Origin of the sequence: Devosia sp. (assembly GCF_039927955.1) — a bacterium.
In the GTDB taxonomy this organism is placed as follows: domain Bacteria; phylum Pseudomonadota; class Alphaproteobacteria; order Rhizobiales; family Devosiaceae; genus Devosia.
In genome coordinates, this window is the sequence record NZ_JBDSUA010000005.1 from 165692 (window position 1) to 222718 (window position 57027).

Sequence of the window (57027 nt, forward strand, 5' to 3'; positions counted from 1 at the left end):
CCGCCCAGCGATCAGGGCACCGTCGAAATCGGCTATTCGGTAATCGAACCCCTCCACCGCCGGGGCATCGCCGGCGCTGCCATCAGCCAACTCTGCAACCGCGCCTTCGCCGAACCGCGCGTCAACGCGGTCCTCGCCGAAACCCTGGCCGGGTCCGTGGCGTCCCAAGGCGCCCTGCTCAAAATGGGCTTCACCCGCTGCGGCGAATACGTCGATCCCGAAGATGGCAAGGTCTGGCAATACCGGCTGCCGCGAGCCGTACACCAAGGCACCTGAACCTCCAACCCGTAAGAAACACAGCCTGCCGCCCTCCGTTCTGAATAGGCCAAGCGGACGGGTTCCATCCACACACTCCCACGCCGGGTGTGGGGGCTCACTTACTGACGAGTTTCGAGGGAACGATTTGCGCCGTGGATCGCTGATGCTGACAAGGAGCACCGACATGGCCGACAAACCTCAAACTAAGCCGACTGATCCAGATCTGAAAGACGTGGAGCCAGGGAGCGACGCCGACGCCACGGCAGTCCTACCCGCCGGGGAAACCCCACCAAACCCGAACCAACGCTCCCAGCCTGCTCCGTCAGAAACCGGGGACGGCCGGCAACAGGACGACAATGTGGATGATAACGGCAACAAAGCTGGCGGTGGTACTCTGGATCAGCCCACCTAGTTTCACCGGCATCCCAAAAGATGGTCGGCTCCCGCATCGCTGTGGCAGCGCTGACCTCCTATCCCATCTCTATGGCGCCTTGCTCAAGGCTTGATCGACCTGCCGAGCGCCGGACTGCCTGGCGCGTTCACATGCGGCGTCGAATAGCTCTGGGCCAAGACACGCTAGCTGGAGTGCGCCAACGGTCGCAGGGCTTTGGGCCCTGGCCACCGCCCAACAACGGCCCCGAAAACCGCAACTGGGTGATCGAAAAGCTGATCATGAACCCCGGCACGCTCGGCTGGTGGAGCTCTACCAAGCCGGACACACTGTGCGGCTGGTGAACTTCGAGCGACTTTCGATCAATAGAAGCAAAGGCTATGCCCGAGGGCAACAAGCACGATAACTACAGAACACCCAACTGGCAAAACTAGGGAGAGAATTGATAGGTCCAGCGATATCAGACCTTTATGCCATGAGAGGCTGCGCTCAATTTTCTGCAATTTAATTTGTAGACTCAGAACGCGTTGGTCGATTTCACGCCAATAGTCGTCGTTTGTTTCCTTGATAGTTTTGTACGCCGATAGCATTTCAGACGCCAATCGCGACAATTCGCCTTGAGCGGATTTTACGCTAAGCTCCAGAAGTCTTCCTTCTGGGTTTTCCTGCGGGTCAGGCAGCGCCTCCCCGCTCATCGCGCGCAAGCGCTCGTTAATTGCCTTGCGCCCCTGTAATAGAAGGGAACCCAGCTGCGTATTCAGCAATTCTAGCCTCTCGCTGACAGCGGTTTGATAGGAGAGCGGAGAGAGGTTAGCGATCCGGCCGTTCTTTTCGGCTCTGCTGCGCATTTCGTCCAATATGGCTGTGAATTCGGCGTATGGCGATGAGTGTTCGACATTTTCTATCAGCGACAGGACAATCACTGCGGCGAGCAAATAAACGAAGAAAACGTACAGGACCAAGGCCAATAGCCTGCCGTCAAAGCTTACGATTTCGATTCCCAGGACAGGAATTTTCTCCAATTTGAGTTCGGCGTAGGCAGAAAGATAGATGAGCACCGCTGTTACAAAGAGTTCGGCTCGTACCCGGGTGTGACGTGCCGACCATTCAATTTTCGAGCTTTCGTCGGCCAACCTTGCCCCCCTGAAACGGATTGAACAGCACCAGTGCCCTTACTGCCGCCTTGGGCTTACTCTTGGGATATCTCGCAATAGTCTGCAATGCGTCCTCCGTCGTCTGAACTTGCCAGAAGAGACGGGATTGCTCAACACGCACACCCTCGCATCTCCTGATGGTCTCTGGGGAGGGCGCCAAGCTGATTGCTAAGCGGTGTTCACTTATGCCACCCTCACCTGAGCATAGGCGGGGGTACGGTGTTTGGCTGATAATGAACTGACTCCGGTGCAATTCCAGGATTATCTACGTTCAAAGAATGCTGGAGAGTTTTCTTGTGAAGTTTGCGGTGTCCGGGATTGGCAGGAAGCCACTTCAAACGGCGTGATGGCACGTCCTATGATGTTAGCCGGCGCCGGAATTGTCTCGTCTTACTGTTTGATCTGCGGCAACTGCGGGAACATAAAATTATTCTTCGCCCCCGCTGTTCGAGGGGAGTTGCCAAATGGCGGAACCGATCAATCTTGATCAATTACGGCCCGCTAACGATGTTACGATTAGTCGTAGTGGTAGCATGGGTAAGGGAGGTGGAGGCATGGACGGTACGGAAGTTCGCCTGAAGCGCCTCGAAGAGGACGGCAAAGAGATCCGATCTGACCTCAAATCTATCATGACGACCCTCGCCGAAATGAAGGGGACGTTGTCTGGCTTGGCTACCAAAGGCGAGCTTGGTGAGGTGAAGGTGGCGGTAGCCAAGCTCGAAATCCGAGTGGAAAAGTTGCCGACCATGGGCCGAGTTAGTCTTCTTCTTGGTATTTGCGTTGCCGCAATTACAATTGTCGTCAGGTGGTCTGAGCTCGGCAACGCCCTCGTGAGCGTCCTTCGCCACCCATAGCGCCTCCAACTTCAATTGTTGCCCCCACCACGCCTATCCCCCTTATCCCCACCTCGCCAACCTGCGCTATCATCCCCCCATCAGTCTTGCGGACGGCGTTGCAACGGCCAATGACAAGGCGACTGCCGGGAGAGGGGAGGACCGTGCTTCCCTTGGGCGTATGGGCCATGAGCCTGGACAGCGCAAAGTCCGGCACTGAGCGTCATCGCCATAAAACCCGGCGTCCCGAGGCGCTTGACGTCTCACCTACACATTATCTTCGGGACGCCATGCGCCTCGGGACCCGTCAATCCAGTCAAACCCGGAGGTCTCCCCGTCCGGCGCGTCTTGCCGTCCATGCGGTCTTGCATTCAGCCGGCAAAATCCTAAGTTCTGCGTGACCTTGGAGGACGCTGCCCTGCCCCAATCACCGACCACGATCGTCGACGAACTCGGCATCGCCCTCTCCAATCTCGCCGACGCCGCCACTGGCACGTTCACGCCGACAATGCGGCTCGGCGTCACCGGGTTGAGCCGCGCCGGCAAGACCATTTTCATCACCGCCTTGGTGCATAATCTGCTGACCGGCGGCCGCCTGCCCGGTTTCACGCCTTTGGCCGAAGGCCGCTTCATCGGCGCGCGCCTGGCCGAATATCCCGACGCCACCATCCCGCGCTTTGCCTATGAACAGCACCTCGAAGCGCTGACCGGCAAGACCCCGATCTGGCCCGAAAGCACCCGCCGCATTTCGCAATTGCGGCTGGTGCTCAAATACCAGTCCTCCAACTGGCTCTCCGGCTGGCGCGGTCCAACCACGCTCAATCTCGATATTGTCGACTACCCCGGCGAATGGCTGCTCGACCTGCCGCTGCTGGGCCTAAGCTTCGCCGACTGGAGCCGCGAAGCCCTTGAACGCGCCAGCCGCCTATCGTCGGCCCGCGAGGCACAACCGTTTTTGGACCTGCTCGCCACCATCGATCCGCAAAAGCCCGCCAACGACCCCGACGCCGAAAAGCTGGCGACAGCGTTCACCGCCTACCTGCGCCAGAGCCGGGAGGACAACGCCATGTCCACCCTGCCGCCCGGCCGCTTCCTGCTGCCCGGCGACCTCGAAGGCTCCCCGGCGCTGACCTTCGCGCCGTTGCCGCAACCCAACCAACCGGTCCGCTCGTCAAGCCTTTATGCGATGTTGGAAGGCCGCTACGAGGCCTATAAAAACCAGGTGGTGCGACCGTTTTTCAAGGATCACTTCGCCCGCCTCGATCGCCAGATCGTGCTGGTCGATACGCTGCGCGCCCTCAACACCGGCCCTGCCGCCGTGGCTGATCTGGAAACCGCGTTGACCTCGGTGCTGTCCTGCTTCCGCCAGGGCGATAGCAATCCGCTGACCCGGCTGGTCTCCCGCCGCATCGATCGCATCCTGTTTGCCGCAACCAAGGCCGATCACGTCCACCACACCAGCCATGACCGGCTCGAAGCCATCCTCAACCGCCTCGTCGCCAATGCCAGCCGCAAGGCGCAGTTCGCTGGCGCCGAGACCCGCTCCATCGCCCTGGCCGGCATTCGCGCCACCCGCGAAGGCACTATCGTTGAAGCCGGCGAAACCCTGCCCACCATCATCGGCACGCCAATGGCAGGCGAGACACTGGGCAAGGTCAAGTATGACGGCAAGACCGAAATCGCCTTGTTTCCCGGTGACTTGCCGGAACGGCCGGATTCACTGTTCGAAGACGGCACCCCGGTGTCACTGAACTTCCTGCGCTTCGTGCCGCCGCAAAAGCTCGACCGCAATGCCAGCGGCGATGTGGTTCTGCCCCATATCCGCTTCGACCGCGCCCTCGATTTCCTGCTGGGAGACCGGCTGAAATGAAACAACCCGTCGCTCGCCCCACCGCCACCATCGATGATGACCGCGAAGAGTTCCGCGCCCCCCGCGCCTTTGTCCCGGCCAAGGTCACCGAGGATGAACCGAGCTTTGATGAGCCAATCGAGGACGCGCTGACCACCCCGACCATCCGCAAGATGGGCTGGATCGGTCGCCTCGCCTGGGGCGCCGGCAGTATCCTGGTCTCGCTCGGCCTCAGCCTGATGGCCGATCGGCTGATCCGCGACCTGTTCGTCCGCTACGAATGGCTGGGCTGGGCCGGCATCGTCGTGCTGGCGCTGTTCGTGCTGGCGCTCGCCGTGCTGGTGCTGCGCGAAGTCCTGGCTTTGCGCCGCCTGCGGGTGCTCGACAAACTGCGGCGCGATGCGGCTGCGGCTCTGCTCAACAACAACCAGCATCAGGCCAATCAGGTGCTGGCAAGCCTTGAGGCCATCTACGCCGATCGCGCCGACATGGCCCGCTCCCGCCAGGCTGTTGCTGACAATGCCAGACACCTATTCGATGGCAGCGAGATCGTCCACCTCGGCGAACGCGCGCTGATGGCCCCACTCGACGCGCGCGCCAAGGCCCTCACCGCTGCATCTGCCCGTCGGGTGGCGCTGGTGACGGCGGTGTCACCCCGCGCCTTGGTCGACATCGCCTTTGTCATCTACGAAAGCGTTCGCCTCGCCGGAGCCATTGCGGCGCTCTACGGCGCCCGCCCGGGCTTCTTCGGCTTCTGGCGGCTCACTGGCGCGGTCCTCGCCCATCTCGCCGTCACCGGCGGCCTGGTCCTCACCGATGGCATAGTCGAGCAACTGGTCGGCCAGGGGCTGGCGGCAAAACTCTCGCAGCGGCTCGGCGAAGGCGTCGTCAACGGCCTGATGACCGTACGCGTCGGCATTGCCGCGATGCGCGTCGTCCGGCCCCTGCCCTTCACCACCCAGCCGCAGCCGGTGGTGAAAGACTTCATCGGCGAACTGGTCAACGTCACCCAGGGCCTCAAGGCCGCACCATGACTATTCGGCCGCCTGTTTCAGCAACCCAACATGAGGGGTATGCGACGGCACCGCATCTGGATGCGCATCGAGATAGTGACGCCGTGCCTCCAGCACCCGCGCGCGGTTTTCGACCGCCCAGGCGCCCACAGCGGTCAGCGGGCCACGCAAATCATGGCCCAGTTCGGTCAATTCATAGTCCACCCGCGGCGGAATTGTTGGGGTTACGGTGCGGGTGACATAGCCATCCATTTCGAGATCGCGCAGCGTCGAGGTCAGCATTTTCTGGCTGATCCCGCCGATCTCCCGCTTGATCTCGGAAAACCGCATCGAGCCCTGGCTGAGCCGCGTGATGATCAGCACGGTCCACTTGCCGCTGATCTGACCGAGGATTTCGCTGACCGGGCGGCAGTCGTGCCCGTCATAGCTGGCCGGTTTCATTTTAGTGCCTCTGGTTTCGAAATAGTGCCGTCTTGCGACCGTTTTGACAGTCACTCATATAGCGTCAGTCACCAACGGATACCACAGGACACCTGACATGAAAACCGTCGCCGTACTCGTCGGCAGCCTCAGCGCAAACTCGATCAATCACAAACTTGCCAAGGCCATCGAGAAGCTGGCGGACGGGCGCCTGAAGTTCGACTATGTCGATATCGGCAGCCTGCCCCACTACAACAATGATCTCTGGGCCAACCCGCCCGCTTCGGTCACCGAGCTCAAGGCCAAGGTCGAAGCGGCTGATGCCGTGTTCATCGTCATGCCCGAAATCAACCGCTCCTATCCCGCTGTCGTCAAGAATGCGCTGGACTGGGCATCGCGCCCCTGGGGTCAGAATTCCTGGATCGGCAAGCCGCTGGCCATCGCCGGCGCTTCCCCCGGCGCCATCGGCACTGCAGCGGGCCAGAACGCCCTGCGCATGACCCTGCCGCTGTACGGCTTCGTGGTCATGGGCCAGCCGGAGGTCTACCTCCAGTTCAAGCCGGAACTGTTCAATGAACAGGGCGACGTGATCGATGAAACCACGGCTGGTTTCCTCGGCAACTTCATCGACAAATATGTCGAATGGATCGGCCATCACGGCCAGGTCCGCGAACTCAGCATCGCCGCTGAATAGTCCGGCCAACAAACATATCCCCGGACATTGCCCGGGGATTATGATCTGCAAATTTAGTCCTGTGCCGAACTCGGCGCCAACGTCACCTTAAGCCCATCCAGCGCGTCGCTCAGCAGGATCTGGCAACTCAGCCGGGAATTGGGCTTCTTGTCGAGCGTTGAGTACAGCAGGTCTTCCTCGTCATCGCTGGGATCGGCCAGCTTGCCGAGCCACCCATCATCGACATAGACGTGGCAGGTGGCGCAGGAACAGGCGCCGCCGCACTCAGCCTTGATATTGAGGCCCCAGTCGCGGATCACTTCCATGACGCGCCAGCCATCAAGCCCTTCAAGCTCGTGTTCAGCGCCGGATTGATCGGTGACGTGGATTTTCATGGTCTGGCTTTCGTCCGATGCTTCCAAAGTCACCGTGTCACCCCGGCGAAGGCCGGGGTCCATCCTGAGATCTCAAGATGGATACCGGCGTTCGACGGTATGACATCGCGCGAAACAGGAATCCAGTACCTAAGCGACGCCGAGCTTCTTCTGCAGCTTGGTCGAGGACGTCGTGTACTGAAACACCACGCGTTCGCCCGGCGAAACCACCGCCTTGGCGGCTTGCGCCATCAGCGCGGCCTCATGGAAGCCAGAGAGGATCAGCTTGAGCTTGCCCGGATAGGCATTGATGTCGCCGATGGCGAAAACGCCGGGGACCGAAGTCTGGAACTTCTCGGTATCGACGGCGATCAGGTTGTCGTTCAGCTCTAGGCCCCAGTCGCCGACCGGACCCAGCTTCATGGTCAGGCCGAAGAACGGCAGCAAACGCGTTGCCGGCACTGAGAGATCACCAGCATCGGTGGTCAGGTGAACGTGGTTGAGCTGGCCGTTTTCGCCATCGATCTTGGCGATCTGGCCGAGCAGGAAGTTGATCTTGCCCTCCATCACCAGCTCTTTCATCTTGTTGACGGAAGCGGGCGCTGCCTTAAACGCGTCACGCCGATGAACAAGAGTCAGGCTGCGTACGATCGGCTGCAAATTCAGCGTCCAGTCGAGCGCTGAATCGCCGCCGCCAACGATGACCACGTCCTGATCGCGGAAGTCGTCCATCTTGCGGACAGAGTAGAATACCGACTTGTTTTCATACTGCTCGATATCGGCCACCGGCGGACGCTTGGCCTGGAACGAGCCACCACCAGCGGCGATCACGACCGCCTTGGCGATGAACACTTCATCAGCATCAGTGACGAGGCGGAACGTGCCATCGTCCTGCTTGACCATGGAATTGACCATGCGGTTGAAATGGAATTCCGGCGAGAACGGCGCAATCTGCGCCATCAGATTGTCGGTGAGCTGCTGGCCAGTGACCACCGGGAAGCCCGGAATGTCATAGATCGGCTTTTCCGGGTAGAGCTCGGCACACTGACCGCCTGCCCGATCCAGAATGTCGATGAAATGGCATTTGATATCCAGCAGGCCCAGTTCGAAGGCCGCGAACAGTCCGCAGGGACCAGCGCCGATGACGACAACATCGGTGACGATTTCAGTGCTCATTTCATTCTCAGATCGCTATGGGGCCGCGGCCCGCAATTTCAGGTCTCGCCGAACTGGCTCCGGCCAATCCGGACAAGTACGCTCCACTTATATCAGTGGGCGCGGCGAAGATAGGGGCGCGTGCCGACCGGCACTTCGGTGACACCAACCGGCTGATAGAAGATGTTCACTTCCGGCAGACGGTTTTCGAGCAGCGCTTCCCGGGTCGGCTGATGCACCACCAGGAAAGCATTGAAGCCGCAGCGGCGCATCAGCGGGATCTGGTCCTGCAGCACGTCGCCGATGGCGCGAATTTCGCCGGCATAGCCATAACGTTCCGACAACAACCGCGCAGTTGAGTAACCGCGGCCATCCGAAAACGCCGGAAACTTGATGGCAACCGAGGCAAAGCGGGCAAGGTCCTGCCCGGCATTCTCGATATTGTCGCCGGGCACGATCAGCAGGCCCATCGGGTGCGGATTGGCCAGAGCGGCGTCACGATTGGCCAGGAAAACCGGCAACGGCACATGGGTGTAGCGCACAGTGGCGAGGTCATCACCGTCTTCCCAGGCGCGAAACGGATCGGCGATGAAGGCGCCATCTTTATACAGGTGGTGGATCACTGCTGCGGCCATGGGCGAGGCAATCGCTCCGTTGAAATCGAAATGGATGCCGCACTCTTTCTTGTTCAGACCGCGCCACCGTCCGGCTCGCGGATCTTCCCCTTCGGCAACCACCGAGGTGCAAGGCGCGCAGCCAATGGACTTGTAGCCCTTATCGAACAGGGGATGCTCGGGCAAGCCATGGTCACGCTTGTAGGCGTTGACATCGGCATCGGTAAAGTAGGCCAAAGGATTGACCTTGATGCGATCATCGCTGGTCAATTCGAAATGCGGCAGCACCCCGCGTTCCACGGTCTGGAAACGCTTCCGACCGGTGACCCAGCCGCCATACTGCTCGGTGATCGGCTCCAGCGGTTCGGTCTTGCGGATATGGCAGCACGAGTCGGGATCGGTTTCCCACAGATCGCCATTCGGATCGAACCGGGTAATGTCCTCAGGGTTCGGGTGAATGGCGTGGACGTTGATCAGGCCGAGCTGCTTTTTCAGCGTTTCGACATAGGCCAGCGTTTCCGGGAAATGCTTGCCGGTTTCAAGGAAATACACTGGCAGGCTCGGATCGACCTGGGCGACGAGATGCAACAGCACCGCCGAATCCGCGCCGAATGACGACACGATCGCCAGATCGCCCGGCAGGATTTCGGTGGCGGCTTTGCGCAGCACGCCGACGGCATCCATTTCATCGAGCATGCCGTTGAGCGCCAGGATGCCCAGCGAACGGAGTTTGTCGGGTTTGCGGTCTGAGTGCAGCATGTTAGGCGTTGCCATAGAGAGCCTCCTTGAAGGGCGCTTCTCCCAGACGCCGGTAAGCGGAAATGAAACTTTCCTCCGCGCTTTCGCGCTTGGCCAGATAGGTATCGACCAGGGTCTCGATAGCATCGGGAACCTGTTCGGCTTCAAAACCGGGTCCGATGATCTTGCCCACCGAAGCGTGCTCGGTCGCATCGCCGCCGAGGGTGATCTGGTAGAGTTCGCCACCCTTCTTCTCGACGCCCAGAATGCCGATATGGCCGACGTGGTGATGGCCACAGGCATTGATGCAGCCCGAAATCTTGATCTTGAGATCGCCGATTTCGGCCTGACGCTCAGGCTTCTGGAACTTGACCGAAATCGCCTGCGCGATCGGGATCGAACGAGCCGTCGCCAGCGCGCAGAAATCCATGCCCGGGCAGCAGATGATGTCGGTGATCAGGCCGGTATTGCCTTCAGCCAGTTCGGCAGCCACCAGTGCGTCATAGACAGCACGCAGATCGCTGATCGCCACATGCGGCAGCACCAGGTTTTGTTCGTGGGTAACGCGCAGTTCGTCAAACGAATAGCGTGCGGCCAGATCGGCAATCACATCCATCTGGTCCGCCGTCGCATCGCCAGGGGCCTTATCGATCGGCTTGAGCGAAATTGTCAGCGAGGTATAGCCCGGCTGCATATGCGGGTTGAGGTTGTTCTCCAGCCAGCGTGCATAGAGCGGATCGAGGATTTTCTCGCGTTCGATATCGATCTTGCGGGCCGCAAGCTGCTTGAACTCGGGCGGCGCGAAATAGGCGGTGATGCGATCAAGCTCAGCCTGCGGCAAAGTCAGCACACCGCCGCGCACTTCGGCAAACTCTGCCTCGACCTGGCCCTTGATGGTCTCCAGACCTTCTTCGTGCACCAAGATCTTGATGCGCGCCTTGTACTTGTTATCGCGGCGGCCATAGCGGTTGTACACGCGCATGATCGATTCAAGATAAGCCAGCAGGTGCTCGTTGGGTACGAAGCTGTTCATCATCTTGCCGATCATCGGCGTGCGGCCTAGACCGCCACCAACCCAGACTTCCCAGCCGATTTCCCCGGTGCCGTTGGTCACGGCCTGCAGGCCGATATCATGGAAGCGGATGGCGGCGCGATCGTTCGGCGCGCCGGTCAGCGCGATCTTGAACTTGCGCGGCAGATACGAAAATTCGGGGTGCAGGCTGGACCACTGGCGCAGGATTTCGCCCACCGGACGCGGATCGATAATTTCGTCCTGTGCGGCGCCGGCAAACTGATCGGTGGTGACATTGCGGATGCAATTGCCCGAGGTCTGGATGGCGTGCATTTCGACCGAGGCCAACTCGCCCAGGATCAGCGGGATGTCCTTGAGCTTGGGCCAGTTGTACTGGATATTCTGGCGCGTGGTGAAATGGCCATAGCCGCGATCATAGACGCGGGCGATATGGGCCAGCTTGTGCATCTGCTTGCTGTTCAGCGTGCCATAGGGCACCGCAACGCGCAGCATATAGGCGTGCAGCTGCAGGTAGAGCCCGTTCATCAGCCGCAGTGGGCGGAACTGGTCTTCGCTGATTTCACCGATCAGGCGGCGCTCGACCTGGTTGGCGAACTGGGCAGTGCGCTCGCGAACAAACGCGGCGTCAAACTCATCATATCGATACATGACCGTCCTCATTCAGATGCTGGCGGTCAAAGACTTCGCCGTCGAAAATCGACTTGGTGGTTGGGCCCTTGGCCCGGATTTTTTCGCGCATGCGATCGGCAACGCGCTCACCATCCTTGACGGTGACCGCTTCGATCTCGATGCCCAGAATACGCCCAGTGGCCTTGCTGGAGGCAATGGCTGCGTCGCGCAGCTCCGCCTCTTCCTTGGCAAACAGCCGCGCCGCGTAAAAGTCTTCGACCCAGTTATCGTGCGCGTCGAGATAAACCGCAGCGCCCGAGGTCAATTCGTTGCCAACCAGTATTTCCATCATGCCACCTTGAAGCTCTGCGCGGCGAGTTCGGCAGCATCTGCCCAATCGCCAGCCGCAACGGCCTCGCCTACAAAAATGATTGCCGGACCAGCAGGAAACTCCACTGCCCCATTCGCCAGACCGCTCAGCGTGCCGCGATACATCGACCGATACGCACGGCCGGCATTGACCACGATACCCACTGGCAGATTGGCCGAAGCACCCTGCCCGATCAGCCGCGCCGCCACCGCATCGGCGATTGATTTGCCCATGTAGAGCGCCAGCGTCATGCCGGACTGCGCCAAAGCCGCCCAATGCACAAGATCGGCATCGTCGGCGCCGTGCGCCGTCGCCATGACGAAGCCGCTGGACACTTTGCGCAGGGTAACAGGTGTTACCGTATCGGCCGCAGCTGCTAACGCCGCGCTAACGCCGGGCACCACGGAATAGGCAATTCCGGCCTTCCGCAGCGCCGCGATTTCTTCCCCGGCGCGACCGAACACCATCGGGTCGCCCGACTTGAGCCGCGCGACGGTTTTGCCCTCGCGGGCGAGGCGAACAATCAGCGTATTGATCTGGGCCTGCGAGAACGAGTGATGGCCTTTAGCCTTGCCAACGTCGATCTGTTCGGCGTCGCGGCGGCCCATTTGCACCACGGCAGCGGGGACCAGTTGATCGTGGACGATGACGTCCGCCTCCTGCAGCAGGCGCTGGGCGCGCAGGGTGAGCAGGTCTTCGGCACCTGGACCGGCGCCGATCAATGCCACCGAACCAATCTTGATGTTAATCGCATGGGCTTCGAGCAGGGTCTCGGCTTCAAACACGCCGGCAACAGGGCTTCGGGAAGCGGCCGTTTCCACAGCGGGCGACTGGACCAACGCCTCATAATAGCGACGGCGGGCGGCGTTGTCGCCGATCAGCGCCTCGACGCGATGGCGCATGCGGCCGGCAAGCCCGGCGATGGCACCGACATGTGGCGACAGCATCGCCTCGATCCGCGCCCGGATCAGTCGGGTCAGCACCGGCGCATCGCCTTCCGAGGAAATCGCAATGGTGAGTGGCGCTCGGTCGATGATCGACGGGGTGTAGAAATCGCACTCGTCTGGAATGTCGACGACGTTGAGTGGGATATTGCGAGCCCGCGCGGCGAGCTTGGCGGCATCGCCATCGGGGCCGTGATCGGCGACGAAGACCAAAGCTGCCCCATCAAGGTCGGCAGCCTCGAACGGACGCACCAGAACCACCGCTTCAACCGAGGAAAAATCGATCTCGACGTGGCGGGAAATAATCACGACTGATGCAGTCGTCTTGGTGACCAAGCGGGCTTTGTTGAGGGCTTCTTCTCCACCGCCGATGATGACGATGCGCTGACCCCGAACTTTGTAGCTCAACGGAAATGTGTTGAGTTGTCCCATTTGACCCCTTTCTTGAAGACTGGAAAATAGTCTTTCCGAGCCCTTCAGCACAAGGCATTGAAATTCAATCGCTTTTATATTTCCCGGCGAAGCATGGCGTTAGAACGCCACGCGAGTGCGGACCATATTGGAGCCAAATGAATCTTTTGCTGCGGCAGGAGAAGAAAATTCTACTTTGCGGGGGCCTTTTGCCACGCCCTCGTGGTTCGAGGACCGCTCCGCTCCCGCCTCACCATGAGGCTACCGGGAAGCTGAATGTTTCGGTAGTCCTCATGGTGAGGCGCTTTGCTCTTGCAAAGCCTCGAACCACCCTCATCCTGAGCTTGTCGAAGGAGGACGGGGCACCCTACCCCTGCCGGCTCGGCACATGCACGACCAGACCATCAAGGTTGTCCTTGACCTTGATCTGGCAACTCAGGCGGCTGGAGGATTTCACGTCGAAGGCGAAATCCAACATGTCTTCTTCCATCGCCGAGGGACCGCCAACGACCGCTTCCCAATCGGGGTCGATATAGACATGGCAGGTGGCGCAGGTGCAGGCGCCGCCGCATTCGGCGACGATACCGGGCACCGCGTTCATGATTGCGGTTTCCATGACGGTCGAACCCGCCGAGGCTTGCGTTTCGATACGTTCGCCACTGGCGGCTACGAAGGTGATCTTGGTCATGGGCCGGATATAAACGCGACTGAGATAGGGAGCAAGTTATTGGAGCTATGCGCTTATGGTGGCCATAGGAAAAGTGCCTAAAGCCACTGCTGTAAGGCTACAGCCCCTGCAACCGCTCCAGATGGTGATAGTCGATGCCGAAATAGGCCTTGGTCGCAGTGATCTTGTCCCGGATTACGGCGCGTTCCGCGTCGGACTTGCGGGATTTTTCGGCAACGATCAGCACGTTCTTGGGCGTATGGGCATCGGAGATGAACTCGAACACCTTGGTCTTGTAGCCGGCTTCTTCCAGGATCAGTGACCGCAGGCCGTCGGTGACCATCTCCGCCTGCCGCTCCATGAACACACCGTGCTGGAGCAGGAAATCGAGATTGTTCCGCGCCTTGTGGCTCTCGATCTGGCGGCGGATCTGCTTGTGGCAGCAAGGCGCGACGGCGATCAGGTCAGCGCCGGCGGCGATGCCTTTGTGGATCGCATCGTCGGTGGCGGTATCGCAGGCGTGCAACGCGATGACGACATTGGCGCCGGAGCTGTCGTAATTTTCGATGGCGCCCTGCTCGAAGTGCAGATTCGAAAAACCAGACTTCTGGGCTATCTCATTGCAAAGTTTGACCATATCTGGCCGGAACTCGACACCGACGATCTCCACATCGCGCTGAACGATACTGGTGAGATAGTCGTAAAGCGCGAAAGTCAAATAGCCTTTGCCCGAACCCATATCGACGATCCTGGCCTGCCGATCGGCAGGGATCGCCTGAATCAACGGGGCAAAGATTTCGACCATCTTGTTGATCTGGCGATACTTATCCTGTGACGCGTTGAGCACACTGCCCTTGTCGTCGGTGATCTTGAGATCGTGCAGATACGGCTTGCCGGTGGGCGCGATCATGCGGTTCTTGGTGCGATCATGGTCGGTCGATGGCTCGGCGCGGCTGGCGTCCGTGCGCTTCAACCGCAGCTTGTCGCCCTGCCGTTCGAACGCCAGATCGAAGGTCGTGGTTTCCAGCACCGCCGTGCGGAACTCCTCGGCCAGCGCCGTGCGCAGATGGCCGATGGCTTCGGGCTGGATCAGGTTCTTGATGATGTCGCGGGTCTTGTAGTGAAAGGTGAAGCTGAACTTGTCTTCACGCTTCACCACGATCTTCTTGATGTCGATCGTTTTCAGATCAGCTTCGGTGCCGTGATAGGCGCCCAGCTTGATTTTCACCAGTGAGCCGTCGGCAAAGGCGGCCTTGGTGGCGGTCAAAAATTCTTCGATCTGGCTCAATGCCGCTCCTTGGTCGCCATGAAGCGGATTTTTGGCGAATCCTGCTTGGCGCGATCGGCCCACCAGGCGTTCTGGGCGAGGAATACCGGCGCGCCAGTGCGGTCTTCGGCAATATTGGACTTCTGGGCGGCAATGAATTGCTTCAGCGCTTCGGGATCATCGCTTTCGATCCAGCGAGCGACTTCGTAGTTGAGGCTTTCGAAGGTGATCGGCACGCCATATTCCTTGGCGACGCGGGCGCCCAGCACTTCGAGCTGCAACTGCCCCACGACGCCCACCAGCCAGTCGGCGCCGATCACGCGGCGGAATACCTGAGCGACGCCCTCTTCGGCGAGGTCCGACAGCGCCTTGGCCATCTGCTTGGACTTCATATGGTCGGTCAGGCGCACGCGGCGGATGATTTCCGGGGCGAAGTTGGGGATGCCGGTGACGTTGATCGTAGCGCCCTCGGTGAGCGTATCGCCAACGCTGAGCGTGCCGTGATTGGGGATGCCGACAATGTCGCCGGCGACGGCCTGTTCGGCCAGTTCGCGGTCATTGCCGAAAAAGAACATGGGGTTGGATACGGCCATGTCCTTTCCCGAGCGGACATTCTTGAGGCGCATGCCGCGGGTAAAGGTGCCCGAGCACAGGCGCACGAAGGCAATGCGGTCGCGGTGGTTGGCGTCCATATTCGCCTGCACCTTGAACACAAAGCCGGAGACCTTCTTGTCGGACGGTTCGATTGGCGCGGGGATTGCCGGCTGAGGGCGCGGCTCCGGGCCCCATTCACCCAGCGTGCGCAGCAGTTCGGCCACGCCGATGCCCTTGAGCGCCGAACCGAACAGCACCGGGCTGAGGTGACCGGCATGGAAGGTTTCGAGGTCAAATGGCGGCAGCATGGCCGTGGCCATTTCCAGCGTTTCGAGCGCCGTCATGAACACCGGATCATCCACCAGCGCCGCATTGTCGAGCAGATCCTCGATTGCGTCATAGTCGGTAATGACCTTGCCCTGCGGGCTCAGCACGCGCCTTTCGAGCAGATCGAGATAGCCGTGGAAATCGACACCCTGGCCGATCGGCCAGAGGACCGGGGTGAGGTCCAGCGCCAGCTTGCTCTGGATTTCGTCGACCAGGTCAAGCGGGCTCAGGCCCTCGCGATCCACCTTGTTGATGAAGGTGATGATCGGAATGTCGCGCAGGCGGCAGACTTCGAACAGCTTCAACGTCTGTGCTTCGATGCCCTTGGCAGCGTCGATCACCATAATGGCGGCATCAACGGCGGTCAGGGTGCGATAAGTATCCTCGGAAAAGTCCGAGTGACCGGGGGTATCGAGCAGGTTGAGCGTCAGGCCGTTCAACTCGAACGTCATCACCGATGACGTAATGGAAATGCCGCGCTGCTGTTCGATTTCCATCCAGTCCGATCGGGTCGAACGCGTACCGGCTTTGCCGCGCACGGCGCCGGCCGACTGGATCGCACCAGCGGCGGCGAGCAGCCGTTCGGTCAGCGTGGTCTTGCCGGCGTCCGGGTGCGAAATGATCGCAAAGGTACGGCGCGTGCGGAACGCTTCGGCGGGCGCCTTGCGGTCATGGTCGGCGGACAGGTCGGTCATGGTCATTGAAATGCGGAAGCCTGAAGGTGTGCAGCCGCTCTATATAAGGCGCGACCACAGCTTTACATCGAAAAAGGCGGAAAATGCCGGTGCCGCTCTATAGGCTTTTGACCCTTGGCGCGTCAAACGACGCCTGCGCGAGCGGCAGGTTGAGGGCAAAGCCGGCGGGCAGGATTTGTGGCTTGCCCAGGTAATAGCCCTGAAACAGCGTTGCTCCAACATGGTGGGCGATGTCGAGTTGCTCGGCGGTTTCGATGCCTTCCACCAGCACCGTGGCGCTGTCCTCACGGAAAGTGCGCAGCATGGTGCGCAGCATCTTGATCCGCCGCGGATCGGTAGCCATGTCGCGGAACAGGTCACCATCGACCTTGACCACGTCGGGCTGCATCGATCGGTAGCGGTCGATGCCGGAACGGCCAGCGCCAAAATCATCGATGGCCAATTGCGCCCCGTGGCTGCGCAACATATCCCACAGGCGCTGCATTGCGGTTTCGCTCAGCGCCTCGGTTTCAATCACCTCGCAAACCAGCATCTGCGGACTGAGACCGTATTTGTGCAGCATCGAGAACATCAAGGCGAATTCCCGCTCCACCACGTCGATCGACGCGTAGGTCGATGGATCGATGTTGATGAACAGGAATTCGGCAATTGGCACGGCTTGCAGGAAATTGCGCAGGTGCAGCACCCGGCACATCGATTCCACGAACAGCCGGTCCGGCGCATCGATATTGGCAAACAGCTCACCGGGGGAAACCGGTTGTCCGGCGCGCCTGGGGCGGATCAACCCTTCATAGGCGACCAATTGCAGTCCGTCGGCGGCAAGCCCATAAATCGGTTGGAAGGCGCTGTTGAGGCTGAGATCGCTGTACTTCCCGACATGCAGGCCGGACGGCAATGTGGCTATGGCGTCGGACACATCTTGCGGACGCTGCATCGAGGTCTCTGAGACTCAGGCGGGCTCGTTCTTGAGCATGCCGGTAATGAATACCCCGACCTCTTCGACGGCGATAGCAATATCAGCGACCTGTTCAGGCGTCACCGGACGACCAGCGCGCAGCTCATTTTCGGCACGCTTGGCCATATCGGCAATGCCGAACGCCCCAACGCCTGAGGATGCCCCTTTAAGCGAATGCAGGTTGATCACCAGCTCGTCAAACGTCGTCGCCAGCTTGAGCCGGCTGATATAGGTTTTGATGGTGGTATCGTAGAGCCGCAACACTTCGAGCTCGAGATTGGCATCACCCAGACACTGCTTGGCCAGATGCACCAGGTCGATCGGGCGATCCGGTCGCGCCGGACTGGGAGAATGGGCATTTTCGAGAGCTGCGGAGCCGCGTGCCATTGGGTGTTTCCCTGAATGAACGCGGAGCCAATCCGGCCTGTGGACAAATTCCGCTGTATCGAACCTAGAACGTCCGGGTGAACAGGTGATTAAGCCACACCTTTGCCGTTCTTTGCAGTTTGGGTTCATCAGTTCCTCACCGGAAAAATTAACCTTTGGGTAAGAAAGCGTTCGGTTTGGTTCAATTTGAATGTATTAATGCAGACTAACCAGCGCGCGGCGGCGTGGGTTGAGGGGGCAATGCGGGGCTTTTGCATCCAATTGTACCTATTTGGCGGAGACCCCGGAAACGGGCGGTCTGTCATAACAACTCGCGCTTGCCGCACAGTCGCAATCAGGCCGACGCGAGAGTTGTAAAGAGTTATGGCGAACAATCCGACCTCCCCTGCTAACGATCCCGCGGCGCTGGCTTTCTCAGCAGTCGAGGACGCTCTCAAGGACTCGGTCTTCAATCTCGATAGTCCGACCCAGGCTCCCGCTGACAAGCGCGCTGCAGAGCAGCCGCGCTCCGAGCGTCTGCGCGCTGCTGACAAGATCGCGGCGCAGGCCGGCTCGGTCGCCAACGACGACCGGTTCCCCACTTCCAAGCTGCTCTACAACCTGCAGAACAAATCCTCCAATGCGCCGACCTGGATCGCGCTGGTGCTGTCGCTGGTCTGGCTGGCCGCCACTGGCGTGTCTGGTTATCTGCGCTATCAGGAACAGCTCAAGAGCTTCGGCAGTTTTGTCGGGACCATTGATTTTATCAGCCTGCTCGCTGTCATGGTACTGCCGGTGCTGGGTTTCTTCGGCATTGCCACGTTGTTCCGCCGCGCCCAGGACCTGCGCAACGCTGCCTCCTCGATCACCCAGGCCGCTATCCGCCTGGCCGAGCCGGAGATCACCGCATCGGACAAGGTTGCCTCGGTCGGCCAGGCCGTGCGCCGCGAAGTCAACGCGCTGGGCGACGGTCTGGAACGCGCCCTGTCGCGCGCTGGCGAGCTCGAAGTGATGATCCACAATGAGGTCACCGCGCTTGAGCGGACCTATTCGGATAACGAATCGCGCATGCGCTCGCTGATCGCCGAACTGGCCAGCCAGCGCGAAAGCGTTCTGACCAATACCGAGCGCGTCCGCGAAGCCATAACCGAGAGCCATACCGGCCTGGTGTTCGATCTCGACATGATCAGCCAGCGCATCGCCGGTACCATCGTCGATAGCGGCGGCAACCTCACCAAGGCGCTCGAAACGGCCGGCAATACGTTGAGTTCGTCCTTTGGCGACCGCACCGAAAGTTTTGTGTCGCTGATCGACAACCGTACTGGCGATTTCCTGTCGGCCCTCGACGATAGCGCGGGCCGCTTGTCGTTGACCTTCGAGGACCACACGGCCTCGATGTCGCGCAATTTCGAGAACCGCCAGTTGGAACTGTCGTCCACCATCGACAGCCGCATGACTGCATTGACCGAAGCGCTCGATACCCGCGCTGCCGACATTTCCGGCGCCATCGCGGACCGCACCACCGCGCTGTCCAACCTGCTGACCGATGGCGGCACCGCCCTGCTCGACCAGTTGCGCGACCGCGGCCATGAAGTCAGCGGCGCGCTCGACATGATCGGCACCCGCATTGCCAGCGACATCAGTGGTCGCTCGCGTGAAGCCGAAGTGCTGCTTAGCGCCCTGACCCGTCAGCTCGACGAAAGCGTCTCGATCCAGCTCAATGCCATGGATAGCCGCCTGCAATCAGCGCTGATCGAAATCAACGGCGCACTGGACGACACCTCCGAACGCGCCCGCATCACCCTGTCGTCTGCCGGCTCGGATTCGCTGTCGCTGTTCGATGGCCGCCTCACTGAAATCTCGGAATTGCTCGACAGCCGCCTGCACACCCTGGATGGCGTCATTGGCGACAAGGGTGACAAGCTGATCGAAGCGCTTAATACGCACGGTTCAAACTTCACCACCCGCGCCAACGTACTGGAAATGGCGCTCGATGAGCAGTCCGGCCGGTTCAGCGAAGTTGTGGCGCAGCGCACCCGCGAAATCGGGGAAACCCTGGGCGGGCACACCCAGCAGCTGACCGACACCATCGGGGAACAAACCCGCCTGATGGACGAAGCACTTGGCAATCGCACGCAGCGCATTACCCAGACGATTGGCGAGCGCACCCGCGAGATCGTTGATTCGCTCGAAGGCCATACCGAGATCATCGCCGAAGCGCTCGATGGCCGCACCCAGCATCTGGATCAGGTACTGACGACGCGCACCACCGATTTGAGCACGTCGTTCGAAACCCACGCCCGTTCGCTCGACGAAAGCATTCGCGTTCGTTCTCAGGAACTGGGCGCCGCCCTTTCGGGCAGCACCGAAGCGTTCGACAAGGCCATCACCAGCGGCACCCAGCAGTTGGCAACCACTGTCAACACCCGCACGCAGCAGCTATCGGAAGCGCTGGGGAGCCGGACCGAGCAGCTTTCCGACGTTTTGGGCAACCGCACCGAGCAGCTCGCCAACGTGCTGGCGACCCATACTGCCGGCATTTCCGACGCCATTGGCGAGCGCACCAGCGAATTGGCCAGCACCATCGAAGCGCAGGGCAACACCGCCCGTGAACGCATCGATGCGTCGCTGCGCAGCGTCACCGACACCATGGCCAGCCATGTCGACACCATGTCGGGGGTCATCGGCACCAAGGTTGGCGAGTTCAACGCCAATCTGGCCGGCGGCATCGATACCGCCATTGTCCGAATTTCGGACGCCGAAACCGGCCTCAGCGGCCGTATCGACGCGGCCACAGCAACCGTCAGCGATAGCGCCCGCAAGGCTGCCGACCTGATCGAAAGCGGCGTCAATTCGGCGCGCAAGGCGATCACCGATATGGTCGATCAGCGCCTGGGCACCCTGCCCGAGGCGATCACGGCCCGTGCCGACATCACCGCCGAGCGCCTCGCCGCACTCAATGCCTCGATCAATACCTCGATCACTCAGTCGATGGCCGATCTCGAATCGGGTGCCGACCGCATCGAGGAAACCATCGCGACACGCCTGGTGGCTGCGACGACCAGCATCACCAATGATGTTACCAACACCGCCAACCGCATGGATCTGGCAGTGCGCAACGCGCTGGAGCAGATCCAGATCGCCGGTGCCAGCATCGACCAGATCGTCTCGGTCAAGGCCGTCAATACGGCTGACAGCATTGCCAAGCGCATGTCCGAGATCAACAGCGCGGTCACCGAGCAGACCAATACCTTTGCGGCCCTGGTCAGCGATAAGTCCGACCAGTTGCAGATCGCCCTGCTCAGCCACGGCAATATCCTGCGCGATGCCCTGGGCGAAACCGCCCGCGAAGCCGAAGGCATCATGTCGGTGTCGACCTCGCGCATCCTCAGCGACGTCAGCACCGCTCTGGGCAAGTTGAACGATAGCAACCTGCTGCTGCAGCGCGTGCTCGAGGCGTCGACCTCCAATCTGGCCCACCTGGAATCCAGCGTCGCCCAGCAGACCGCGACCTACTCCACCACCGTGCGCGACGCCATCGGCCAGACCGAAGAAGCCGGCACCATGGTCAGCCAGCACGTCAACGCCCTGCAGGCCACCATCCAGTCGATGGTCCGCGAATTCTCGGGCATGCTCGGCAAGCTCGATGCCGAAACGGTCAGCATCGGCAGCGCCGCACAGGCCTTGTCCAACACTGGCGGTTTTGCGCTTGAAACGCTGGAAGAACGCCGCAATGCCATGGACGCGCTGGCCAGCAGCTTTGCCGCCCGCGCCGACGATATCGACGGCCGCATGCGCATGTTCGCACAGTCGATTGCCGATACCGTCAACGACACCGAACGTCGCCTGATCGGCGCTCGTCGGGCCATGGACGAGGCATTGTCGGCCACGTCGAGCACCGTCACCGATACCCTGACGGCAACGACGACGACGATCACCGACGCGCTCAACGCCAATGCCGACAAGGTCAATGACGCGCTGTATCTGAATTCGGAACGAGTCAGCAATACGTTGACCACGACCAGTTCGCAGGTCGATGCGGCCATGCTGCGCGCCAGCGATGCGGCGGCGTCGGCACTCAACCAGACCAGCAACGTCGTTGCCAACGCACTGGCCAAGAACACCGCGCAGGTTAATGCTGCCCTGACTGAAACCAGCGATCGCGTTGGCGATGTGCTGTCGGCCACCGCCGGCAACGTCACCGATGTGCTCAATTCAACCACCGGCACACTGGCCAACACCATCAGCGACAGCTCCATGTCGGTGAAGAACGCCGTGCTGGCGCAGGCTGGCACGCTGCGCCAGGCGCTCGACCAGACCAGCGCCGAAGTAACCGCTCGCCTTGGCGACTTCCACGAGACCGCCGATGCGGAAGGCCAGCGCGCCAATGCTGCCCTGCGTGCCGCACAGCAGGCCATGATGGCTGAAATGCAGCGTGCCATCGAGGAAGCCACGGCGCGCTTCAACGACACCGCCAGCGCCATGCGCGACACGGCGCGCGAAGTGGGCTCTGAGCTGGAAGCGACGCGCTCGGAACTGATGCGGGGCGTCGCCGAACTGCCCGAAGAAACCCGCGCCAGCGCCGCTGCCATGCGCCGTGTGGTGGCCGAGCAGATCGAGGCCTTGTCCGAACTCAACGCCATCGTTCGCTCCCAGCCTGCCACCAACGACATCAATACCAGCCGCACCCCGCAGCGTCCGCCTGCACCGCGCCAGGAAGCGCCGCGCTACGAGCAGCCGCGTCCCGAACCGCAGATCCAGCGCCCGGTCGAAACCTACCGTTCGGAACCGGCGCCGGAACCAGTGCGCCAGCCAGAACCCGTGCGGACCGCGCCGCCCCGTCAGGCAGCCCCGGCTCCAGTCCCACAGCGGCAGGGTTCAGAGACCGTCGTCGCCGAACAGGGTCAGGAAAATGGCGGCTGGCTGCGTGACGTTCTGCGCAATGCCACCGCCAAGCAGGCGACCACGCAGCAGGCCAGCCTCTCCGGGCTGACCGAGGAAATCGCTCGCTCGATCGATGATGGCGCATTGGCGGAAGCCTGGGCCCGCTATCAGGCTGGCGAAGCCAATGTGTTCTCGCGCCGCATCTACACCCTGTCCGGCCAGGGCACTTATGACGAAGTGCGCAAGAAGCTACAGCGCGAACCTGAATTCGCCCGCACTGCGCAGGCCTATATGACCGAGTTCGAACAACTGCTGAAGCGCGCTGTTGCCGGTCCCAATGGCGCCGCCGAAACCCGCGAATACCTGCTGTCGGATCGCGGCAAGGTCTATACGACACTCGCCCATGCCAGCGGACGGCTGAACTAAGTTTTGGTTCGCTGAATTGCAAAGCCCCGCAGAAATGCGGGGCTTTTTGTTTTTAGGGTGTTGGGTAAGAGTGGGCGCTCTCTTCCCCACGCTCGACGCTTGCCACGGGCTTGACCCGTTGACCACTCGCAGCAATTGCGCGACCAAAGAGAGGCCCTCAGGTCGAACCCGAGGGAAGCGGGGGAGAGATTGGTAGGCGTTGGAGACATGGCGATAGACGTGCCCTCCCGCGCCAACAATCAACCCTACTCCATCGCAACGGCCTTTGGTTGCTGCAATTGCAGCGATAACCAGATGCAAAAGGCGCCCAATGCGGCAAAGCCGGCGGCCACGAAAAAGGTGTGGGCGCCCATGAAAGTGAACAGCCACCCAAAGACAATCAGCGCGACCACCGCCATGCCCTGCTGGACCATGGTGAACAGGCTTTGTGCCTCTGCCGCGACATTCTCATGGGTCCAGTTGGTGATGAAGTGGATGCAGCCTAAAAAACCCAGGGCATAGGTGACGCTGTGGGTAAGCTGCAGGAAAATCAGCACCGGCACCGTCGGCGAAAAGCCCATGGCAATCCAGCGCAGCGCCGAGCAGATCGCTGACACCAGGATCATGTTGCGCGCCGAAAACCGATGGCTGAAGCGCCGGAAGGCAAACATCATCAGCGCCTCGGAAAAGCCAGCGAGCGCGATCAGTGGGCCGATAATGTCAGCGGAAATCCCCTGCTCTTTCCAGACCAAAGCCGTGAAAGCGTTGAGCAGGTAATGGGTGGCAAACACCATGGAAAAGCCAATCAGCGGCAATAGAAACCATGGCTTGAACACTTCGCTCAAGCGCGCAGGCGACGGCTGAACCGCAGTCAGCGTCAACTCGGTCGGTGGAGCGCGAAACCGTGGCAGGATCAGCGCCGCCGCAGCGCGGATCACGCACAGACCGATAAACAGCGGCACAAAAAAATCCGAGCCGAACCAGATCACCAGAAAACCGGTGACGGCATTGAACACCAGGTAGCCCACCGTGCCCCAGGCACGGATCGCGCCGAAGTCGGTGCCGTTTCGGCGGGTCATGCGCATGGTAGCCGCATCAATGACCGGACCGACCGCGCCTGCGGGTAAGGCGCACAGCGCCCAGACCAGCATGATTCCCCAGAATTCGTTGACGAACAGCAGGCCGAACGCAATGACCGCGGCCAGCCAGACGCCGATGACGATGACCTGGCGCCAGTCGCTGGCGCGATCGGCCACGCGGCCCACCAACAGGTTGGACGCCAGAATCAGGAAGATCGGCAGGGCGTTGATAATGCCAATCTGGTCTGGGGTAATGCCCTTTTCCGTCAGCCAGATTGGCAGGAAGGTGACGGCAGCGCCGCCACCCATGAAAAAGCTGATGTAGAAAATCGTGGTGCGTAATTCGGCGGACATGCGGTCGACAATGGGCGGCGCCATGGGGAAATGCTCGGGTCATCTGCCGCTGCCCGAATCTGGCGCGACAGTCTCAAAAATACGATCTGGCAACGCCAGTCACCGCGTTTCAGCGCTTGGTGTCAATGCGCCTTGGCTGGCCGCATAATCAAACTTGCAACGATACAACCGGCCCCAACTGCCCCCAGTGCCACCGGCCCGAAAAACGCGCCAATGCCAAACTGATTGACCAGCCAGCCGAAGCCGATCAGGGCGAAAACCGTTGCTGCCTGCTGGAACACCACCGCCAGACCCTGCGCCTCGGCGGCGATGTCCTCGCTGGTCCAGTTGGCAATGAAATGCACTGCACCGAAATAGCCCACGCCATAAGTCAGCGCATGCAGCGTCTGCAGGACGAACAACACGGCGACGGGCGGATTGAACGCCATGACGGTCCAGCGGACCATGCAGGCGATGGCAGCGATCAGCATCATCTGGCGGGCCGAAATATTGCCCCCAACGCGCCGCCACGCAAACATCATCACCGCTTCGGCCGCCGCGCCAACGGCAATTAACGGCCCGATGTAACCATCGGCCACCCCATTGTCGTGCCAGACCAGGGCCGCAAAGCCGGACAGTACCGAATGGCTGGAATTGACCAGCGCAAAGCCGATCAACGGCAGCAGGAACCAGGGCTTGAACATTTCGCTGATGCGCGACGCACCGGATTTGAGGCCGGCAAGCGTGGGCTCATGGGCCGGCGCGCGGAAACGCGGCAATTGCCACGCCGCCGCCGTCCGCAGCAGCGACAGACCAAGGAACAGCGGCAGAAACGCCACCGGCCCGAGCCAGGCAATTATCCAGCCACTTGCCACCGTGCAAACCATATAGCCCACAGTGCCCCAGGCGCGAACTGTGCCGAAATCGGTACCATTGCGCTGCGTCAGCCGCACCGTTGCTGCATCGGTTACCGGCGGGATCGAGCCGGAGCCAAGCGCGCACAGGGTCCAGACCGCCAGAATGCCCCAGAACGAATTGACGAAGAACAGGCCGATCGGGACCATGCCGGCAAACAGCGCCAAAACGATGATGACCGAGCGCCAGTCACCGGCCCGATCGGCGATGCGGCCAATGAGTTGATTGATCAGCAGCAGGACCAGAACCGGCAAGGCGTTGATCAGGCCGATTTCGCCGGCCGAAATGCCTTTTCCGGTTAGCCAGATGGCAAAATACACCGAACTGGCACCTGCCGAGCCAAACACCGTAAAATGAAATACCGCCGCGCGCAGTTCAGGACTGAACCGCTGCACCAAAGCCGAAGGCATGAAATGAAACTCCGGGCGAATATGCGCCCGGCGCTAACTTGCCCGCGTCGGCGGCAAGATCAAGACGTCAAATCACCTCACCGGAAAATAGTTCTGCAACGTCGCAAAGCTGCATCCGCTTAGGCAGCTTTTTCGGCCTTGGGGTTCATCATCATCAGCGACAGCAGCACCAGAACGGCGCCAATCGCCGACATGATCGCGGCCACATAGAAGGCCCCGGCGCCGAACATTTGCGCCAGAAAACCGAACCCGACCAAGGCGAACACCGTCACCACCTGGCGCAACACCACGAAAAAACTCTGCGCTTCAGCAGCGATATCTTCGCTGGTCCAGTTGGCAATGAAGTTGGTGATGCCAAGGAAAGTCAGACCCACGGTGGCCAGATGCAGCATCTGCAGGGCGACCAGCACCCACACATTTGGCTCCAGCGCAAAACCCCACCAGCGAATCGCGCCGCAAATGCACCCGATCAGGATCAGGTGCCGCGCGGCGAAGCGCTTGGTAATTGGCTCAAACAGCACCATGGCAAAGATTTCAGCGGTGGGCGCCACAGCCCACAGGATGCCGATGATCCACCCCGGCAAGCCGGCCTGCGCCCAGATCAGCGCGCCAAACCCCATCTGCATCATGTGGCTGCCATGCAGCAGCGCCGCCCCGGCCAGGGTCAGCACGAACCACGGCCGCCACAACTCGGCCATGCGGATGGCGATCAGCGGATTGATCGGCGCATCGATCGGATGAACCGGGCGCAGATTATCGCCAGAGCCCCGAAACAGCGGCAATTGCAGCGATGCCAGCGCCCGGACGATACTGACGGCGGTGAGCAGCGGCACGAAGGCGATCGGCCCAAGCCATCCCAGGATCACACCAGATAGCAGCGTCACCACCACGAAGCCGATGGTGCCCCAGACGCGGATGGCGCCGAAATCAAGCCCGGTGCGTCGGGCCATGCGATAGGCCGCCGCATCCACCACCGGCGAGATCGCCTGAAACGGCACGATCAGCAGCGTCCAGATGATCATGATGCCGAGATAGCCCTGCGGCCAGAACAGGAACAGCGGCGGTATGGCGGCAAGGATCGAGCCGATCACGATCACCGAGCGCCAGTCGCTGGCCCGATCGGCAAGCCGACCGACGATCAGATTGATCACAATCATCGCCAGGATCGGCGCCGCATTGATCAAGCCGATTTCGGCCTCGCCGATGCCGCGCTCGGTCAACCAGATCGGCAGGAACGGGTTGGAGACTGCGCCGGACGTAAACAACGTTGCATAAAACATGCCAGTACGGGCCGCGGGCGAGGAAAATCGCACCGCCAATGGCAAACCCATCGAACTCAGGCTCCGGGCAAATCAGTTTGGAAACGTCTCAGGACAATGCGCCGGGAGGCAAAGGGTGGCAAGGCCAAGCGGCAAGGAATGCGCTAACCCGCAGCCAGCAATTGCCGTGCGCCCTGCCCGGCCCGTACCAGGGCCGATTGAAACTGCGTGGTGCTGGCGGCAATGGTAAAGCTGGCGGCGCAACTGCGGGCCGCGCTGCGCGACAGGTTGAGGGCTTTGGCCACAGCCAATCCCAGATCCTCGTCCATTGCACCGGAGGTGGTGGTCAGAATGTCCAATGGCCCGGTCACCGGATAGGCGGCCACCGGCGTGCCGGAGGCAAGCGCCTCGATAATGACATTGCCAAAGGTGTCAGTGCGACTGGGAAACACGAAGACGTCGGCACTGCGATAGAGCGCGGCCAATTCATCGCCGAACTGAAAACCGAGAAATTTGGCCTGCGGATAGGTTCGCTCCAGCGCTGTCCGATCCGGCCCGTCGCCGACGACGATCTTGGTGCCCGGCATATCCAGCGTCAGAAACGCTCCGATGTTCTTTTCGGCGGCAACGCGGCCGACATACAGCAGGTGTGGACCGGGCAGATCGAGAAACCGGGTCTTCGGGCCGGGCGCGAAGCGCACCGCATCGACCCCGCGCGACCACAGCCCGAGATTGCCAAACCCATGGCCGGCCAGTTCGGTAACCAGGGACGGGCTGGGCACCAGCGTGCGCGCCGCCGGTTCATGAAACCAGCGCAGATAGCTATAGCCCCACTCCGGTGAAACCGGCACGCGTGCCGCCAGATACTCGGCAAAGCGGGTGTGAAAACTGGTGGTGAACGCCAGGCCGCGCTCAACGCAATACTGCCGCGCCTGCAAGCCAAGCGGGCCCTCGGTGGCGATGTGGATATGAAAGGGCGCCACTCCATCGATGAAGGCAGCGACCGCGCCTTGGGTGGCCAGTGAGAGGCGAATTTCAGGATAGGTGGGGACCGGCAGGGTCCAGAAGCGCTCTGGCGTCAGGTAGCGCACTTCCATGCCGCGCCGCAGCAATTCGGTGCCGAGATTTTGCAGCGTCCGCACCACGCCATTGGTTTGCGGATGCCAGGCGTCAGTAACAATCAGGAGGCGGCCGTGCGATCCGCCCGGCGCAGACGGGGCTTGCGCGGTTCGCCAACCGCCATTTCCGTCCACTTGATCAATTCGAACTGCCCGTCGGGCGTCTCCGCGATTGCTGTGCAACTTTCCACCCAATCACCTGTGTTGATGTAGTGGATACCTAACCTGTCATGCATGTCAGCAAAGTGAATGTGGCCACAGATCACCCCGTCAACCCCGGATTCCTTGGCTTCGTGGACCAAAGCTTCCTCGAATCGGCCGATCACCGAGACCGCGTTTTTCACCTTTTGCTTGGCCCAGGCCGAAAGCGACCAGTATTGCAGCCCCAGTCGCCGACGCACCCAATTGATCGCGATATTGACCCGAAGCGCCAGATTGTAGGCCCAGTCACCCACATGGGCGAGCCATTTGGCGTTCATCACCACCACATCGAACTGGTCGCCATGGATCACCAGATAGGTCTTGCCCTGGGCGGTCGTGTGAACAGTTCGATCGACGAACTCGACTTCACCAAAATAGGTGCCGAGATATTCTCGCAGGAACTCGTCATGATTGCCGGGTAGGTAAACCACCCTCGTTCCGGCATTGGCCTTGTCGAGCAGCAACTGCGCCAGCACGTTGTATTCATTGGGCCAGTGCCAGTTCTTGGCCAATCGCCAGCCATCCAGAATGTCACCCACGAGGTAAATCGTCTCGGCATCATGGGCGCGCAGAAAATCGATCAGTTGCAGGACGCGGATCGGCTTCATCCCGAGATGCACATCGGAAATGAACAGCGCCCGCACCTGTCTGATTTCGCGATCTTCAGCCATTCACCACGGCACCCCATTTCGTCTGCCAGCAGCGGCGAACCGCGCGGACCTTCATACAGTGTAGAGGGCGACACCAGAAGAAGAAACAGCGGTCAGATTGTGAAAACAGCCGACTGCCTGGCTGCGCACCAAAACGGCTGTTGTTTCAGTGGGTTAATTGCGGTCCACGATTCTCGTCAAAAACCTGAACTGGTGTTCGCCACCACCCTGACGTCAGCGCGAGCCTGATTCGCCACTCAGCGAATATGGGCCTTCAAGGCAACAATGCGATCATAGCTCTGCTCGATACGAGCCGCGAATTCCGGATCAGCCTTGGCTTCAGCCACAAGAATACCCCGGATCTTTTCACCCAGACCGGGGCTATAGGCCGCGGTGTTGGAAAACAGCAGCACGTCGAGCCCGGCACGCACCGCCTCGGTTACGGTTTGCTCCGGCGTGAAATGCTGGCGAATGGCGCCCATTTCCAGATCATCACTGATGGCGACGCCGGTAAAACCCAGTTGGCCGCGCAACACGCCGGTGATCCATTGATGCGACAGCGACGCGGGGGTTTTCGCATCGGCATCGGAATAGTCCTTATGGAACAGATGGCCGACCATAACCATGCCAGCATAACCCTTGGCGAACAGGTCGCGATATGGCTCCAACTCCTTGGGCGACCAAGTGTTGGAAATATCGACAAAGCCCTCATGGCTATCGCCGGTCGAAGAGCCATGACCGGGGAAATGCTTGAGCGCCACCACCACTCCGGCCTTGTCATGAGCCTCGATAAAGGCGCCATCATAGGCCGCAACCACGGCCGGATCGGCACTGAACGAGCGACCGAACTTGGCGATGATCTGGTTGTTCGGGTTGATATCCACATCGGCCACCGGGCCGAAATTGACGGTAAAACCCAGATCGGCAATCGACTGCGCCATCTTTTCGTAGATCGCCTCGGCACCGGGGACGGAGTTGTCGGCGGCAATAGTGCGAGCATTGGGGACTTCGGTGAAGCCCACATCCTTGGTCAGCCGCTCGACGGCGCCGCCTTCCTGATCGAGCGTGATGAATGGCGGCAAGCCGGGCGACGCGGCCTTGAATGCCTCGTTCATTGCCTTGACTGCAGCAAGGCTTGCCACATTGGTCTTGAGATACATCACCCCGCCGATATGGCCGGCGGCGATTTCGGCGCGCAGGGCTACCACGGATTTATCGCCAACGTTATCGCCCTGAAAGCCGACGATAATCATCTGGCCGGCCATCTGGTCGAGCGTGGCGGCATGGGCAGGTGCGCTCAACGCCAAGAGCGCGAGGGCGGGAGCGAGGCAGTTCAGCAATGAGCGCACAAATCAGTCCGTGGCAGGATTCGGTACGCGACGATGGCCGAGGAATGCGGCGGAAACAATGGCGGAGGCGAGCACGCCCTCATGGTGAGGTGCCTTGCTTTGCAAAGTCGAACCACGAGGGCGCGCCATTACCGGTTCTGCCGGTTCTCGATCAGGTTATCGACCACCGCCGGATCGGCCAGTGTCGAGGTGTCCCCCAGCGCACCGAAGTCGTTTTCGGCAACCTTGCGCAGAATGCGGCGCATGATCTTGCCCGAGCGGGTCTTGGGCAGGCCCGGCGCCCATTGGATCAGGTCAGGCGTCGCGATCGGGCCGATTTCTTTGCGAACCCAGTTTTTCAACTCGGTCTTGAGCGCATCGTCATAGGCCTCGCCGGCCATAAGGGTGACATAGCAATAAATGCCCTGCCCCTTGAGGTCGTGCGGATAGCCGACCACCGCTGCTTCGGAAACCTTGGGATGGGCGACCAGCGCGCTTTCGATTTCGGCGGTGCCGAGGCGATGGCCGGAAATATTGAGCACGTCATCGACCCGGCCGGTGATCCAGTAATAGCCATCTTCATCGCGCCGGCAGCCGTCGCCGGTGAAATAGTAGCCCTTATAGGTCTCGAAATATGTGGCGACGAACCGGGCGTGGTCGCCCCAGATGGTGCGCGCCTGCCCCGGCCAACTATCCTTGATCACCAGCACGCCTTCGGCCTTGGTCTGGTCCTGCAGCTTGCCCTCTGGCGACAGTACAACAGGCTGCACGCCGAAGAACGGCTTGGACGCCGAGCCGGGTTTTGCGGCAATAGCGCCGGGCAGCGACGTGATCATGTGGCCGCCGGTCTCGGTCTGCCACCAGGTATCGACGATCTCGCAGCGGCCCTTGCCGACGTTTTTGTGATACCAGAGCCAGGCCTCCGGGTTGATCGGCTCGCCCACCGAACCCAGCAGGCGCAGGCTCTTGAGATCGGTTTTGTCGAGGAACGACGTGCCCGCGCCCATCAGCGCGCGAATGGCGGTCGGGGCGGTGTAATAGACATTGATCTGGTGCTTATCGATGACGTCCCAGTGGCGACCGGCATTGGGATAGGTCGGGATGCCCTCGAACATCACCGTCGTCGCGCCATTGGCTAGCGGGCCATAGACGATATAGGTGTGGCCGGTGACCCAGCCGACATCCGCCGTGCACCAGTAGATTTCGCCATCGCGATAATCGAAGGTGAGTTCGTGGCTCATCGCTGCATAGACGATGTAGCCGCCGGTGGTGTGCAGCACGCCTTTGGGTTTGCCGGTGGAGCCGGACGTATAAAGAATAAACAGCGGGTCTTCGGCATTCATCGGCTCGGGTGCGCATTCGGCGGAAACCGATTTGGCGACGTCTTCGTACCAGACATCGCGGCCAGACTGCATGGCAACGGCGTTGCCGGTGTTTTTCACCACCACGACCGAGGTTACGCCCGGCGCCTTGGCGAGCGCTGCATCGACATTGTTCTTGAGCGGCACGGTCTTGCCACCACGACGGCCTTCATCGGCAGTGATTACGATGGTGCTGGCACAATCTTCAATGCGACCCGCCAGCGCATCCGGTGAAAAACCGCCGAACACCACAGAGTGTACGGCGCCGATGCGGGCACAGGCCAGCATCGCATAGGCGGCCGCCGGGATCATCGGCATGTAAATGGTGACGCGGTCGCCTTTCTTGACACCCTGCGCCTTGAGCACATTGGCGAAGCGGCAGACGTGCTCATAGAGCTGGCCATAGGTGACCTTTTCGTCCGTGCCCGGCGTATCGCCTTCCCAGATCAGCGCCACCTGATTGGCGCGCTTTGACAGATGCCGGTCGATGCAATTGGCAGATATGTTAAGGACGCCGTCCTCATACCATTTGATCGAAACATCGGGATATTCGAACGTGGTGTTCTTGACCTTGGTGAACGGCTTGATCCAGTCGATCCGCTTGCCCTGCTCGGCCCAGAACCCGTCCGGGTCGCTGATCGAGCGCGCATACATCTCGTCGTATTGCGCCATGGTGACATGGGTGCGCGCAATGGCAGCCGGGCTGGGCTGGAAAATCTGCGGTCCACTCATGGTCTACTCTCCCGTGTGGCTTTAATTGGTATTAGCCAGTTTACATTGGTATTAGATTATTGCCTCAGCGTGGGCGAAGCAAGCCTAAGCCAAGGACTTCGCAAGCGAAAGCACGCAATGGCGCAAAGATGCGACATTAACCCCACTCGGGCACGCTGCTTCGGCGAGCCTTTGCCCGGTGGTATGGTGCAGTTGTGAAGAGGGAGACGGCGCGATGAGCGGCATAGCCACGATGGGCCAGACCACCGGCGTTAAGGCGGCGGCGCCTGCCGCCAAAATCTACCGCGCTGCCACCTTTGCGGATATCGATCTGGTGCATGCGCGACTGGGTGAAGTCATCGCCGAGCTTCCCTACTACAATGCCGAATTCAAGGCCCACGAAACCGCCCGGCTCAGCAAGGACTTCCTCGCAGCGCTGATCGAGGCCGACCCCCATCACGTGATGATTTTCATGCTTCAGGGCGAGACCGCCGGTTTCATGATCAGCGGTCCGGAACTGGGTACGCTGTGGCATTACTGGACCTATCTGTTCCCGGAAAAGCGCCAGGGGACTCTGGGCGTGCGCGGCATCCAGGAATTTTTCAAGCATTGGGACAATGGCCGCTTTCACAAGGTCGCCACCTACACCATGCCGGGCAACGACCGGGCGCAGACATTAATGGAGCGGTTCGGGTACGTGTTCATCGTCAAGCTGGAGCAACAGCTGTTCGGCCAAGATTGTCTGCTCTACGAGCACAAGCTGAACAAGACCGTGCCGGGTTACGATCACAGCTTGCGGTTTGGCTTCCGCCATCGCCTGCGTCGCAAGATCAAGATGCTGCTGGCGCGGAATAAGTATTTCCACGCAATAGTTTAGTCACGCTACGCGACTCTGATTCAGAACCTGAAGTTCATTCCGCCGGGACGGCCACTGGCGCCGCGCCGCGAAATTTCTGCATAATCGAGACATCCACTTTGGCGGTCCTGAGCGCCACCCACCATAGCCCGCCCGACCAGGTCGTGATCGAGATCAAAGCGGCAAACGACGCACCCATCAGGCCGAACGGCGGCACCAGCAGGTAGTTGCCGGCCACCAAAGCCACAAGGCCAACTCCGATCGCCGGCAGGCTGGCATAGGGACGATCGTGGATCGACAGTACCAGCGACGCAGGCCCCATGGCCGAGCGCACAACCAGCGCCACGCACAACACTACCAGCGGCAGCGCACCGGCGGCAAAGGCCGGGCCAAAGATCATCAGCGCGAATGGCCCGCCCACCGCCATCATCACCAACAGCAGCAGCGACAGGCCGGTGGCGACGAAATTGGCATCACCCACCTTGCGATTGAAACCTGGGCGGTCGGCATTGGCTTCACTCTCAAACATGTCAGGCAACGTTACGGCGTAGACTGCAGCAACACCGAACGACACCAGCGAGAAAATCCGGGTGCAGACGCCAAAGATCGCCAGCTCTTCGCGGCTCAGATGATTGGCCAGCAGCAGCAGATCGATATCGAAGAAGAAATCGCTGGCCAGCGAAATCAGCACCCATGGCAGCGCAAAGCGCCACCAGCGGGCGCGCTCGGTGGGGCGCAACGGCGCGGTATCGGGAATGGCTTTGAGCGTCGCATAGACAAAACCAAAATGCACCATGGCGATGCCGGCATAACCGACGCCAACGATCCACATCATTAGGCCAAACCCGGCATCGGGATTGCCCAGCGTGGTGCCGATGAGGAACCCGGCGATAACGATCATCGGCCGGAACATGGTATCGGCAAAAAAGCCGGCATAGGGGCGCTTGAGCCCGACCAGCATCGCGCCATTGACGAACACGGTGGCGGTGCCGAAGGCCAAGAGGCACACCGGCACGAAATGCTGCGCCAGTGCCGATTGACCGGCACCGGTCAGCCCGAGGAATGGATAGCCGACCGCAAGCAGCAGCGCAGTCGCGCCCAGCACATGGCCATAGGCACTGCCGACGAACACGCCGAGCTGGCGGCGTTCGCCTTTGGCGCGGTACTCAGCCGCGAAATAAGTGCCGACGGTCTGGAAGCCCAACGGCATCACCACGGCGATCAGGTTCACCGTCGCGATGATCAGCAGATAATCGCCGAGCTGATGGGCGCCCCAGAAGCGGGCGATCATCGCCTGAACGGCAAACACCAGCCCTGCCCCAAACAGGCGGGCGGCAAAAATCACGGTGGACTGCGAGGCCAGGCGCCGGTGCAGGCTCATCTCAATTGTCCTCGGCAGTGGCGCGAATCTGGTCCGGCTTGGCCTTGGTCGAGCGCAGACCATCGATGAAGCGGCGGACCTGATGCATCGCATCTCGCGCCGCAAAAGCGCCGGTCCCGGCGAGATAGGCCAGCGGGCGCGACGCATAATTGGCAACGGATGGCACCGGCTGGATCACCCCAGCTTCGCCAACCATGCCCTTCTTGAACTGGTGCAGCCCCTGGAAGCCATCGGTACCGCCCAGATCGTACCAGCCTGCTGGCGTATTATCGCGCAGCCAGCGGATGATCTCCCAATGCATGAAATAGCCGGCGCGCAGCGGCAGCGCTTTGTCATTGGTGGCGCCATAGAGATAGACCGCGCGGTCGCCGATCTTGAAGATGATCGCACCGGCGATCACTTCGCCTTCATGGCGTACGAAGAACAGTTCCGGACGCAGCGACGCATCCATCGCCATCAGCGGTTCGACCGTTTCGTAGGCTGAATGATCCGGAAACTGCTTGCGGTCAGTCATCGCGGTATAAAGCGCATGGAACTCGCCGATCCGCTCGGGACCGGCATGTTCGAACGACAACCCGACCTTTTCGGACTTGTTCAGATGATAGCGCCATTTCTGGTGCAGGCTCTTGCGCTGCTCGGCATCCGACAGGCGCAGATTGACGATATAGCGGCTGGGGAACAGCAGCGTCGAACCCATCTTGAAGCCACGGACTTGCAAATGCTGGCTTTCGGCATTGACTGCCGTCAGCGAAGCGCGCGGCAGCACCGACAGCATCAGGCCGCGACCGTCGGCATATTCCGAGATCAACGCATCGATCATGCCACGATAGATCATTGGCGCATCGGCGCGACCGCCATGCTTGAGCATCGGTCCCCATTTGGAGACCGCGATACCGCCAATGCCCAGCGGCAGAGGCTGGATCATCATCAGGCTGCCGCCGACGATCTCGCCCTTATGGGAAAACACCAGCGGCTCATGCTTGACCGAAGGCCAGCGACTGATGGCAAAGGTATAAAGCTGTTCCTGGCAGGCCTCGTCGAACGTGCCAACCAGCCGGTCCCACTCGACGCCCGACACCGTCGCAACGTCAAGGTGCAGGCCGGGTACCGAGTCCATTGCCCGGCTGGCAATGGAGGGCGACTCGATCAATCGATCAACGATGGTGGCCATGGGGCGCGTCCAGCTTGGAAATGACCAGCTGAAAACTACCGCCCCAAAGTGAGCAAATCCCTATTCTGTCACTACAAATGCCGCAAAACTTGGTGCTTGGTTACCAAAGCCTATGCGGGTGAGGCGACATGTCCGCCATAAAGGAACGGGATATGGGGCAGCGTGCCGCCCAGCATCTGGTCAGCACCCTCGTAGCCCATCTTGAGAGCCACGTAGAATATGATCAGCAGGCCGACCCAGGCGATCCAGCGGAACCGGGTCAACAGGCCGGCGATGAACGAGGCCGCAACGCCCATCATCACCACGGACAGCGCCAGGCCAAAGATCAGCGCTTCGATGTGATGCTGGGCAGCGCCGGCCACCGCCAGCACGTTGTCCAGCGACATCGACACGTCGGCGATGATGATCTGTAACACGGCCTGGCGCAGCGTCTTGCGCGGGGCCTTGCCAGCAATCGTGCCGTCGGCATTGAGATCGGTTTCAGACAGCGCCTCGGCGCCTTCGCTCTGCTCATCGTGCGAGGTGCTGAGCTCGCGGTACATCTTCCAGCACACATAGAGCAGCAGCACCGCACCGGCGATCAGCAGCGCACCACCCAGTTGCAGCAATTGGGTGGTGATCAGCGCGAAGAAGATTCGCAGGACGGTGGCAGCAATAATGCCGATCAGAATGGCCTTGCGGCGGAGGTCGGAAGCCAGCCCGGCAGCGGCAAGGCCGATGACCACGGCATTGTCCCCGGCCAGCACCAGATCGATCATGATCACCTGAAAAAGCGAGGTGAAAAAGCTCCACTCAAGACCGAAAGGCATACCTGACTTCTCCGACGGGGATTGCTGTCTGGGGGCTATACCCTCCAAAACGCCTGATGAACAGGCCTATGGACCATAGTGCCGACATCCCGACAAAGTGGCAACGATGCGCAAAACTACAAGGGTGGTTCGGGAACGAGCGCATCGCGACTTTCCGGAATGGAATTCAGTCCGGAGATTCTGACGCCCCAAATTACCGGCAAAAATAACATGATGTGTTAGCAACACTTCCACGGCGGAAGATATTTATGCAATGCGGTAAACGTCGGAATAGCCTAGCCGAATTCGAGGCTGGTGATGCCGAACACCTGATTCAGGGCCAGCGCCGGCACTGGCCCGCGATACATTCGCGACGTCCTGAAACCAGGCGTAAAGCCCCAGCCATGCAGCAGCGCCAAAAATGTCGTCTGACTGGCGGGAACGTCAATCTGCACAAGCCCAGAACCCGCCGCCAAATTCTGCAGAAGCAAAGTGGCCGCTGCCGGATCGCAAGCGAACAGCGGGCCAACCTTGTGGTGCTCGATACACTTGCGGATGACGCCATAACCCCTCGAAAGACGGTCTTCACCAAGCATCAGGCCTTGATTGGGCGGGGCCACCCAACGGCTGAGGAAAGCCTCGCGGCTGGCTGGGAAACATTGGCGGTCGAGAGCTTTGACGGCCGGCACTGTCGCTTGCGCAACTCTCAGAGGTGCAGTTGGTACGCTGCCAGTCATGCGAACAGTCTCGTAAGCCGCCACAAATCCCATGCTCGCATAGTTGGCCTGTTGTTCAGGCACACCATCCAGTCCGATGGTGCGGTTACCCAGATGCGCCATGCCAGCGTCCCAGGCGGCCTTGCCGTGCCCTTGACCACGCCAATCCTGATGGCAAATGTAAAGTCCGATAAAGCCAAAGTCAGCGTCATAGGCGGCAGCAGAAATGGCCGCCACCATCTGCCCATCGACAAAGGCTCCGATGAACCCATCCGGATCGACGGCGTAAAACGCACGGGCATCGGTCAGACCGGGATTCCAGCCCTCCCGGGCAGCCCAGGACAACAGCGTTTCGACCTCGGCTTCAGCAAGGCTTCGGATCAACCGCGCCATCAAGCGGTCAGCAGTTGCGGCGCAAAATCCCTCATCGCGCCAGTATAGGGCTTAACCACCGGGCTGGCATAGGAGCCGCGTTTGCTGGTGCTGAGGCCCAGTGCCACCAGCGCCTCGGCCTGCTTTACCGCGGCGCCAACGCCGTCGATGACTGGCATGCCAAATTCGCGCTGCAAGGTTTTGGCGAGATCCGCCATGCCAGCGCAACCCAGCACGATCGCCTCGGCATTGTCCTGCTCGATGGCTTTGACGATCTCATTGCGAAGTCGATCCCGCGCGCCCGAATTCGGATCTTCCAGCGACAATACCGAGATATTGGCGGCCCGAACCTTGGCGCGGCCGACCATGCCATAGCGATGCACCAGTTCCTCGATAGGAACGCGCGAGCGTTCCATGGTGGTCACGACGGTAAAGCGCTTGGCGATGAAACCTGCCGTCGCCAGCGCAGCTTCGCAAATGCCGATGACTGGAATGCTCGCCATGGCCCGCGCTGCGTCAAGGCCGGTGTCGTCAAAGCAGGCGATCACCGCTGCATCGACCCCTGCCCGCTCCTGTCGGGCGATTTCCATCAACAGGCCGGGCAACGCAAACGCCTCGTCGTAATAGCCTTCGATGGAAACCGGCCCCATGCTGGACGTCGCCGCAATGATCTGAGTCGCCGATGCCGCTGCCATTGTCGCCGCCGAGGCGATGGTCGCGGTCATGCTGGCAGTGGTGTTTGGATTGACGACAAGCAACTGCATGGCGCTAGGCCCTCGCCCGGCGGCGACCGATCACGATGATCGAACCCAGCGTGATCAGGATGATGGCAAACGAGAACAGCGTGGTCACAGTGCCCAGCGCGTAGAGCACCGGGGTCGTGACATTGGTGGTCATGCCATAGATTTCGAGCGGCAGCGTATTGGAACTGCCCGACGTCAGCAGCGTACGGGCAAACTCGTCATAGCTCAGACTGAAACCGAACAGCCCAACGCCGATCAGGCTGGGCGCAATCATCGGCAGCACCACATGATAAAATGTCTGCCATGACGACGCACCCAGATCGCGCGCCGCTTCCTCATAGGATGGCGAGAAGCGGTTGAACACCGCAAACATGATCAGCACGCCAAACGGTAGCGTCCAGGTGAGATGCGCGCCAAAGGCCGAACCAAACCAGGCGGGGCGAATACCGATCTGCTGGAACAGCACCCCGATGCCCAGCGACACGATGATCGAGGGCACCACGAGGCTGGCAATGGTCAGATAAAACAGCGGCGACGAGCCAAAGAACTTGCGGCGGAAGGCAAGACCCGCGAGTAGCGCAATCACCACGGTAGAGACCATGACCATCAGGCCCAGCATCAGCGAGCGACCAAAGCTGGCGCCAAAATCGCCAACCGCCTGCCTCTCGAACAGGTTCTGAAACCAGTGAAATGACACGCCGTTCAACGGAAAGGTCAGGCCGCCGGTCGGCCCTTGAAACGACAGAATGAAGATTGCCGACATCGGACCGTACAGAAACAGCACGAACAGGGTGAAAAAGGCGGCCAGAACGTAAAATCCAAACGTACGCTTCTCGCTGTTCATGGCTCAAAGCTCCTTGCGAATATCAACGATGCGCAGAATACCGGCCACCAGCATCAGCACCAGGACCAGCAGCACCACCGCGTTGGCCGCAGCGGCCGGATATTGCAGCAGCGACATCTGGTTCTTCATCATCAGGGCCACCGAGGCACTCTGACCGCCCGACATCACCTGCACGGTAGAAAAGTCGGCCATCACCAGGGTCACCACGAAAATGGTCCCGATAGCGATCCCGGGCTTGGCGAGTGGCAGGATCACATTCCAGATGATCTGCCACGCGGTAGCGCCGCCGTCACGAGCCGCTTCGACCAGCGATTTATCGATGCGCATCATGGTGTTGAAGATCGGGGTGACCATGAAGAGCGTGTAGAGGTGAACCATGGCCAGGATTACTGCAAAATCCGAATAGAGCAGCCATTCCAGCGGCTGCGGGATGACCCCGGCTGAAATCAGCCCCGTGTTCACCAGCCCATTGCGCCCCAGCACCGGAATCCAGGAAATCATCCGGATGATGTTGGAAGTGAAGAATGGCACGGTGCAGATCAGGAACAGCACCATCTGCATCACGGCGCTGCGCACGTGGAAGGCCAGGAAATAGGCGAGCCAGAAGCCAAGCAAAGTCGTAATTGCCCAGACAATCGCTGCAAATTTTAGGGTGTTGAGGTAGGTCTTCCACGTCACCCACGACCCCAGAACGTCGGTATAATTGGTGAGCAGGAAGCTGGGATACATGCCGGCGAAGTCGTAGTCCCAAAAACTGATGACCACCAGAAACAGGATCGGAATAGCCAGGAAGAAGCCAAGGATCAGCAATAGCGGCGTGGCCTGGATATAAGGCGTCATGCGACCGATAAGACTGTTCATTGGAATATCCGATCTGTTCGCCGAAATCGCAGTCGTCACCCTCCCCCTTGCGGGGAGGAATCAAGGGTGGGGTGCGAGAGCCACGATATCCCGGCTCCGCACACCCCCTCCCATCCTCCCCATCAAGGGGGAGGTGCAGATGAGTGGATTGGCTTAGGCGGCGATGAATTCGTTCCAGCGCTTGACCATGTAGCGGTCCTCGTCCATCACCGAATTCCAGCAGGCCACCTTGCCCATGCGTTCTTCGAACGAGCCGCCATCGCGCACGGCGCCGGCCTTCTCCATCACGGTGCCATCTGGCGCCTTGATCTCGCCCGCCGCAGGCTTGCCTTCGATCCAGTAGCCCCATTCGTCTTCGGACATGAACTTCTTGGCCGAGACCATGTTGGCCGAGTAGTAGCCCTGGCGATTGAGGTAACCACCAACCCAGCCCGAGGTGTACCAGTTGATATATTCGTAGGCCGCGTCGAGCTGGGCGCCCGACAGATGCGCGGCAAGGCCGAGACCGCCGCCCCACGAGCGATAGCCTTCCTTGAGCGGCTGGAAGCGGCAGGCGATGCCCTTCGAGCGCACGGCAGCAACCGCAGGCGACCACATCGACTGGATCACCACTTCACCCGAAGCCATCAGGTTCACGGATTCATCGAAGCTCTTCCAGAAGGCGCGGAACTGGCCGTCCTGCTTGGCCTTGATCAGGAAGTCGATCGTTGCATCGATCTCTTCCTTGGTCATGTTGCCCTTGTCGCCATACTTGATGTTGCCCATGGCTTCCATGATCATGGCAGCATCCATGATGCCGATGGACGGCACGTTGATAATGGCGGTCTTGCCCTTGAAGGCCGGGTCCATGATGTCGGCCCAGGTGGTGATGTCGCGACCTACCAGATCCGGACGGATGCCCAGGGTATCGGCGTTGTAAATGGTCGGGACCATAGTGAACCAGCCGGTTTCGCCCTTGGCGAAGGTCTTGGAGTCCTGCGCTTCGACAAAGCCAACCGTGTGCGGCGCGGTGCCCTGGGCGATGACGCTGTCCGGCAGCAGCTTGCCGGTTTTGAACAGCGGCACAAGGTCGTTGTAATAGGTCAGCTTGCTGACATCCATCGGCTGCATGACGCCGGTGGGGAACACCTTCTTGAGAATCCAGTATTCGATATCGGCGATATCGTAGCTGTCCGGCTGGGTCACAGCGCGCTGGGCGGCAGCGTCGGAGTCGGTGGCGGTCATTTCCAGCGTGATGCCGAGGTCGGCCTTGCACCGTTCCGCAATGTCATTGAGGTTCGACACGCCGGTGCCGAACTGGCGCAGCGTGATCGGATTCTGCGCCCAGATGGTCGGGAAACCGGTGATGGCGCCCGAACCGACAGCGAGACCCGCTGCGGCAGCGCCACCCTTGAGCAGATTGCGGCGGGAAATGCCGCTCTTCTTGGTCGTCTCAGTCATAGCCGTAATCCCCTGTGTGTTGGTTTTGGTCTTATGAATCGAGATTGCCCAGGACGATGGCGTCCGAGGCGTCCCAATGCAGTGGCACCGCCTGCCCGACGGAAACCGGCGTCGCAAAAAAGCTCCGGTCGTCGACAATGGCGGTGAAATCTTCGATGCCGGCGCCGTCGATGGAGAGCTTCACGGTGGCGCCGCGATATTCGATGTTGGAAACCAGGCCAGTAAAGCCGAGCCCCTTGACCGGGCTTTCGCCCAGTTTGACGTGATCGGTGCGAATGCCGATATCGACAGTGCTGCCCGGTTCGCGCGGTGAGCCGGATGCGGAGAACACCCCGCCGCCCACAACCTCAAGCGTCACCAGCCCATTTGATGAGCCGGTCGCCTTGCCGCTGAGCACGTTATGATCACCCATGAAGCGGGCGACGAAGGCTGAAGCCGGGCGCTCGAACACTTCCCGCGGCGTCGCCGCCTGCTCGATACGGCCATCGCTCATCACCACGATGATGTCCGCCAGCGCCATTGCCTCTTCCTGGCTATGGGTCACATGCACGAAGGTGATGCCGAGGCTTTTCTGCAGCTTCTTCAGTTCGGCGCGCATGCGAATTTTGAGGAACGGATCAAGCGCCGACAGCGGCTCATCAAGCAGCAGTGCTTCCGGATCGGTAATCAGCGCCCGGGCCAGCGCCACGCGTTGCTGCTGGCCACCCGAAAGCTGGGCCGGGCGACGGGTGGCATAGGCCTCCATTTGCATCAGCTTGAGCATGTCGAGCGCCTTGGCGCGGCGCACATCAGCCGGAACACCAGCCATCTTCAGGCTGAACGCCACATTGTCGATCAGGTTGAGATGGGGAAACAGCGCATAGGACTGAAACATCATCGCCGTGCCGCGTTTGGCCGGCGGCAGATCGGTCACCACCGTATTGCCAAGCCGAACGTCGCCGATCGAGATGCTCTCGTGGCCCGCAATCATCCGCAGCGTGGAGGTCTTGCCGCAGCCCGAGGGGCCAAGCAGGCAGCAATAGCTGCCGGCTGGAATTTTCAGGCTGATGGCATCGACGGCCGTCGTGTTTCCATAGATTTTGGACACTGACGCAAGATCGATTTCCGCTGCTTTGGACATAAAGCCACCCCGGGTTATCTGCCATTCACTATGCAGACTCCGTGCCAGTCGCCCCTTACCGCATTAAGGCATTGTTATTGAACGAGTTTCACATTCCAACTTGCATGCACCAATTAGCATCAGATACTACATGTGCTCGATATTTAAGCAGTTGTCCGCAATGTCCGCAAAAATTGTATGCAATCCTGAATCGTCAAGTATTCAATCTCGGGCTTACATGTTGGCCAATTCTGGGTATGAATATGGGACCGCGAGGGACCGATGAACATCGCCGACCATGCCATGCCCGAACTGGGCGCGACCGAAGACCGATCTGCAATGATCCGCGATCATCTGCGCGATGCCATCGTCGATCGCCGGCTGGCGCCGGGCACCAAGTTGTCGGAAGCCGAGGTGGGGACGCTGTTCGATGTCAGCCGCACCGTCGTCCGTGCTGCGCTGCAGGCGCTGGCCTTCGAAGGCCTGGTCAAGACCGAGCGCAATCGCGGCGCTTTCGTCGCCAACCCCTCCCCCGATGAAGCCCGGCAGGTGTTCGACAGCCGCCGGCTGATCGAACCAGGCATCGCGCGAGCCGCAGCCGAACGCATTACCTCCGCGCAGATCGCCGCGTTCCGCGAGCGCCTGCATGATGAAAGCCGTCTGCTCAGCGAACGCGGCCCCAGCGCCCGCCGCGCCGAAATCCATGCCTCGGGTGATTTTCATCTGTTGATGGCCAGCGTCGCCGGCAACGCCATCCTGCTCAAGTTCATGGAAGAACTGGTGGCGCGTTCATCACTGGTGATTGCGCTCTACGGCCGCTCGGGCGCATCGAGCTGCGGCCACACCGATCACGGGGCCATCCTGCGCGCTCTGGAGCAGCATGATGCCGACCTGGCCAGCGCACTGGTTCTGTCCCATATCGATCACATCGAATCGGATCTGGACCTGCGCGTCTCCGAGGGCATGCCGCTGCGGGATGCCCTGACGCTGTAATCCGGCACAAACGAAAAACGCTCCCTGAGGAGCGCCATTCGTTCAGTAGTTTACGAAGACTTTGGTGGGCGAGCACGGATTCGAACCGTGGACCCGATGATTAAGAGTCATCTGCTCTACCAGCTGAGCTACTCGCCCCAATGCCGGAGCTTCCAAAGTGGCTGCTCTCTAGCAAAGGGATTCTCCCCTGTCTAGCGCCTCATGCCATTTTCCTGTCCAATCAGCACTGTTAAGATGAACCGGCCCGCTTAAGCCCAAGGTTTCTCATGCAGATTTCAGACCTGTTCTATGTCCCGGCAAACTGGCTGCTGGCCAATTCCGCCTCGATTCTGGGCGCCATCGCCATCCTGATTGCCGGCCGCTACGCCGCGCGCTGGGCTTCGCAGACCGTTCGGCACCTGCTGCCTCGTGCTTATGGCGTGGACAAGAACTTTGCGCCGCTGCTGTCGGAAGCGGCGCGCTATGGCATCATGATCTTTGCGGCCGTCACCGCGCTCAACCTGCTGGGCGTGGCCAACACCACTATTCTGGCCGTGCTCGGCGCGGCGGGTCTGGCCGTGGCCCTGGCACTGCAAGGCACGCTGGCCAACATCGCTGCTGGCATCATGCTGATCTGGCTACGGCCCATCGCCATCGGCGAATATATCCAGGGCGATGGTGTGGCCGGGATCGTAGTGGAAATCGGCCTGTTCGGCACGCGGCTGCGCTCAACCAGCGGATTATACCTGTTCACGCCGAATCAAAAACTCTGGGCCTCGGCCATCACCAACCACAGCCGCGAGCCCCGCCGCCGCATCGACGTCAATGTCAGCGTGCCTGATAGCATCGACATCGCCAAATCGCGCAAAATCCTGCTGCGCATCGCCACCTCCGACAAGCGCGTGCTGGTCGATCCGGCACCCAGTGTGCATGTGGAAAGCCTCACCGGCTCCGCCGTGCAGATGCAGCTGCGCGCCTGGGTCTCGACACCCGATTATCTGCCAACGCTTTACGCGTTGACCGAGGACGCCAAGATCGCGCTCAATCGTGAACTGACCGGTACCAAAGCCGACAAGGCCCAGATCAACGTCACGCCCGACCCCAATGTGCCCAGCCCGGAAAACCGCTGAGCTTTATGGCGCTGCCGGCGGCATGATCGCCACAGTGGCGAGCAACCCGCGATGGTTGGAGCCATAGGATTGCGGGGTTGCGGCAATCGACTGGATCAGCGCGCCACCCCGGGTGAACATATTGTCGATCGGCACGCCATAAGCACCCGCTTCGACCGGCCAGGTGGCCGGATAGCCTGGCCCGGGCATCAGCTTGGCTTCGGCTACAAACTGCGCAACATCATGCGACCAGGCAGCGGCGTTGAAATCTCCCATCAAGACCACCGGTCCCTTGAGATGGCCGATGGCCCAGCCGACCTGCTTCATTTCCCAGGGCGCGATACCGTCGAAATAGGGCTTGCTCAAATGCATCGAAACAACGGCCAGTTCCTGCCCGTGAACCATGGTTTTGGCCGTAATGAGCCGTAGCCGATTGAGCGAGGGCAATGGAATGACCCGGCCCTCGGTAAACGGCGTTTTGGACAGCAGCGTCATGTCGCAGATGGCAACGGTCTCGCAGCCCAGACGATAGGGATAGATTCGAGCCAGATCTGCCAGCCGATCCCCCAACCCGACAGCCTCCAGCACGGTGACGATGTCGGCGCCGGAACTGGCAATATAGGCAGCCGCGTCAGCACCCCGCACATTGCTGTTGAGCACGTTGAAGCTGAGGACTGACACCGTTGTCACCGGTGTCTGCTTTGCCAAAGCAGACCGCAACGATTGCTGCTGCAGCACGGTGTAGCCGCCGTCGGCGAGGCCGATGACGATCAGCCCCAACATGAGCAGCGCGCGACGCCAGGCGCCCGTCAGCAGCAACAGCAGCGGCAGGGCCAGCACGGCCAGACCAATATGAAACTGGAGCGAACTGAGCAGCGCCTCGCCGGCCAGACCGAAGTCGATATTGGTGGCGGCCAGCAAACCAACAGCCACCAGCGACAGGCCGGTCAGGACACCACGGAATTCGGGGACCACCATTTGCCTCTGCCTCACTTGCGCTGCTTATGGTGGTGCCGTAGCCGCATCAACTTGGCAAGGCGCTACCGCAACTACCAGCCATGAAATACCTTGGCTGGCGGTTATTGCGGTTGGCGCAGGAGTTATAGTTGGACTTGTCCCGCGACGAACCAGAATGTGCTGGGGTTCATGCTGACGCCCTCCCCTCGGAGACGCCAGCACGCTTTGACGAAACGGCGCTACAGCAGCTGCCGGTCATCCTTGCGCCGGCGATACTGGTGGAAGTCCAGCACATTGCCGGTCTGCTCTGGCCGGTCAAACCGGTCCGTTTCCATCAGATTGATCGTCCGCTCGATGATGCTGCGTATTTGTTGAGAGCGGCGGTCGTCGCTCCTCAGGATAACGGCGGCCCGCTCGAGGTGATCGCGAGCCAGAACATAGATCGGTGGCATCATTGGTCGCTCCAAAGGCTGAATAGGGGAAAGTGCGCCTGATTGGCCAGCGGAAGTGTGGGCCGCCATACCTTTCGTAATCTCTACGCAGGGCTTGCGTTTAGATTCAAAATGCGAGCGGACCAATAACCCGCATGTAAACCCCGCTCCGCAAGGGGTAGAACCCCGTCAAGCACAACCCCGACCTGTGTAAAAACGTCGGGCAGCGGCTTTCGCGGCTAGAGTTGCTTGCGCATCTGGGTGCATTCGATGGCGATACCGATCCGTTCCTCGGCATCCCATTCGTGTTCGCTCCAGCCGGTCTTATAATAATAGCCGACTGCCGTTTTCGCAGCATTGACCCAGAGCGTCGTGCAGCCAAACGCCTTTGCCTTGGCCTCCACCATTTCGCTCAACACCCGACCGTGGCCTTGCCCCTGCATTGGTGCGGTGATGGCCACCAGCCGAAAGATGGCGACGCTTTCAGGCCGCAGATCAAGTCGAGTAACCCCGATGGGCCGGCCATCGAGCTTAAGCAGATAATTATGGTGTTGCGGCATGCCGTCATCGGGGTGGTCGAAATCGTATCCAATCGGGGGATGCCGCCTGTCGAACAACTCCGCCTTGCGAATGGCATGATAAGCCGTCCAATCATCCGGGGCGGCCACTTCGATCAGCTCATATCCCATGAAACCCTCCCTGCCCCGGCCACCATGGGTCGGGGCTCGGGGTCTGTTGGTTAGCCGGCCATTGCGCCTTGGGCCGAAGCGCCACGTTCGATCAGCAGGCGATTATACGCATTGAGATAGGCGCGTGCCGAAGCCACCAGCGTGTCTGGTTCCGCGGCATTGCCAGAGACGATGCGACCATTCATTTCCAGGCGCACATGGGCGCTGGCCTGCGCGTCGGTACCGCCGGTGACGCCATCAACGGCGTAGAGAACCAGATGCGGCTGCTGGCCGACCGCTTCCTTGATGGCGTTGAAAATCGCATCGACTGAGCCCGTGCCCTCGAAGGTCACAGCGGTTTCTTCGCCGTCGATCGAGAGTGTCAGATTGCAGCGATGCACGCCGCCGGTCTTGGAAACGACTTCCATGTCGACCAGCCGGATACGATCGCCGACGGAGCCGACTTCATCATCCACCAGCGCGACGATATCGGCGTCATAGACATGCTTCTTGCGGTCAGCCAGATCCTTGAAGCGCACGAACGCCTCCTGGAAGGCATTGTCGCCCAGCTCATAACCCAGCTCCTTGAGCTTGTCCTTGAACGCAGCGCGGCCCGAATGCTTGCCCATTACCAGCGTCGTGGCTTTGATGCCGACGCTTTCCGGAGTCATGATCTCATAGGTCTCGGCGTTCTTCAGCATGCCATCCTGATGGATGCCGCTTTCGTGGGCGAAAGCATTCTTGCCCACGATCGCCTTGTTATACTGCACCGGAAAATTGGCTGCCGCCGAAACCACCTTGCTGGCCCGGGCCAGATGCGTGGATTCGATATTGGTGAAATACGGCATGGCATCGCCGCGCGTGCGCAGCGCCATGACCACTTCCTCCAGCGCAGCGTTGCCGGCGCGTTCGCCCAGACCGTTGATGGTGCATTCCACCTGTCGCGCACCACCGGCAACACCGGCCAGCGAATTCGCCACGGCCAGGCCAAGATCGTTATGGCAATGCACCGAAAAGATCACGTTGTCGGCGCCAGGCACCTTTTCGATGATCGTCCTGAACATCTGGAAATGTTCCTGCGGCACCGCATAGCCAACGGTATCGGGCAGGTTGATGGTGGTCGCACCGGCCTTGATCGCGGTTTCGACGCAGCGCATCAGGAACTCGATCGGCGTCCGGGTCGCGTCCATTGCCGACCACTCGACGTCGTCAATCAGGTTGCGTGCCTGCGCCACCGTCTTGGCGATGATCTCGATCACCTGTTCCTCGGTCTTCTTCATCTGGTGGGCCAGATGGATCGGCGAGGTGGATACAAAGGTGTGGATGCGGCCACGGCGTGCATGGCGCACCGCTTCGGCCGCGCGGTCGATATCGGCGGGAATGGCGCGCGCCAGCCCGGCAATCACCGCATTCTTGGCGCGCTTGGCCACTGCCGAGACCGCTTCGAAATCGCCATTGGATGCAATCGGAAAACCGGCTTCGATGATATCGACGCCCATGTCGTCGAGCGTCTCGGCAACCTGCAGCTTTTCTTCCAGCGTCATGGTGGCGCCTGGCGACTGCTCGCCGTCACGCAGCGTAGTGTCGAAAATGAAGACGCGGTCTTTATTGGAATTGGTAGCGGGGGAAGTCATTGGTCTGTTCCTATCAAACGGCCGCGAGACATAAGCTCTGCAGGCCGGACATTGCTGTGTTCGGCTTGTGACACTATCCCCTGACCACCCGCTCGCTATCCGAGCTGTCGGTTACCAGGGGCTGATAAGAAGGAGGAGCAGAACTGGAAGCAGCAGCATTGCAGCCATGATCATCATCTGGGTCTGTTTGACCTGACGCTGTTCGATTGCAATGGCGATGGCGCGCTTGCGCTGCATGACGGAAATCCAGTTACCCCATCATCATGCGCGTATTTGCGCACAGTTTCAAGCCTCTACCCTGCCCGATATTAGATCGAGATGTCTGTATCTCCGGCACGCCTGCCGGCACCAGTGCCGCTCAGGCGGCCAGTTCGTCGGCAATCAGTTGGCCCAATTTGGCGATTCCCTCTTCGATCATCGCATCGCTGGCGCAGGAAAAGCTCAGCCGCATCGTATTTGCGCCTGACCCATCGGCATGGAATGCCTTACCCGGCACAAACGCGACCTTGGCGGTCTCCAGCGAGCGTTTCAGCAGCGCCGCGCCATCCATGCCCTCGGGCAGCGTCACCCACACGAACATGCCGCCCTGCGGCTTGGTCCATTGCACGCCCGGCGGCATGTATTGGCCCAGCGCATCCAGCAACCGCGTCCGGCGGTGGCTATACGTCGCGCGGACCTTGGACACTTGCTCCTCGAACACCGTTTCGGCAACTTTGGTGATGACCATCTGGTTGATCGTTGACGAATGCAGGTCCGCCGCCTGTTTGGCCAGCACCAGTTTGCGGATCACGGTTTGCGCCCCGACAATCCAGCCGACGCGCAGGCCCGGCGCCAGCGTCTTGGAAAAGCTGCCGCAATAGAGCGTGCGGGTGCTCTCGATATCGCCGCCATGGCGCGCCAGGTCGAGTGCCAGAATTGGCGGCACCGCCTCGCCTTCATAGCGGAGCGCCTGATAGGCGGCGTCCTCGATGATGGCGATGTCGAGGCTCTCCGCCAGATCGAGCAGCCATTCGCGCTCGGCGCGGGGCATGGTCTCACCGGTCGGATTGTTGAATTCGGGCACGCAATAGGCGAATTTGACCGCCCCGCCAGCCTGCTCCGCCTGTTCGTTGTAGGCTTCGGCAGGACGATTGCTGAGCGGCGTCAGTCGATCATAGTTGGGCTCATAGGCATTGAACGCGCCGAGAGCACCCAGATAGGTCGGCCAGGTCACCAGCGCCGTATCCCTGGGCGACAGCAGCAGCTTGCCCAGATAATCCAGCGCCTGTTGCGAGCCGGAGGTGATCAGCACATTGTCAGCCGTACAGACTATGCCGATCTTGGCCATGTCGCGTACGATCCAGTCGCGCAGCGGCACGTAGCCTTCGCTGATCGAATATTGCAGCGCCGCCGAACTCTGCGGTCCGGTCAACACATCGCTGTAGGCGTCAGCAACTGCCTGCTTAGGAAACAGCGCAGCGTCGGGGATGCCCCCGGCAAAGGAAATGATGTCGGGCCGCTCCAGCAGCTTCAGCAGTTCGCGGATTTCCGACGCCTTCATGCGCATTGCGCGCGACGCGAACAACTCGTCCCATTCCATGTCAGGTCTTCCCAAATTCAATGGCCGAGACCACATCACGAAACGGCACTTACGTCAATAATGCTGACCTACTATTGCAGTCAGTCACCAAGATCCAGCACACCTTCGCCCACCACTACGGCATCGCCGCCGATGGCGCCATGCACCAGCACGTCATTGTCGAGCTTCATTTGCATCCTGATCAGACACAAACGTCCCATTTCCTTGCCTTGGCGCAGCACGAAATCCACTTGTCCACTGGAAATGTCCGCATGCTTGGCCAACAGCCCGATCAGCGCCGCCGCAGCAGCGCCGGTGCCTGGGTCTTCGCCCAGCCCCATGCCCGGAGAGAACATCCGCGCGGCCAGATCTATACCGCGCTCATTGGGGGCCTGCGTAAACACATAGACCGATTGCCGCTCATGCGGAAAGGCCCGGCCCCAAAGCCCCATGTTCAGTTCCAGCCGGGCCAGCACAGCGGTGTCGCGCACTGGAACCAGATGAAATCCCGTTCCTGCGGAATAAACCGCCGGCAGATAGGGACCACATCCGATGTCATTGACCTCGATCCCCAGCGCCAGCGCGATCGCGACCTTATCTGGCAATGGCGCAATTTCCGCCGGCAGTTGCGGCAGCGCAAATCTGGCTTCCCCCGAGCTTTTGTCGGCCTTCTCGAACAGCGCGGTGATCAGGCCGACCTTTTCCTCGATCCGAACGGCGCTGACCTTGTTTTGCAGCCCCAGGACCACTGCGGCACCGACCGTGGGATGGCCGGCAAACTGCAACTCCACGGCAGGCGTAAATATACGCACCGCCGCGGTATTGCGCTCGGCATGCGGCTTGACCAGAAACACCGTCTCGCTGAGGTTGAACTCGCGCGCAATGGCCTGCATTTCACCATCAAGCAGACCATCGGCCTTGAGCACGACCGCTAGCGGATTGCCCTGCAAACGCTGCTTGGTGAAGACGTCCAGCAACAGATAATTGAGTTTCATTTTGGCCCCCGCACGAGGCTCAAATCATGCCAATTGCCTAAGCTAGTCAAGCTGGCAGGGCAGCAATATTTAGCTTTCTGGCCCCAACGCCAGCAAAGCCCGGTCCAGACCAAGATGATCGCACAATGCGGCCACCGCAACATTGTGATCCTCGCGCCCGGGTAGGCCCGAAATGGTCACGCAGCCAATGATGCCAGCGCCCACGACCCGCAACGGGAAGCCGCCACCGGCGATGACGTAGTCAGCCGGATCTGCCGCCATGACCGGCGGGAACACCGCATCGCCATCGCGCTCGACCACAAACCGATAGCTGGCCTTCTGATAGCGCCGCACCGTGTTGATCTTGCGCCGCACCCATTCGCTGTTGTCGGCAGTGGTGCCGGGCAGCGCCGCGAAAAACATCTGCCTGTCCCAGGTCCGGATATCGACGACCAGCCGGAGGCCTTCGGCCAGCGCCCGGTTGCGGATCGACGAGCCGATAGCAAAGGCGACGTCCTCGTCCAAACTGGGCAGCAGCAGCTTCTGTTCCTGCTCGATGATGCGGGCGATATCGTCGGCTTTTGCCATGCTCAGCTGTCCTTGTGCGTCAATGCGGTCCACGCCGCATAAAGCGGTTCGCGGCTGGGCGCCTGCCCCGGAAAATTCACCTGCGCCGGATCGATCTCCACCCAGGCGGCTTTGCTGTCAGTCCAGATACTGCCGATCGGCACCGCCCAGTCCATGTCATCGAGGGTGCCCGCCCGCAACACATAGATGTCGGTGGCCGCCAGCGGCTCGTTCCAGACGCGCGTGTGGCACTTGGGGCAGGAATGCATTGCCACCTGGCGACCGCTATCGGCGGTATTGAGGTAAGTCTCGGACGTTCCGGCAATCAGCTCGAAATCGCCACGTCTCACCACCGCCGACATCGACCACGCAGCCCCGGAAAAGCGCTGGCAGTCCTTGCAGTGGCAATTGTAAACGCCGAGCGGGCTGGCCTTGAGCCGGTAACGCAATTGGCCACACTGGCAGCCGCCCTCGACTGGAAACTCCGGTAACTGCATTGGCCCCTCGCTCGACTCGCGCATTCGCTGTCGTCACATGTTTAGCCCATCGCCGGGAGCCGCTAAAGCGTCTCGCCAGTTGAAACATGACCGCTGTTTCAGGATATGTTTACGCCACGACAACAGCGGGGAACACAGCAATGGCCGAGTGTAAAGTCATCCGGGGCGGCGCCAGTTTCACGGCAAGCAGGGATTGGACTATTTTGCCGGCATATCAGCGGAATCGGCCGGCTCGACCGGCATCTGCATGCACATGCTGGTGATCCCGCCCGGCGCCAAAGCCAAGCCGCACTACCACGAGGCCCACGAAACCGCGATCTTCCAGCTCGAAGGCAGCACCTCATTTTACCACGGACCGAACCTGGAATTTCTCGATCAGGTCAACGAGGGCGACTACGTCTACATCCCCGCCGGCATACCGCACCAGCCGTTCAACCCGACCGACAAGGTGGCGCGGGCACTGATTGCGCGTACCGATCCCAATGAGCAGGAAAGCGTGGTGCTGATTTAGCTACCCCGAGCCATCAAGCACCAAGGCGTCATCGTGGGTTGCAGAACCAAAACAAAACGTCCCAAGGAAGAGCTGCGCCTAGTTCAAAATGCAGCCGCAGCTACCTAAGCACTTGTATCAGATGCATGCGGGATTGACTCACATTATCCAGATCCAGCATCCAGAACACGTAACCTTGAGGACCCGAATGCTGATTCAGAAGCCGCCCGAACTGCTGCTCAATCAACAGGGACTGCGGAAACTTGGCGGGTTGGAACAAGACGCATCCTGGCGGAATTGTCTCGTCCAATAGTGCTAGGTTCAACACATCTCCAGCATGTGCAACATAGGAGGTGTAGAGATTGCTCCCATCGTTGGCAAATTCTCGGGCGAGACTTTCATCTAAGCGGTAGCTCTGCAACTTGCTAGAAAGTGGCACGCTTTTCTGATCGGAAAGGTAGCCTTCCTTGACCAGCGAACGCTCTGCGTCGATGCAGTCGATCTGTTTGAGAATTTTCAGGGCGTAATATGCACTCGCCGGGAAAGCGCCGTTGGCGCGCCGAACGTCCACCTCGCAACATTCGATGTCGTCAGCAGGTACATGATTTAAAATAAGCGATTTTATCGCCTCCGAGACGACCATGTAATCGTCAAAGACGTAAAGTTCGCACGTTCGAGCCGGGTGCCCGTAATCAGGAATGGTGAAGGTAAACTGGCCTACATTTGCCGGCAGGCGCCTGCGGGCACACCGACCAGTCCCGCCGACCAGCCACACGTCTGGCGTCGCACCCAGGACCCCGACCACCTTGGCTTTGGTCTGGTGGAACGGTCGCTCAAAAAGCTTGAAAACTCGTCCGTCAATCATGAGAGGCCCGCTTTACAACGAGTTGTACGAGCCGGTTATAGCCGGAGAAGAAGTCTCTCCTCCGGCTATTTAAAAAAGTAGTTAGTTCTTTTCTTTGTTGACCAGCGCGCCGGCCTTGATCCAGGGCATCATGTCGCGCAGCTTGGAGCCGACTTCTTCGATCTGGTGCTCATCGGCCAGACGACGGGTGGCCTTGAAGCGTGAACCGCCGGCCTTGATTTCCTGCATCCATTCCGAGGTGAACTTGCCCGACTGGATGTCGTGCAGCACGCGCTTCATCTCGGCCTTGGTTTCCGAGGTGACGATACGCGGACCCGAAACATATTCGCCCCACTCGGCGGTGTTGGAGATCGAATAGTTCATGTTGGCGATGCCGCCCTGATAGATCAGGTCAACGATCAGCTTCACTTCGTGCAGGCATTCGAAATAGGCCATTTCTGGTGCATAACCAGCTTCGACCAGGGTTTCAAAACCAGCGCGGATCAGCTCGACCAGGCCACCGCACAGCACAACCTGTTCGCCGAACAGATCGGTTTCGCATTCTTCGCGGAAGTTGGTTTCGATGACGCCCGAACGGCCGCCGCCAACACCCGAGGCATAAGCCAGCGCGATGTCATGGGCATTGCCCGAGGCGTCCTGATGCACGGCGATCAGGCATGGCACGCCGCCGCCCTTCTGGTATTCGCCGCGCACGGTATGGCCCGGGCCCTTCGGCGCGATCATGATCACGTCGACGGTCGACTTCGGTTCGATCAGGTTGAAATGCACGTTCAGACCATGGGCGAAGGCCAGCGCGGCACCGTCGCGGATGTTCGGCTCGATGTGCTGCTTGTAGATGTCGGCCTGCAATTCGTCCGGCGTCAGCATCATGATGACATCGGCCCACTTGGAGGCGTCGGCAACCGACATGACCTTGAGGCCTTCGCCTTCGGCCTTTTTGGCCGACGGCGAACCGGGACGCAGCGCCACGACAACGTCGGTGACGCCGGAGTCGCGCAGGTTCAGCACGTGGGCATGGCCCTGGGAACCATAGCCGACGATAGCAACCTTGCGGGATTTGATGATGTTGAGATCGGCATCACGATCGTAATAAACGCGCATTGGAGTTCTCCCTGTTATTGCGGTGTTGAGGGCCCGTAGAGGGCAAAGAAATGATCGGTCGCGGCCTTGGCGTCCGCGTCGATATTGGTCTGCATCAGCGTCTTGTCGCCGAGCAGCAATCTGATCTGCACGTCGCGGACGACGAGCCCGAAAAAGGTGCGGAATGCCTCTTCGCTGCTATCAAAGCGCAGCAGGCGTGCGTCCCTGCCCGCTTCCAGAATTGGCTTGAGCCGACGGCGGATGGCCAAGGGACCATTCTCCAGCACGATGGTGCCGAGGCTGTCCTTTTCCTGCGCTGCGTGGGTAACTGCGGTGCGATTGAGCGTCACCGAGATTTCCCCGGTCAAAACCGTCAGCAGATCCTTGGCGAACTGTTCGACGCTGAGCCGGAGCGACTTGGCCGATAGCCCGGACCGCGACACCTGCGGCATCCGCACCTTGGCCGCCTGCCATTGCACCGTGGCGGTCAGAAGGCCATCACGATCGCCAAACCATTTGTACAGCGTTTCCTTGGAGCAAGAGGCCCGGCGGGCGACCGCTGTCATGGTCAGCCCGTCGCCATTTTCGACCAATAGATCGAGCGCCGCTGTCAGCACTGCCTGCTGACGCGGGGTAAAGCTCTCTTCATTGACCTTGATGGCCAGCGCCACGCTAAAATCCTCGTCCCAATCTTTCGCAAGCCGTACCGTACCGTACGGTTCGGCGCAAGTGGGAAGTTGACCGGGTAGATGAACCAATATTCCACATATGCCCTGCCGACCGTGCAACGCTTTGCCACGCGTCCGAGTTATCCCCGCAGCGTCAATCATTTAGCAGGAGCACACCATGCTCAAATGGGCCTTGATCTTCTTTGTCGTGTCCCTGATCGCCGGTGGCCTAGGGTTTACCGGCCTGTCCGCCGCCACCGGCGGCATCGCCAAAATCCTGTTCTTCATCTTCATCGCCCTGGCCGTACTGACGGTGGTGATCGCCTTGGCAATCGGCCAGATGGTGTTTTAGGCTACCGCTGCAGCCCGTTTCCGCTCGCTGATCCAGCGATTGAACCGCGCCAGCGCCAGTCCAAAACCAATCAGCAAAAGCCCTCCACCGAGAATGGCGAAGGGCTCTGGCCCCAGCCACTCGAACCATTGGGTATAGAAATGAATGCCGCCGAAGACCGCGACGGCATTGACAACCCAACGGCGATTGGCCGTGACTGCCCATAGGCCAAAGGCCAGCAGCGCCAATGCCCAGACGATGCTGAACGCCCCGCTCGACCAGCCGAGCAAACCATCCCCGAATAGCGAGCCAACGAGGAATGCAGCGTTGACCATCAGGATGGCGGTGCGCATGGCAATGATCGCCAACCGCTCATACATATGTGGCAGTCGCAACGACAGCAGATAGAGCCCCAGGATCAGCAGGCACAGTACACCGATGGTCAGCGCTGGCCGATCGACGCCGAGAAAGTAGCTGGCACTCCAATAGGCCGTCGTGCTGCCCATCGCCACCGACAGCATCAACACGGACAGCGAAGCCAGCAGGCCAGACAGCGCGGCGACGGACGCCACGGCCAATCCAACGGCCAGCGCCAGATTGATCCACACAGAACCATTCGACAGCAGCATCACCCCGCCCAGCACACCGAGCGCGCCGATGACGGTCACGATCTGCGCAAAGACCGCCCAGCGCACGACTTTGGAGATGGTCAGCGACATGCCCAGAGCCATCAGCAAGCCGCCGATAACCACGGCGGTGATCGCGGACGGCAGAAGCACCCCTGCCCCCAGCGCGACGGCAACCGTGCCAAAGGCGAGAAAGATATTGGTGCCCAGCGCTGTCGTGTCGGATGCCGCCAGGCCTTTCAGCCGCACTGCCTCATCCTTGGTCAGCTTGCCGCCGGCAACCAGAGCATCCAGATCCAGCGTGACTTTCATGGCGCTCCCCCTTGCAGCAACTGATACCGCGCTGCCTCTGAATCGCCAACAGCAGCTTATGCATCAAGCGCATGGTCAGATTTCTTATATCGGCACTTGCCGATGGAAGGCGAAAAGACCAGATTGCAAACTCTGTTATCGCCATCCACCGAGTTTTCCATGTCCAAGCTGTTTTCGCCTTTCGCCCTGCGTGACCTGACCCTGCGCAACCGCGCCATCGTGGCGCCGATGTGCCAGTACTCAGCCATCGACGGCCTGGCCAATGACTGGCACTTTGCGCATCTGTCGCGCTTCGCGCTGGGCGGCTTCAGTCTGGTGCTGCTCGAAGCAACGGGCGTCTCGCCCGAGGCGCGCATTTCCTATGCCGATCTTGGTCTATGGAAGGACGAACAGATCGCGCCGCTCAAGCGGATCGTCGATTTTCTGCATTCTCAGCACACTGCCGCTGGCATCCAGTTGGCCCATGCGGGACGCAAGGCCTCAACCTCAGTCGGCTTTCACAAGGGTCTCGATCCCGCTTCGGTTGGCTATGAGCACTGGACGCCAGTGGCCCCGAGCGCCATCGCCCATTCCGACAACGCGGATTTCCAGACTCCCACCGCGCTGGACGAAGCCGGACTGAAGCACGTGGTGACCTCATTCGTCGATGCGAC

The 57027-nt window shown here is 60.5% G+C and carries 56 protein-coding genes and 1 tRNA gene (2 of these 57 only partly in view); 14 read left to right on the forward strand and 43 right to left on the reverse strand.

Annotated elements, in window-relative coordinates; all coding sequences use genetic code 11:
- From ABIT12_RS02750 to ABIT12_RS02760, 3 genes are all read left to right on the forward strand, one after another.
- Window positions 1–276 carry the 3' portion of a GNAT family protein gene (locus ABIT12_RS02750; protein WP_348043099.1) on the forward strand. It extends 261 nt beyond the left edge of the window, so only the last 276 of its 537 coding nucleotides appear in the window; its start codon lies off the left edge, out of view; it ends in the stop codon at window positions 274–276.
- A 166-nt stretch (window positions 277–442) separates the two neighbouring features.
- On the forward strand, window positions 443–670 hold the full coding sequence (locus ABIT12_RS02755) for a hypothetical protein (protein WP_348043101.1): 228 nt from the start codon (window positions 443–445) through the stop codon (window positions 668–670).
- 173 nt (window positions 671–843) lie between these two features.
- Window positions 844–993 (forward strand): hypothetical protein, encoded by a 150-nt coding sequence (locus ABIT12_RS02760; protein WP_348043103.1) that lies wholly within the window; start codon window positions 844–846, stop codon window positions 991–993.
- Window positions 994–1011: 18 nt separating this feature from the next.
- On the opposite strand, the gene ABIT12_RS02765 is transcribed toward ABIT12_RS02760, so the two are convergent.
- Window positions 1012–1782, reverse strand: a complete 771-nt coding sequence (locus tag ABIT12_RS02765; protein WP_348043105.1) for a hypothetical protein — start codon at window positions 1780–1782, stop codon at window positions 1012–1014.
- Between the two features lie 485 nt (window positions 1783–2267).
- On the opposite strand from ABIT12_RS02765, the gene ABIT12_RS02770 reads away from it, so the two are divergent.
- The 3 genes from ABIT12_RS02770 to ABIT12_RS02780 all read left to right on the forward strand — a co-directional run bounded on the left by ABIT12_RS02770 (window position 2268) and on the right by ABIT12_RS02780 (window position 5519).
- Window positions 2268–2657 carry a hypothetical protein gene (locus tag ABIT12_RS02770; RefSeq protein WP_348043107.1) on the forward strand — a complete coding sequence of 130 codons (390 nt, stop codon included), beginning with the start codon at window positions 2268–2270 and terminating at the stop codon, window positions 2655–2657.
- 397 nt (window positions 2658–3054) lie between these two features.
- Window positions 3055–4506, forward strand: a complete 1452-nt coding sequence (locus ABIT12_RS02775; protein ID WP_348043289.1) for a YcjX family protein — start codon at window positions 3055–3057, stop codon at window positions 4504–4506.
- Entirely contained in the window at window positions 4503–5519 is a 1017-nt protein-coding gene (locus ABIT12_RS02780; protein WP_348043109.1) for a TIGR01620 family protein, read from the forward strand. Before ABIT12_RS02775 ends, ABIT12_RS02780 begins: the two co-directional genes overlap by 4 nt.
- Here the strand turns inward: ABIT12_RS02780 and ABIT12_RS02785 are convergent, their stop codons facing one another.
- Window positions 5520–5939, reverse strand: coding sequence for a helix-turn-helix domain-containing protein (locus ABIT12_RS02785; RefSeq protein ID WP_348043111.1), 420 nt, complete (start codon window positions 5937–5939; stop codon window positions 5520–5522). It abuts the gene before it with no gap.
- Between the two features lie 97 nt (window positions 5940–6036).
- On the opposite strand from ABIT12_RS02785, the gene ABIT12_RS02790 reads away from it, so the two are divergent.
- Window positions 6037–6612, forward strand: coding sequence for an NADPH-dependent FMN reductase (locus ABIT12_RS02790; protein WP_348043113.1), 576 nt, complete (start codon window positions 6037–6039; stop codon window positions 6610–6612).
- A 53-nt stretch (window positions 6613–6665) separates the two neighbouring features.
- On the opposite strand, the gene ABIT12_RS02795 is transcribed toward ABIT12_RS02790, so the two are convergent.
- The 11 genes from ABIT12_RS02795 to ABIT12_RS02845 all read right to left on the reverse strand — a co-directional run bounded on the left by ABIT12_RS02795 (window position 6666) and on the right by ABIT12_RS02845 (window position 17731).
- The gene (locus tag ABIT12_RS02795) at window positions 6666–6986 is read right to left on the reverse strand and encodes a 2Fe-2S iron-sulfur cluster-binding protein (protein ID WP_348043291.1); all 321 of its coding nucleotides are present in this window, start codon (window positions 6984–6986) and stop codon (window positions 6666–6668) included.
- 129 nt (window positions 6987–7115) lie between these two features.
- Window positions 7116–8141 carry an NAD(P)/FAD-dependent oxidoreductase gene (locus ABIT12_RS02800; protein ID WP_348043115.1) on the reverse strand — a complete coding sequence of 342 codons (1026 nt, stop codon included), beginning with the start codon at window positions 8139–8141 and terminating at the stop codon, window positions 7116–7118.
- A gap of 92 nt (window positions 8142–8233) precedes the next feature.
- Window positions 8234–9508: a phosphoadenylyl-sulfate reductase gene (locus ABIT12_RS02805; protein ID WP_348043117.1), complete on the reverse strand. Its 1275-nt coding sequence runs from the start codon at window positions 9506–9508 to the stop codon at window positions 8234–8236.
- Window positions 9495–11153 carry a nitrite/sulfite reductase gene (locus ABIT12_RS02810; RefSeq protein ID WP_348043119.1) on the reverse strand — a complete coding sequence of 553 codons (1659 nt, stop codon included), beginning with the start codon at window positions 11151–11153 and terminating at the stop codon, window positions 9495–9497. The genes ABIT12_RS02805 and ABIT12_RS02810 overlap by 14 nt, the downstream gene beginning before the upstream one ends.
- Window positions 11140–11463: a DUF2849 domain-containing protein gene (locus tag ABIT12_RS02815; RefSeq protein WP_348063280.1), complete on the reverse strand. Its 324-nt coding sequence runs from the start codon at window positions 11461–11463 to the stop codon at window positions 11140–11142. Before ABIT12_RS02815 ends, ABIT12_RS02810 begins: the two co-directional genes overlap by 14 nt.
- Window positions 11463–12860: a siroheme synthase CysG gene (gene cysG / locus ABIT12_RS02820; RefSeq protein ID WP_348043123.1), complete on the reverse strand. Its 1398-nt coding sequence runs from the start codon at window positions 12858–12860 to the stop codon at window positions 11463–11465. The genes ABIT12_RS02815 and cysG overlap by 1 nt, the downstream gene beginning before the upstream one ends.
- 346 nt (window positions 12861–13206) lie before the next feature.
- Window positions 13207–13527: a 2Fe-2S iron-sulfur cluster-binding protein gene (locus ABIT12_RS02825; protein ID WP_348043125.1), complete on the reverse strand. Its 321-nt coding sequence runs from the start codon at window positions 13525–13527 to the stop codon at window positions 13207–13209.
- A gap of 97 nt (window positions 13528–13624) precedes the next feature.
- Window positions 13625–14794 carry an SAM-dependent methyltransferase gene (locus ABIT12_RS02830; protein ID WP_348043126.1) on the reverse strand — a complete coding sequence of 390 codons (1170 nt, stop codon included), beginning with the start codon at window positions 14792–14794 and terminating at the stop codon, window positions 13625–13627.
- Complete coding sequence (locus tag ABIT12_RS02835; protein WP_348043128.1) at window positions 14791–16395, reverse strand: peptide chain release factor 3; 1605 nt, start codon at window positions 16393–16395, stop codon at window positions 14791–14793. The genes ABIT12_RS02830 and ABIT12_RS02835 overlap by 4 nt, the downstream gene beginning before the upstream one ends.
- Window positions 16396–16486: 91 nt before the next feature.
- Window positions 16487–17323, reverse strand: a complete 837-nt coding sequence (locus ABIT12_RS02840; RefSeq protein ID WP_348043130.1) for an EAL domain-containing protein — start codon at window positions 17321–17323, stop codon at window positions 16487–16489.
- 15 nt (window positions 17324–17338) lie between these two features.
- Window positions 17339–17731 carry an Hpt domain-containing protein gene (locus tag ABIT12_RS02845; protein ID WP_348043135.1) on the reverse strand — a complete coding sequence of 131 codons (393 nt, stop codon included), beginning with the start codon at window positions 17729–17731 and terminating at the stop codon, window positions 17339–17341.
- A gap of 363 nt (window positions 17732–18094) precedes the next feature.
- Between ABIT12_RS02845 and ABIT12_RS02850 the strand changes: the two genes are divergently transcribed.
- Window positions 18095–23020: a hypothetical protein gene (locus ABIT12_RS02850; RefSeq protein WP_348043137.1), complete on the forward strand. Its 4926-nt coding sequence runs from the start codon at window positions 18095–18097 to the stop codon at window positions 23018–23020.
- Between the two features lie 245 nt (window positions 23021–23265).
- Here ABIT12_RS02850 and ABIT12_RS02855 read toward each other — a convergent pair whose 3' ends face one another.
- The 7 genes from ABIT12_RS02855 to acs all read right to left on the reverse strand — a co-directional run bounded on the left by ABIT12_RS02855 (window position 23266) and on the right by acs (window position 32385).
- The gene (locus ABIT12_RS02855; RefSeq protein ID WP_348043139.1) at window positions 23266–24456 is read right to left on the reverse strand and encodes an MFS transporter; all 1191 of its coding nucleotides are present in this window, start codon (window positions 24454–24456) and stop codon (window positions 23266–23268) included.
- A 98-nt stretch (window positions 24457–24554) separates the two neighbouring features.
- A complete protein-coding gene (locus tag ABIT12_RS02860) occupies window positions 24555–25736 on the reverse strand; it encodes an MFS transporter (RefSeq protein ID WP_348043141.1) in 1182 nt (393 codons plus the stop codon).
- Window positions 25737–25855: 119 nt separating this feature from the next.
- The gene (locus ABIT12_RS02865) at window positions 25856–27067 is read right to left on the reverse strand and encodes an MFS transporter (protein ID WP_348043143.1); all 1212 of its coding nucleotides are present in this window, start codon (window positions 27065–27067) and stop codon (window positions 25856–25858) included.
- Between the two features lie 92 nt (window positions 27068–27159).
- Window positions 27160–28140 carry a glycosyltransferase family 1 protein gene (locus ABIT12_RS02870; protein WP_348063282.1) on the reverse strand — a complete coding sequence of 327 codons (981 nt, stop codon included), beginning with the start codon at window positions 28138–28140 and terminating at the stop codon, window positions 27160–27162.
- Between the two features lie 35 nt (window positions 28141–28175).
- Complete coding sequence (locus ABIT12_RS02875) at window positions 28176–28985, reverse strand: UDP-2,3-diacylglucosamine diphosphatase (protein ID WP_348043147.1); 810 nt, start codon at window positions 28983–28985, stop codon at window positions 28176–28178.
- Between the two features lie 236 nt (window positions 28986–29221).
- A complete protein-coding gene (locus tag ABIT12_RS02880) occupies window positions 29222–30313 on the reverse strand; it encodes a glycoside hydrolase family 3 N-terminal domain-containing protein (RefSeq protein ID WP_348043149.1) in 1092 nt (363 codons plus the stop codon).
- A 128-nt stretch (window positions 30314–30441) separates the two neighbouring features.
- Window positions 30442–32385: an acetate--CoA ligase gene (gene acs, locus ABIT12_RS02885; RefSeq protein ID WP_348043151.1), complete on the reverse strand. Its 1944-nt coding sequence runs from the start codon at window positions 32383–32385 to the stop codon at window positions 30442–30444.
- A 214-nt stretch (window positions 32386–32599) separates the two neighbouring features.
- On the opposite strand from acs, the gene ABIT12_RS02890 reads away from it, so the two are divergent.
- Window positions 32600–33241: a GNAT family protein gene (locus ABIT12_RS02890; protein WP_348043153.1), complete on the forward strand. Its 642-nt coding sequence runs from the start codon at window positions 32600–32602 to the stop codon at window positions 33239–33241.
- Window positions 33242–33275: 34 nt separating this feature from the next.
- Here ABIT12_RS02890 and ABIT12_RS02895 read toward each other — a convergent pair whose 3' ends face one another.
- The 9 genes from ABIT12_RS02895 to ABIT12_RS02935 form a co-directional block, all read right to left on the reverse strand.
- Complete coding sequence (locus ABIT12_RS02895) at window positions 33276–34601, reverse strand: lipopolysaccharide biosynthesis protein (RefSeq protein WP_348043155.1); 1326 nt, start codon at window positions 34599–34601, stop codon at window positions 33276–33278.
- A 1-nt stretch (window position 34602) separates the two neighbouring features.
- A complete protein-coding gene (locus tag ABIT12_RS02900; protein ID WP_348043157.1) occupies window positions 34603–35772 on the reverse strand; it encodes a GNAT family N-acetyltransferase in 1170 nt (389 codons plus the stop codon).
- 110 nt (window positions 35773–35882) lie between these two features.
- Window positions 35883–36581 (reverse strand): TerC family protein, encoded by a 699-nt coding sequence (locus ABIT12_RS02905; protein ID WP_348043159.1) that lies wholly within the window; start codon window positions 36579–36581, stop codon window positions 35883–35885.
- Window positions 36582–36856: 275 nt separating this feature from the next.
- Window positions 36857–37669, reverse strand: a complete 813-nt coding sequence (locus tag ABIT12_RS02910; protein ID WP_348043161.1) for a GNAT family N-acetyltransferase — start codon at window positions 37667–37669, stop codon at window positions 36857–36859.
- Window positions 37669–38412 (reverse strand): aspartate/glutamate racemase family protein, encoded by a 744-nt coding sequence (locus tag ABIT12_RS02915; protein WP_348043163.1) that lies wholly within the window; start codon window positions 38410–38412, stop codon window positions 37669–37671. The genes ABIT12_RS02910 and ABIT12_RS02915 overlap by 1 nt, the downstream gene beginning before the upstream one ends.
- Before the next feature lie 4 nt (window positions 38413–38416).
- A complete protein-coding gene (locus tag ABIT12_RS02920) occupies window positions 38417–39235 on the reverse strand; it encodes an ABC transporter permease (RefSeq protein ID WP_348043165.1) in 819 nt (272 codons plus the stop codon).
- Window positions 39236–39238: 3 nt separating this feature from the next.
- Window positions 39239–40096: an ABC transporter permease gene (locus ABIT12_RS02925; RefSeq protein ID WP_348043167.1), complete on the reverse strand. Its 858-nt coding sequence runs from the start codon at window positions 40094–40096 to the stop codon at window positions 39239–39241.
- 153 nt (window positions 40097–40249) lie between these two features.
- Window positions 40250–41536: a PotD/PotF family extracellular solute-binding protein gene (locus tag ABIT12_RS02930; protein WP_348043169.1), complete on the reverse strand. Its 1287-nt coding sequence runs from the start codon at window positions 41534–41536 to the stop codon at window positions 40250–40252.
- A gap of 31 nt (window positions 41537–41567) precedes the next feature.
- Complete coding sequence (locus ABIT12_RS02935; protein ID WP_348043171.1) at window positions 41568–42656, reverse strand: ABC transporter ATP-binding protein; 1089 nt, start codon at window positions 42654–42656, stop codon at window positions 41568–41570.
- A gap of 261 nt (window positions 42657–42917) precedes the next feature.
- On the opposite strand from ABIT12_RS02935, the gene ABIT12_RS02940 reads away from it, so the two are divergent.
- Entirely contained in the window at window positions 42918–43628 is a 711-nt protein-coding gene (locus tag ABIT12_RS02940; protein ID WP_348043173.1) for a GntR family transcriptional regulator, read from the forward strand.
- 62 nt (window positions 43629–43690) lie between these two features.
- Here ABIT12_RS02940 and ABIT12_RS02945 read toward each other — a convergent pair.
- A tRNA-Lys gene (locus ABIT12_RS02945) sits at window positions 43691–43766 on the reverse strand.
- Between the two features lie 128 nt (window positions 43767–43894).
- Between ABIT12_RS02945 and ABIT12_RS02950 the strand changes: the two genes are divergently transcribed.
- Window positions 43895–44737, forward strand: a complete 843-nt coding sequence (locus tag ABIT12_RS02950) for a mechanosensitive ion channel domain-containing protein (protein WP_348043175.1) — start codon at window positions 43895–43897, stop codon at window positions 44735–44737.
- 3 nt (window positions 44738–44740) lie between these two features.
- Here the strand turns inward: ABIT12_RS02950 and ABIT12_RS02955 are convergent, their stop codons facing one another.
- From ABIT12_RS02955 to ABIT12_RS02995, 9 genes are all read right to left on the reverse strand, one after another.
- A complete protein-coding gene (locus tag ABIT12_RS02955) occupies window positions 44741–45694 on the reverse strand; it encodes an endonuclease/exonuclease/phosphatase family protein (RefSeq protein ID WP_348043177.1) in 954 nt (317 codons plus the stop codon).
- Window positions 45695–45912: 218 nt separating this feature from the next.
- Window positions 45913–46128, reverse strand: coding sequence for a hypothetical protein (locus tag ABIT12_RS02960; protein ID WP_348043179.1), 216 nt, complete (start codon window positions 46126–46128; stop codon window positions 45913–45915).
- A gap of 215 nt (window positions 46129–46343) precedes the next feature.
- Window positions 46344–46793: a GNAT family N-acetyltransferase gene (locus ABIT12_RS02965; RefSeq protein ID WP_348043181.1), complete on the reverse strand. Its 450-nt coding sequence runs from the start codon at window positions 46791–46793 to the stop codon at window positions 46344–46346.
- Window positions 46794–46843: 50 nt separating this feature from the next.
- A complete protein-coding gene (locus tag ABIT12_RS02970) occupies window positions 46844–48406 on the reverse strand; it encodes a 2-isopropylmalate synthase (RefSeq protein ID WP_348043183.1) in 1563 nt (520 codons plus the stop codon).
- Between the two features lie 111 nt (window positions 48407–48517).
- Window positions 48518–48643 carry a hypothetical protein gene (locus ABIT12_RS02975; RefSeq protein ID WP_348043185.1) on the reverse strand — a complete coding sequence of 42 codons (126 nt, stop codon included), beginning with the start codon at window positions 48641–48643 and terminating at the stop codon, window positions 48518–48520.
- 121 nt (window positions 48644–48764) lie between these two features.
- On the reverse strand, window positions 48765–49985 hold the full coding sequence (locus ABIT12_RS02980) for a PLP-dependent aminotransferase family protein (protein WP_348043187.1): 1221 nt from the start codon (window positions 49983–49985) through the stop codon (window positions 48765–48767).
- A gap of 80 nt (window positions 49986–50065) precedes the next feature.
- Entirely contained in the window at window positions 50066–50959 is an 894-nt protein-coding gene (locus tag ABIT12_RS02985; protein WP_348043189.1) for a PhzF family phenazine biosynthesis protein, read from the reverse strand.
- Window positions 50960–51028: 69 nt separating this feature from the next.
- Complete coding sequence (locus ABIT12_RS02990) at window positions 51029–51526, reverse strand: heme-degrading domain-containing protein (protein WP_348043191.1); 498 nt, start codon at window positions 51524–51526, stop codon at window positions 51029–51031.
- A 2-nt stretch (window positions 51527–51528) separates the two neighbouring features.
- Window positions 51529–52002, reverse strand: coding sequence for a GFA family protein (locus ABIT12_RS02995; RefSeq protein WP_348043193.1), 474 nt, complete (start codon window positions 52000–52002; stop codon window positions 51529–51531).
- 193 nt (window positions 52003–52195) lie between these two features.
- Here ABIT12_RS02995 and ABIT12_RS03000 point away from each other — a divergent pair, with 193 nt between their 5' ends.
- Window positions 52196–52513: a cupin domain-containing protein gene (locus ABIT12_RS03000; protein WP_407065575.1), complete on the forward strand. Its 318-nt coding sequence runs from the start codon at window positions 52196–52198 to the stop codon at window positions 52511–52513.
- A gap of 100 nt (window positions 52514–52613) precedes the next feature.
- On the opposite strand, the gene ABIT12_RS03005 is transcribed toward ABIT12_RS03000, so the two are convergent.
- The 3 genes from ABIT12_RS03005 to ABIT12_RS03015 form a co-directional block, all read right to left on the reverse strand.
- The gene (locus ABIT12_RS03005; RefSeq protein WP_348043195.1) at window positions 52614–53357 is read right to left on the reverse strand and encodes an imm11 family protein; all 744 of its coding nucleotides are present in this window, start codon (window positions 53355–53357) and stop codon (window positions 52614–52616) included.
- Window positions 53358–53438: 81 nt separating this feature from the next.
- Window positions 53439–54458 (reverse strand): ketol-acid reductoisomerase, encoded by a 1020-nt coding sequence (ilvC, locus tag ABIT12_RS03010; protein WP_348043197.1) that lies wholly within the window; start codon window positions 54456–54458, stop codon window positions 53439–53441.
- 14 nt (window positions 54459–54472) lie between these two features.
- A complete protein-coding gene (locus tag ABIT12_RS03015; protein ID WP_348043199.1) occupies window positions 54473–55108 on the reverse strand; it encodes a TetR/AcrR family transcriptional regulator in 636 nt (211 codons plus the stop codon).
- 175 nt (window positions 55109–55283) lie between these two features.
- Here ABIT12_RS03015 and ABIT12_RS03020 point away from each other — a divergent pair, with 175 nt between their 5' ends.
- Window positions 55284–55457, forward strand: a complete 174-nt coding sequence (locus tag ABIT12_RS03020; protein ID WP_348043201.1) for a DUF1328 domain-containing protein — start codon at window positions 55284–55286, stop codon at window positions 55455–55457.
- Here ABIT12_RS03020 and ABIT12_RS03025 read toward each other — a convergent pair.
- Complete coding sequence (locus ABIT12_RS03025) at window positions 55454–56374, reverse strand: hypothetical protein (protein ID WP_348043203.1); 921 nt, start codon at window positions 56372–56374, stop codon at window positions 55454–55456. The two genes, ABIT12_RS03020 and ABIT12_RS03025, sit on opposite strands and share 4 nt — an antisense overlap.
- A gap of 159 nt (window positions 56375–56533) precedes the next feature.
- Between ABIT12_RS03025 and ABIT12_RS03030 the strand changes: the two genes are divergently transcribed.
- A protein-coding gene (locus ABIT12_RS03030; RefSeq protein ID WP_348043205.1) for an NADH:flavin oxidoreductase/NADH oxidase crosses the window boundary here: on the forward strand, window positions 56534–57027 show its start. 631 nt of this gene lie beyond the right edge of the window; 494 of the gene's 1125 nt are visible here — the first part of the coding sequence; it begins with the start codon at window positions 56534–56536; its stop codon lies beyond the right edge, outside the window.

Bases quoted from the DNA above. Each gene is read 5' to 3' on its own strand.
- ABIT12_RS02780 (WP_348043109.1), top strand. From the start codon at position 4,503: ATGAAACAACCCGTCGCTCGCCCCACCGCCACCATCGATGATGACCGC.
- ABIT12_RS02875 (WP_348043147.1), bottom strand. From the start codon at position 28,985: ATGGCTGAAGATCGCGAAATCAGACAGGTGCGGGCGCTGTTCATTTCC.
- ABIT12_RS03025 (WP_348043203.1), bottom strand. From the start codon at position 56,374: ATGAAAGTCACGCTGGATCTGGATGCTCTGGTTGCCGGCGGCAAGCTG.
- ABIT12_RS02795 (WP_348043291.1), bottom strand. From the start codon at position 6,986: ATGAAAATCCACGTCACCGATCAATCCGGCGCTGAACACGAGCTTGAA.
- ABIT12_RS02960 (WP_348043179.1), bottom strand. From the start codon at position 46,128: ATGATGCCACCGATCTATGTTCTGGCTCGCGATCACCTCGAGCGGGCC.
- ABIT12_RS02925 (WP_348043167.1), bottom strand. From the start codon at position 40,096: ATGAACAGTCTTATCGGTCGCATGACGCCTTATATCCAGGCCACGCCG.
- ABIT12_RS02955 (WP_348043177.1), bottom strand. From the start codon at position 45,694: ATGGTGGTCCCCGAATTCCGTGGTGTCCTGACCGGCCTGTCGCTGGTG.
- ABIT12_RS02970 (WP_348043183.1), bottom strand. From the start codon at position 48,406: ATGACTTCCCCCGCTACCAATTCCAATAAAGACCGCGTCTTCATTTTC.
- ilvC (WP_348043197.1), bottom strand. From the start codon at position 54,458: ATGCGCGTTTATTACGATCGTGATGCCGATCTCAACATCATCAAATCC.
- ABIT12_RS02905 (WP_348043159.1), bottom strand. From the start codon at position 36,581: ATGCCTTTCGGTCTTGAGTGGAGCTTTTTCACCTCGCTTTTTCAGGTG.
- ABIT12_RS02865 (WP_348043143.1), bottom strand. From the start codon at position 27,067: ATGGGTTTGCCATTGGCGGTGCGATTTTCCTCGCCCGCGGCCCGTACT.
- ABIT12_RS02840 (WP_348043130.1), bottom strand. From the start codon at position 17,323: ATGCAGCGTCCGCAAGATGTGTCCGACGCCATAGCCACATTGCCGTCC.
- ABIT12_RS02915 (WP_348043163.1), bottom strand. From the start codon at position 38,412: ATGCAGTTGCTTGTCGTCAATCCAAACACCACTGCCAGCATGACCGCG.
- ABIT12_RS02825 (WP_348043125.1), bottom strand. From the start codon at position 13,527: ATGACCAAGATCACCTTCGTAGCCGCCAGTGGCGAACGTATCGAAACG.
- ABIT12_RS02770 (WP_348043107.1), top strand. From the start codon at position 2,268: ATGGCGGAACCGATCAATCTTGATCAATTACGGCCCGCTAACGATGTT.
- ABIT12_RS02950 (WP_348043175.1), top strand. From the start codon at position 43,895: ATGCAGATTTCAGACCTGTTCTATGTCCCGGCAAACTGGCTGCTGGCC.
- ABIT12_RS02815 (WP_348063280.1), bottom strand. From the start codon at position 11,463: ATGGAAATACTGGTTGGCAACGAATTGACCTCGGGCGCTGCGGTTTAT.
- ABIT12_RS02850 (WP_348043137.1), top strand. From the start codon at position 18,095: ATGGCGAACAATCCGACCTCCCCTGCTAACGATCCCGCGGCGCTGGCT.
- ABIT12_RS02800 (WP_348043115.1), bottom strand. From the start codon at position 8,141: ATGAGCACTGAAATCGTCACCGATGTTGTCGTCATCGGCGCTGGTCCC.
- ABIT12_RS02805 (WP_348043117.1), bottom strand. From the start codon at position 9,508: ATGGCAACGCCTAACATGCTGCACTCAGACCGCAAACCCGACAAACTC.
- ABIT12_RS02965 (WP_348043181.1), bottom strand. From the start codon at position 46,793: ATGGGATATGAGCTGATCGAAGTGGCCGCCCCGGATGATTGGACGGCT.
- ABIT12_RS02980 (WP_348043187.1), bottom strand. From the start codon at position 49,985: ATGGAATGGGACGAGTTGTTCGCGTCGCGCGCAATGCGCATGAAGGCG.
- ABIT12_RS02785 (WP_348043111.1), bottom strand. From the start codon at position 5,939: ATGAAACCGGCCAGCTATGACGGGCACGACTGCCGCCCGGTCAGCGAA.
- ABIT12_RS02755 (WP_348043101.1), top strand. From the start codon at position 443: ATGGCCGACAAACCTCAAACTAAGCCGACTGATCCAGATCTGAAAGAC.
- ABIT12_RS02920 (WP_348043165.1), bottom strand. From the start codon at position 39,235: ATGAACAGCGAGAAGCGTACGTTTGGATTTTACGTTCTGGCCGCCTTT.
- cysG (WP_348043123.1), bottom strand. From the start codon at position 12,860: ATGGGACAACTCAACACATTTCCGTTGAGCTACAAAGTTCGGGGTCAG.
- ABIT12_RS03005 (WP_348043195.1), bottom strand. From the start codon at position 53,357: ATGATTGACGGACGAGTTTTCAAGCTTTTTGAGCGACCGTTCCACCAG.
- ABIT12_RS02855 (WP_348043139.1), bottom strand. From the start codon at position 24,456: ATGGCGCCGCCCATTGTCGACCGCATGTCCGCCGAATTACGCACCACG.
- ABIT12_RS02910 (WP_348043161.1), bottom strand. From the start codon at position 37,669: ATGGCGCGGTTGATCCGAAGCCTTGCTGAAGCCGAGGTCGAAACGCTG.
- ABIT12_RS02810 (WP_348043119.1), bottom strand. From the start codon at position 11,153: ATGTATCGATATGATGAGTTTGACGCCGCGTTTGTTCGCGAGCGCACT.
- ABIT12_RS02995 (WP_348043193.1), bottom strand. From the start codon at position 52,002: ATGCAGTTACCGGAGTTTCCAGTCGAGGGCGGCTGCCAGTGTGGCCAA.
- ABIT12_RS02935 (WP_348043171.1), bottom strand. From the start codon at position 42,656: ATGTCCAAAGCAGCGGAAATCGATCTTGCGTCAGTGTCCAAAATCTAT.
- ABIT12_RS02790 (WP_348043113.1), top strand. From the start codon at position 6,037: ATGAAAACCGTCGCCGTACTCGTCGGCAGCCTCAGCGCAAACTCGATC.
- ABIT12_RS02930 (WP_348043169.1), bottom strand. From the start codon at position 41,536: ATGACTGAGACGACCAAGAAGAGCGGCATTTCCCGCCGCAATCTGCTC.
- ABIT12_RS02975 (WP_348043185.1), bottom strand. From the start codon at position 48,643: ATGCAGCGCAAGCGCGCCATCGCCATTGCAATCGAACAGCGTCAGGTC.
- ABIT12_RS02940 (WP_348043173.1), top strand. From the start codon at position 42,918: ATGAACATCGCCGACCATGCCATGCCCGAACTGGGCGCGACCGAAGAC.
- acs (WP_348043151.1), bottom strand. From the start codon at position 32,385: ATGAGTGGACCGCAGATTTTCCAGCCCAGCCCGGCTGCCATTGCGCGC.
- ABIT12_RS02985 (WP_348043189.1), bottom strand. From the start codon at position 50,959: ATGAAACTCAATTATCTGTTGCTGGACGTCTTCACCAAGCAGCGTTTG.
- ABIT12_RS02895 (WP_348043155.1), bottom strand. From the start codon at position 34,601: ATGAGCCTGCACCGGCGCCTGGCCTCGCAGTCCACCGTGATTTTTGCC.
- ABIT12_RS02845 (WP_348043135.1), bottom strand. From the start codon at position 17,731: ATGGCACGCGGCTCCGCAGCTCTCGAAAATGCCCATTCTCCCAGTCCG.
- ABIT12_RS02900 (WP_348043157.1), bottom strand. From the start codon at position 35,772: ATGGCCACCATCGTTGATCGATTGATCGAGTCGCCCTCCATTGCCAGC.
- ABIT12_RS02835 (WP_348043128.1), bottom strand. From the start codon at position 16,395: ATGACCATGACCGACCTGTCCGCCGACCATGACCGCAAGGCGCCCGCC.
- ABIT12_RS02860 (WP_348043141.1), bottom strand. From the start codon at position 25,736: ATGCCTTCGGCTTTGGTGCAGCGGTTCAGTCCTGAACTGCGCGCGGCG.
- ABIT12_RS02990 (WP_348043191.1), bottom strand. From the start codon at position 51,526: ATGGCAAAAGCCGACGATATCGCCCGCATCATCGAGCAGGAACAGAAG.
- ABIT12_RS02890 (WP_348043153.1), top strand. From the start codon at position 32,600: ATGAGCGGCATAGCCACGATGGGCCAGACCACCGGCGTTAAGGCGGCG.
- ABIT12_RS03020 (WP_348043201.1), top strand. From the start codon at position 55,284: ATGCTCAAATGGGCCTTGATCTTCTTTGTCGTGTCCCTGATCGCCGGT.